The following is a 57,223-nucleotide window of genomic DNA, read 5'->3' as shown; positions in this document are numbered from 1 at the left end:
GCAGCGCGGTCGGTGGTTTCCACCACTTGCACCACGGCGGCCGGCAGCTCGGCTTCGGCCAGACCGCGCTGGATGCAGGCGGCAATCGCGCGGTTGGAATGAATCGCCTCGGAACCGCCGCGCAGGATGGTCGCGTTGCCGGACTTCAGGCACAGGCTCGCAGCATCGATGGTCACGTTGGGACGGGATTCGTAGATGATCCCGATCACGCCCAGCGGCACGCGTATCTTGCCGACCTGAATGCCCGACGGACGGAAGCTCATGTCACGGATCGCCCCGACCGGATCCGGCAGCGCTGCAACCTGACGCAGGCCGACGATCATGCCGTCGATGCGCGCCGGGGTGAGTTCCAGACGCTCCAGCAGTGCCGGCTCCAGACCGTTGGCGCGACCGGCGGCCAGGTCCTGCTCATTGGCTGCCGCAAGCTCGGCGCGGGCGGCGTCCAGGGCATTGGCGGCAGCCAGCAAAGCGCGGTTTTTCTGCGCGGTGCTGGCACGGCCGATGACGCGGGAAGCTTCGCGGGCGGCGCGACCCAATCGGGTCATGTAGTCAAGAACGGACTCAGTCATGGTCTGCTGGGGTCTTGGCAAAGAGGAAAGCGGCAGATTATAGCTGTCGCGTCCCGGGACTAACAGCGGTGACGGGCGGATGGTCGAAATGGACGGCGATTTGCCGACGTTCAGCAGAGATTAAGCCGCGAATTGTTATCATCACGGCCTCCTCCGCCTGGATAAACCCTGTTTGCCATGTCCAACCTGACCGTTCGCGCCACCTCCGCGCGCCAGCCTGTCGGCCTTGCGGATGCCTTTTTCGACCGTGACGCCCAGACGCTGGCCCGTGATCTGCTCGGCAAAGTCATCCGCCACCGCGTTGGCGATTTGTGGCTGAGCGCCCGAATCATCGAAACCGAAGCGTATTACTGCGAGGAAAAAGGCAGCCATGCGTCCCTCGGCTACACGGAAAAGCGTAAGGCTTTGTTTCTGGATGGCGGCCACATCTATATGTACTACGCCCGTGGCGGCGACTCACTGAACTTCAGTGCGCAGGGTCCGGGCAATGCGGTGCTGATCAAATCGGCCTATCCGTGGGTCGACGAGATCAGCGGCCCGGCCAGTCTGGCGCAGATGCTGCTGAACAACCCCGATGCTCAGGGTCGCCCGCGCCCCTCCCAGAAACTGTGTGCCGGGCAGACGCTGCTGTGCAAGGCGCTGGGGCTGAAAGTGCCGGTGTGGGATGCCAAGCGCTTCGACCACGAAATCCTCCTGGTGGAAAACACCGGCCCTGCGCCCACTCATGTGATTCAGACCACCCGCCTGGGCATTCCCCATGGCCGTGACGAGCACTTGATGTATCGCTTCGTCGATGCTGCCTATGCCCAGTGGTGCACGCGGAACCCGCTGCGTCGGGGTCAGGTCGAAGGTCGCGATTATTTTCTGCTGTGATTGCACACCCCTGCGGCACGCCGGCCAGGGACATCAATGAAATGGAGTGGTTTGTATGGGCCCATGGCTCGATAGCGTGACCGGATGGCTGGCCGCCAACCCACAATGGCTGGCGGCCGCGGTGCTCATTGTGGCGTTTGTGGAATGTCTGGCGATTGCCGGACTGATCGTGCCCGGCACAGTGCTGCTGTTCGCCGTGGCAGTGCTGGCCGGCAGCGGTGCACTGTCTTTGAGCGAGACCCTGTTGCTGGGCTTTCTCGGCGGGATTCTCGGCGACGTGATTTCGTATTTCCTCGGCCGTCACTTCCACCAGAACATCCGGCGTCTGCCGGGCCTGCGCCATCACCCGGAATGGATGGCCGGCGCGGAAACCTATTTCCAGCGCTACGGCATCGCCAGCCTGTTGGTCGGGCGCTTCATCGGCCCGTTACGCCCGATGTTGCCGATGGTCGCCGGCATGTGCGACATGCCCTTCCCACGCTTCGCCGCCGTCAGTCTGCTGGCAGCAGCAGGCTGGAGCCTCGCGTACCTGTTGCCGGGCTGGGCCACCGGGGCGGCGATTCGCCTGCCCTTGCCGGAAGGTTTCTGGCTACAGGCCGGGATCGTCGCCGGCAGCATCGCCGTCATGGTCGGCCTGAGCGCCAACAGCAGCCTGCGCCGTCATCGCCGGGCGACGATCTGGATCAGCAGCATGAGCCTGCTGATCCTGATCGGCCTGTTCATCGGCTACCCGTATCTGAGCGCCCTCGATCAGGGCGTCATGACCCTGGTACAGGAACATCGCCGCCCGGCGCTGGATGAAGTGGCGGTGGTGTTCACCCTGATCGGTGAATTCCGCAACATGTTGCTGTTCAGCGCCCTGCTGACTGCGCTGCTGTTGCTGTGCCGTCAGTGGCGCCATGCCATTTTCGTGGGCGGCACCCTGCTCGTCACGGCCCTGGCCAACACCGGGACCAAACTGTTTTTCGCCCGGGTGCGCCCGGAAGTACTGACCGATCCGCTTACCAGCTACAGCATGCCCAGCGGCCATGCGTCCGGCTCGTTCGCGCTGTTCCTGGCCCTGGCCGTACTCGCCGGACGCGGGCAACCGCCAAGGCTGCGACTGACCTGGCTGCTGATCGGCTGCATTCCGGCACTGGCGATTGCCCTGTCGCGGGTGTATCTGGGCGCCCACTGGCCGACGGATGTGCTGGCCGGCGCCATGCTCGCAGCCTGCGTATGCGCCGCCGGGCTCTGGCTCAGTCAACGGCAAACGCCGCTCGGCGCCATGCCACAAAAAGTCTGGTGGCTGGTGCTGCCGGCGCTGGTCGCCCTGTTCGGTTTCTTCGTGCTGCGACACTTGCCGCATACATTGCTGCGCTATTCGTACTAGGCAGCAGAAGAAACTGGCGAAGGGTTGATCCTCAGGATGAACGACACGTTTTCGGCGTCGTACGCATTGTGGCCGGTGTCGTTCGGATTCTGATCGAGGAAGTACCGCAGACCTTGCTTCGTTGCATGTTGAAAAAGTCTTTTCTGTTTCTCGACACTGAACAACGCCACAGAAACAGGATTGGAAGGAAAGTCACCAAAGTCTTTCAACTTTCCCGCATAGGTCTCCACTTCGAAGTAACTGCCGACATCCTTGTCCACCACAAGATGCCGGTTTTTCTGGTCCAGGCGTACCCGCCAATCGAAATAACGACCGGCCGTCTTGACGTTGAGGGAGTAGCGCCCCCGAGATTCCGGTACAAACTCGAACAATAGCGGTTCGGCATCATCATGGTCCGCGAGCGTCACAATGCGTGATGCAACTTCATCACCCAGAGAAATTTCTGCTTCCAGTCGCTGCCCCGTGGTAATTCGCGAATACTTCAAACGACTTTCCATCACCTGATAATTAATAACCAGAGGAAGACCACCCGAAAAAAGATGCCCCGTAAACTTGATACTTTCCGAATCAGACATATAGCAACTCTCTCACCAAAAAAAGTAAATCAAATAACGTCAGCAAGTCATTTGACTGCGGCAGACATAGTGGCACTCAACACACTTTTGACACGTTTGCGCTTGCGCCGCTCAAGGATCATCGAATCCGCGTAATAACCTGCATTCCTGATGATGGTATCGGTGTTCTGATCAACACCAGCGTGCTTGAAAATATACTTTCCGGCGATATCGTCCCAGAAGGCCCACTCATCTTCGTAAATTGTCATTTCGCTCTCCTTTGCGATCTACCCGCCCTGGCGGAAAAATTAAAAACTAGATGAATAGCGACTGACAAACAACCTGCAGCCACTTTCAACACAATACAAAAAACAACAACACAATCCGCAAAACATTAACAACTGAACAGCACTGCACTTCATGTCAGATTCTTTCTGACATTTCACTGAAGAGCATTGATCTTGGCCAAACCTTTCATATCCAGCACAGAAACTATTCTTACAGCCCAACTTACAATTTCCGACATTACTGATACTTCTCTTTCATCTCCCGAAGCCTCACTCAAAACATCGGGAAAATCCCCCACCCTGCGAGACGTGGACCAGCTGTTCGGACCACTGCGTTTTGGTGAAATAACGGCCAGTCGCCAGACACTGGCGTCCTTGGGAGCGCAGATCAACGGCCACGCCATCAGCGCGGCCAACACCTACTTCCCCGCGCCTGACCAGTCCTTTACCGACGGACTGGCTTTTGACCCGTTACAGGTTGAGCAGCGAATCAGATCGGTCGACAGCCAGGAGCGCCAGCACGTACCGGAGCTGCTCTATGAAATCGTCACGCAGCGCTCACCCGACGCCCCACCGCTGATGCGCGAAATGCCAGCGGGCGATGCAGCAGATCCGATGAACCGGATCAATCGATTGCTGACCGCCACCCAGCGCCTGGACATCCGAAGAAGCCCGTTGACGGAAAACCTGCCGACCTGGATCGACAAAGGCAAAAGTCGCGGAATGACCGGCATGGGCGTCGGAATGCAGGCTTACGGGCTGTACAGCGCTTACATGGGTGCCCTTGAGGCAGTCAAAAAAGGAGAGATGGGTGAGTTTTGGCTCAATGTCGGCGGCGGCGTGTCAGAAATTCTCTCCCTTGGAGTCGAATACGCACTTGGCAAAAGCGGCGAAAAAATGATCCGCCTTGGCTATGAGACATTCGAGAAATTCGCCAAGACCTCCACAGGCAAGTGGCTCAGCCGCGGGGCGGGGCTGATCGCCAGCGCGATCACACTGCCCTTCGATATCTATACCGCCATCAAGTCGTTCAACGATGCCGCCAAGGCCAAAGGCAAGGAGGCACAGGATCTTTACGTCGCCGGCGGGTTGAGCGTGTTCAGTGGCGCGTTGTCGCTCGCTCTTGGCTGCGCAGCACTGATGGGCTTCCAGGCTGCCGGCCCGGTGGGAATCGCCGCAGCCGCATTGATGATTGTCGGCGCCAGAGTCTATGGCGCCGCCAGGATGGTCGACGACATCGACGACTACATCGAACTGACCGTGAACGAGCGCTGGCGCGCCGGCTGGTTCGCATTCACCGGCCAGCAGCAGGATCAGGCGATGATGGATCGCTACCTGATCGCCAAGACCACCAGCGACTACGCCAAAGCCCTGAAAACACGCAGTCTCAGCTGGCTCGACAATGAGTTGAAGGAGAGTGTCGATGCCATCGTCGATGGCCGCTACGAAGTCAAGCTGCAACCCACCCGCGTCTATCGCTACCAGTGGGACACCAGCAAGGGCGAAGCGCCCTACAAGATCGAGAACCTGCCGGTTACTCAGGAAATCGACGACACCTACGACGCAAGGAAAGGACTGCCGGTCGCTGACAATCTCATCACCAAGGGCGTCAGCCATCCTGACAAAGGTGTTTTCTGGAGTTTGGGCGGTGGTCACGACACGGTGCAGGGCGTGAAGGACAAGCCGAACTTTTTCAGTTACTCCACCGGCAGAAAAGCCCTGAGCGGCGGCGACAAGAATGACTCGTTTCTTTTTCAGTCGGCATCGGAAAATCTTTCAAGCGATCCGATCAGAGCCAGCGAATTGTCGGGTGGTGAGGGCATCGACCTGCTGTGGCTTCAAGGCAAGCACCGACACGAAGACCATGTAGCAGAGCCACCACGACACAAGGGCTATGACGTCGACCTGAAAAACGGCACGCTGTCCCTGCTGCCCATGAACCCGGCGCAAGAACCCGTACTGCACTCGACACTCAGCTCCATCGAAAAAGTCGAGACCCTTGCCGGCGCGATCAATCGCGTGACGGGCTCCGATCAGGCCGACACCATCGCTGCCAACGGCAATGATCACATCGAAGCCGGCGCCGGGGACGACCTTGTTTCCGTGCGCGGTCTGCGTGCGGTCGTCGATGGAGGCAGCGGCAACGACGTCTACTATCTGGACCCGAGCAGTCTCAAGGTATCCATACGCGAAGACGGCAAGGAACCGAGCAACGTTTATCTGGGCGTGACTCTTGAAGCCATCCAGCGCTGGTTCATCCGCGATGAAAGCATGGTCATCGAATCACTGCGCGCCGATGATTTCCGAACGCCCCTGCGTGAGCTGACATGCGAGGCGGTCTACCGGAACCTCGACGGCAAACGCGCGTTGCAAAATGACAAATGGGTGTTCATCACTCAGGACGGCTACCACCTGCAGCCGATCTGGCCAGAGATGATAGAGGAGTCGGGCGATCTGCCCCTGAGCGTCGTCATCCTCAGCGCCGGCACCGCCAAAGCCTCGCCGGTACAGGTCAACGATCGCCCTTATCGCCTTTCGGACAAACCGCTCTCGAACTACTTCGTCAGCCGCCAGAGCCGACACACCATTCTGATGGCGCCACAGAATGACAAACCCGCCCACAGTACGTTGTATGTCGACTACGACAGCACTGAAATCAACGAAGTCCGCGCCATCTATACGGTTACAAAAACGACGCACGGAGCCTTCACGTTTCTTTCCTATACAAACATGCACTTCGACCTCACGTTCAAACAGGGCGGCGGCATGCTTTCACTGCACGGAGCCGTCAGAGAAAGTCCCGGCCGCAAAACCGACAGAGGCGCCGGGATCATGGCCTCCGGCTGGCAACTGAACCATTCTCTGACGCTGGTCATGCGTGACAGCACGTCCTATCGGCTCGACTACCCCTACAACTCATACTTCAATGACGCCCGCCATCCTGGCTATACCAGCGTGCAAAGCCCGACCTCCTTGCGTGAACGAGCGGGCCGCTACATTTTCGTCAGGCCCTCGGTCGAAAAGCGCCAGCTGAAGACAACCGCGCAACGGGTCGAATTCAGGAATGCCGAGCACAACGCAACGTACTGGCTGGAGGGACGCTCCTCCACCTACGAGTTGTTGCCTGCCAGCCATACCTCCATTCGCCTGTCGACAGCGCAAGCGGATGCCCGCGTCACGGGGTCTTCCACCTGGCACATTCACACGCAACATCTTCAGGAACAGATCAACCGACGCGACCTTGTCATCAAGGACAATCTGCTGAAGATCGGCAGCATTCAGTTTCATCTGCCGGACAGCAACGATCCGACACTGCCAATTGAAACCATCGAGGTCATGATTTCTTCCGGCAACTGTTATCGCGTCAATGCCTTGTTCGAGCTGATTGGTCTGTATGCCGTCGACGCCCGGAGCTATCCGTCGATTGAAGCGATTGCCCGGGATATTCAGGATCATCACCAACGTGACGAACTTGAAACCATTCAGGTAAAGGTCCGCAACATTCGCCTGCTCGACACGTCTCCCGGCAAGATTATCTACAACCCCGAAACCCGCATCTGGAGTACAGAAGAAGCTCCATCGCGCTCGATTCCGATCGGGCATCTGATTATTGTCAAGGAATGACACCATGCGACCAAAATCACCCTCCTCGTCCACTCCGCCACGCGTCAACACGTCCTCGGACCCGGACACTCAAGCGCCCCGATTGCGAACGCCGGCACCAGAATTGCACCCGCCACATTCATCGTCCAACCCGGCCGTTTCACGAAACATCAACCCGGCAAACACGCCTTCAGGTCCGGCAATACCCGAACCACCCCGGATCGACATCTCGGATTTATCGGACCTTTCGCGAGCAACGGCGAGCGGACTGAGCAGTTACCTGTTGAAACCGGCAATGCTGCGTAACATGCAGCCTGCCAACGAAGAAGGCCTGCGCTACATCGTCGGCCGTAAATTCGTCGATGTGAAAGACAGCGGAACGGTGTATGTGGAGTTCGACACGGACCTGAACACTTACCGGGCCATGGATCTGTACAAAAAGCTTGCGCCCGGTCCGGCCCTCTACAGAAATGCCGGGGAATCGACCTGGAGCCCGTCCAGTCCGCTGGCGCGACCGCATGCGGCAGACACTGCCGGCGATCCGGGAGCAACGCGCAAACAATCTTCTCCCGAACCTCTGCCGGCACAGTGGAGGGCAGCCACCGCTGAATTGCTGAATGGACATTTCATGCGGCTGCATCCACAGATGACTCACGGAGAAAGAGTCATGCTGCTACGTACCTATAATCTTTCACCGCTGCAGCACGTAAGGTTGCGCGACGACCTGAATGCCAATCCGCTAAAGGTTCCCGCCTGGGCGGAAAGTCACAAGCTGCGATCTCTGGATAGCAATGACCCGACCCGCTTCGACGAACTCCATCGGGAAATCGAACCGCTGCTCCTGCCCTTGAGAAACGGCAAGCTCGCACTTTACGATCTGTACGATTTCGATGAAAGTGTCAGCCGCCAGTTTCTCGACGCATTCCTTGGCAAGCTGGGCTATTTACGCAACATCAATGACAGTCTGTATCGCACGGATATCCCTGCGCTGTTCCGGGCTGACGAGCGTACGCCCTTCGAGTTCTACAACGATGGCCGGATGCTGCCCCGTCTGAAGCACCCTCGTGGCGCAACGACGGAAAAACCGATCAGCGCCACGGTCAGCCTCAAGCTGGTCAAGGGATACGCCGGCCGGGGAACCGAATCTCCCGATCCGGAGTACCTGCGCTACAACAGTCAGAGAAACAAATACCCCGGCAAAAAACCTGGCGAGCCGGATGTGGAATCGGGTGAGTCGGACAACGAATGGTCCGACGTCTCGGATATGGATCTGGATGACGAGCGGAACTACGCAACAATCCGGCACAACCAGCAATTCGTCTTTGCCTATATCCTCGACACTCGGAGGATGGAAGTCGTACTGCGAGAAGAAAATCACTTCCTCAATGACGCAGCAACGAGGAAAGGCACCTGGTTTCCCGATGACGAACTTGAAGCACTGATATCGACTTCGAAGCGGGGTATCGATTCGCAGCGCCTGTGGCTGCTCGATTCAACGTTCACTCGGGCAGCGAAGGTCGATGACATTGGCGAGCAGGCAGAATTCGGCAACTCCATTGAAGAGCGCACCCACAGTGGGGCATTCAACCGGCATGAGTATGACGCCCTGATCGACAAGGTTGCCCGTGCAGGCAAACCGATATTGATACTGGATCAGGGCAAGGAGTGGTTCGCCAACGACATCGTCTGGCCCGAATAACCGGGCCGAGTCTCAAGCGAACAACTCGCCCTGCAACTCGTCGAGCAGCGCCTGGATCGCATCCAGTCGCTGCTGCGGGTTGTCGAGTTGCAGCAGGTCGATCTTGTCTTCCTCGGCGAAGGGCAGCAGATAGGCCAACTGATTGGCCAGCGACTGCTGCCCCGCCGCTTCGATGCCCATGTTCAGCGCCTCGACCATCGGGTGTTCGGCCAGGGCCTTGAGCAGCGCCACCAGATCGGCGTCTTCATCCTGCAACGGTTGCTCGGGCTCTTCGTCAAGCCACTCGACCTCGGCGACGATCAACTGATCGCGCTGGACTTCGGTGCGCTGCACGATGAAGCGCCGTCCGCCCTGCACCCGGATGCCCAGCAGTCCGTTGTCCTGCTGCTGGAAATCGGTAATTCGCGCTTCGCAGCCGACCATGGCGAAACCTTCCGGCGCGACGCCGACTTCGCTGCCTTCAAGGATGCACACCACACCGAACCCGCCGCCCTGTTTCATGCAGCGGCCGATCATGTCCAGATAGCGCGCCTCGAAAATCTGCAGATCCAGATTGCAGCCGGGAAACAGCACCGTGTTCAGCGGAAAAAGCGGCAGACTCATAGACATTTCCTTACACCACCATCGACACCGCCAACGGCAGAAACACCGCCGTGGCCACGCCCATCAGACTCATCGCCAGCGCCGCGAAGGCGCCGCACTCATCGCTTTCCTGCAACGCCACCGAGGTGCCGACCGCATGTGCCGTCATGCCCAGCGCCATGCCGCGTGCCTCGGGGCTGTGCACGCCCAGGCGAGTCAGCAGCGCCGGACCGAAGATCGCGCCGATGACCCCGGTGATCAACACAAATACCGCCGCCAGTGCCGCGACACCGCCGATCTGCTCAGCCACCAGCATGGCGATCGGCGAGGTCACCGATTTGGGTGCCATGGTCATCAGGATCATGTGATCGGCACCGAACCACCATCCCAGCGCCACGCCCATGCCCGTGGCGACCACGCCGCCTATCACCAGCGTAGTAAAAATCGGCCAGAACAATTGGCGGATGCGCCGCAGATTCAGATACAGCGGCACCGCCAGCGCGACGGTTGCCGGGCCCAGCAGAATACTGAGGATTTCCGTGCTCTTGCGGTACTCGGCGTAAGTCAGACCGCAACCAACCAGTACGCCAATCACCAACAGCATCGAGACCAGCACCGGTTGCAGAAAGATCCAGCGGGTTTTCTCGAACGCCGCCAGCACCAGTTGATAAGCGCCCAGGGTGATGCCGATGCCGAACAGCGGGTGGTGAATCACCGACGCCCAGGCACCTTGCCAGTCGAACAGCATCAGGATTCCTCCGAATGCGGCGCATGACGCTTGACCAGGCGCTGCATCAGCACGCCAGCAAAGGCCATCGACAGAATCAGCGAGACCACCAGCGCCCCGACGATGGCCCAGAAATCCGCGGCAATCGCCGTGGCATACACCATCACGCCCACCGCTGGCGGCACCAGCAGCAATGGCAGATAACGCAACAGACTGCCGGCGGCAAGATTCAGCGGTTCGCCGACCTCACCGCGCACGATCAGGAATACCAGCAACAGCAAAAGGCCGATGATCGGCCCCGGCAGCACCGGCAACAGCAAATGATTGAGAGCCGTGCCGAGCAATTGAAACAGCACCAGCCACGTCAGGCCGCGTAGCAACATCCGTCATCTCCGTCTTACTTTCCAACCTGCAAGTCGTCGGCATTATAAGCACGCCTGCGCTATGGATCGGCATTCGCCAAAAGCATGGTCGGTTGACCTGAGCAAATCGCCATGATGATCTACAGTGGTTCGCAGGGCGGTCAAATCCCCCACCTGAAAAACTATAAAACCGATGAACCCAAGGAGAGTCTCAATGCCCTATGTTCCAGTTGCAGAGCTCAAAGATTATGTCGGCAAGGAACTCGGACGTTCCGAATGGCTCACCATCGATCAGGAGCGCATCAACCTGTTCGCCGAAGCCACCGGGGATTACCAGTTCATCCATGTCGATCCGGTCAAAGCCGCGCAAACGCCATTTGGCAGCACCATTGCACACGGTTTTCTGTCGTTGTCGCTGATCCCCAAACTGATGGAAGACATACTGGTCCTGCCGCAAGGCGTGAAGATGGTGGTCAACTACGGTCTGGACAGCGTACGTTTCATCCAGCCGGTCAAGGTCAACTCGAAGGTCCGGCTCAAGGTCGACCTCGGTGAAGTGACCGAGAAAAAACCTGGCCAGTGGCTGCTCAAGGCCACCGCCACCCTGGAGATCGAAGGCTCGGACAAACCGGCCTACATCGCCGAACCGCTGTCGCTCTGCTTCGTTTAAGCGCCTGGATGCGAAGCGGCTCACGCTGTTTCGCATCCGCTCCTCCCCGCCGGCTGTATAAGGTCACATAGCTGCGGCATACTCGGTCGCCTAATTGCCCGGATCCCGCTATGCGCTCATTCGCTCCTCTTGCTCCCCTTGCCTTGACCCTGTTGCTGGCCGCGTGTGGCGACGGCGAATCACTCTTGCCGCCGGATGCGCGTCTGCCCGACGGCGGCCGCTATCGCGGTGAACTGGTCGATGGCTTGCTGCAAGGTCAGGGCCGGATCGACTACCCCAACGGCAGCTGGTACGCCGGGGCGTTCGACAAGGGGCAATGGCACGGCCAGGGCGAATGGCACGGCAGCAATGGCGAGGTCTATCGCGGCAACTTCCAGCAAGGGCTGTTCGACGGCCAGGGCACGCTGACCACCACGGCCGGCAGCTACACCGGTGGTTTCAAGCTGGGCCGGCGCGACGGCGAAGGCACCCTCAAAGAAAATGCGATGACCTATCGCGGCGAATTCAAGGCCGACCAGTATTCCGGGCTCGGCCGTCTCGAGCTGGATGACGGCAGCTCCTATCAGGGCCAGTTCGCCCACGGCAAACCCAATGGCGAAGGCCAGCGCGGCGATGCCAGCGGCAATCAGTTCACCGGCCACTTCGTCAACGGCCAGCTCGAAGGCAACGGTACATTCAACAGTGCCGACGGCGACATCTATGTCGGCGGCTTCAAAAACAATCAACTGCACGGCAAGGGCCGCTACGAAAACGCCGATGGAGATGTCTGGCTCGGGCAGTTCAAGGAAGGCGCGCTGACCGGCAAGGGCGAACTGATCGGCGCCGACGGCAGCCACTACATCGGCTATTTCAATGACTGGCGCTTCAGCGGTCAGGGCCGGCTGAACCTGGCCGATGGCAGTTTCTACGTCGGCGGATTCGACAGCGACAGCTATTCGGGACGCGGCACCCTGGTGCTCACCGATGGCAGCGTGCTCAGCGGCACCTGGATCAACGGCCAGCGCGTGCGCGATGCCGACGGCAAGTTGCTGCCCGACACCCTCGAACTCGGCCTGCTGGCCCAGGGTCGCCTGCTCGACGAGGCGCTGGCCAATGTGCCGGCCTCGACCCCGGCAGTGGAGCTGTACACCCTGACCCTCGGCGGCGACGGCAAACAAAGTGTGTTCCTGCGCGAATCCGATTACGTGGCCAACATGCTCACCAGCCGTTTCGGCGCGTTTGGCCAGATTCGCCTGGTCAACCATCGCGACCACCTCGGCGACCGGCCCATGGCCACCCGCGAAAACCTGCGCCGCGCAGCCCAGACCCTGGCCGAACGCAGCGGCCCGGAAGATCTGGTCTTCATCTACCTGAGCAGCCACGGCACCGCCGAACACGAACTGGTGCTCGATCAGCCGCGCATGGAACTGGCCGACCTGCCCGCCGATGAACTTGCCGCCGTGCTGGCGCCGCTGAAGAACCGCGACAAGATCATCGTCATTTCCTCGTGCTATTCCGGGGGCTTCATTCCGGCGCTGAAGGATGAGCGCACGCTGATCATGACCGCCGCGCGCGCCGACCGCGTGTCGTTCGGTTGCTCCGAGGAGGCCAACTTCACCTACTTCGGCGACGCCCTGTTCGCCCAGGCCCTGAACCAGACCGACGACCTGGAGCAAGCCTTCAAACTGGCCAAGGCCACCGTCGCCGAGCGCGAACTGGCGGACAACTTCGAGGCCTCTGAACCGCAGATCTGGGCACCGAAAACCGTGCTGGCACACTGGCAACTGCTGCGCAAACAGCAAGCGAGAAAAGCCTTGCAAAGTGCTGCGTTGAACGACGGAGCAACAAAGAGCAACTAAGCTGAACAGTATCAAGGGAGAGACACTATGTACTTGACGCCTCAGCATGTCCTGCTTGCCGGAGCCACCGGACTGACCGGTGAACATCTGCTCGACCGTCTGCTCAACGAACCGACGATCAGCCGCGTCCTTGCCCCCTCACGCCGGCCGCTGGCTGAACATCCGCATCTGGAAAATCCGGTCGGCGATCCACAGACCTTCCTGCCGCAACTGTCCGGTCGGGTCGATATCGCCTATTGCTGCCTCGGCACCACCATCAAACAGGCCGGCTCCGAAGAGGCGTTCCGCGCCGTGGATCTGGACATGGTGGTGGCATTCGCCAAGCGCGCCCGGGAAATGGGTGCACGCCACCTGATCGTGATCAGTGCCCTGGGGGCCGATCGCCGGTCCTCGGTGTTCTACAACCGGGTCAAAGGCGAGATGGAATACGCATTGCGCGCGCAGGACTGGCCGCAACTGACCATTTGCCGACCTTCCCTGCTGCTCGGCGAACGCAGCGAGCCGCGCCTGGGCGAGCAGCTTGCCGCGCCGTTCTCCAAATTGATTCCCGGCAAATACCGCGGCATCGAAGCCTGCCAACTGGCCCGTGCCATGTGGCGCCTGGCACTGGAAGAGCAGGACGGAGTACGTATCGTCGAATCGGATGAGCTGCGCAAACTCGGCAAGTGAGTTCGCGCATGAAGCAGTTCAACGCAGATCCAGACCATCATCTTTCAATGAAGTCAGAGGATCCGGTGTTGAACTGCTCTCTGAAATGAGCCGAATCGATTCGACAACCGCGCCCTATCTATCTACCACACGCCCCTCCCCCCTTCATGGATAACGTGCCCTCTGGCACACCTGCATCCGTCATGTCGTCATCGGACGGCCCCCGACAGCAGGTAATCAATGAAAGGACGCCTGATGGCACCCAAAAAGACCACACCGAAAGGCACCCGCGCCCCCGGCACTCCAGCCGATACATCGATCCCCCTGTCGATTCCGCGACTTGAGCGTCCAGGCCAGATCCGGCCTGCGGGGCCGGACGCCAATCCCTCCGGGCAACAGCATTCGACACAGCTGACCTCAAGCGAATCATTGCCCGGGTTACTGATCCAGGACCTGGCTCCCGCAGTCCGGGAGAGTACGTCCTCCGATAGCCTTCGCCCGGCCGAAAACATTCTTGAGTACGCGCTGCCACCACAGGAGCGAACGCTTTTGCCTGCCGTCATGACACAAGGATTGCGTATCTACCGGGGGCGTATTTACGCCGAGGTTCAATACACCTCGACCGGTACCGTGATGGTGGGCTGGGACGACGGCGCCGGAACCTATCGAGCCATGCGACCAAAGGAAGCACACCCCTCCGGCCCGGCCCTGCATTTCGACGCACAAAGCAATACCTGGCGAGTTGGCGAGCCACCCGAAACCGGCGTTCTGATCGAATCTGCGGCCCATCGACCGGCAGTCAGCTCGCAGGACACGTCACAACAGGCTCTTGCGCCCCTCACACAATCAAACACGCCACCGGTTTACATCGACACCCGGCATTACGTGTGGGACAGCGCCACGACTCACCACCACGGCTACGTGGTCATGCACCGGAAAATGCGGCTGGACGATTCCGTCGGACCTCGGTCGCACCACGCCTTCCGGGACGATAACGGATCGTTTGTCAGTGTTGAGCGGCCTGCTTATCCCATCGATCAGCCAGCCCGATTGCTGTCCGCCTGGACGGACCGCGACATCTGGAATCTCTACGGACTGCAAGGCACCGATATCACCCGCTTTCGCACCGAAGCCCACAGCACCGGCAAGAAGCCTCAGTGGGCCAGAGTCCGGCCAGACCGGATGGAAAACGTTTATCTGTTTGACGAGCTTCGTCGCTGGCTGGGCCCGGACATGGATCGCGATATGTTCAACCGGCTTCTGGAGCATCAGAAACGCACACCCGCCGAGTGGGTGAAACACCTTGAATCGGTCTCCCTGCACCGCGCTCCAGCTGACCAGCAATCCCCGTTGCCGCAACGGTCGACAACCCAAACACACGTCCAGGAATCGCCTTTGCCACGCCAGCCAGACCCTGACATTTCCGAGACGAGGGACACTCCTGCGACGACGTACGGTGATCAGCGCCACTACACCTGGGATCTCGACAAGTCGAACTTTCACGGTTATGTCGAGATGCAGCGCAAACCTGGCCTGGATGACAGTCACGGACCGCTCACTCAACTGGCGTTTCGTGAAGGTGCCGGACTGATCGTCGTCAAAGCCACCGATTATTCGATCCATCAAGAGACCGTCCTGCGCCCCTTCTGGCGGGACGTCGACATCTGGAATCTTTACAGGATCGAAGGGCCCGACATCGTGCGCTTTCGTCGGGACGTTGCGCTTCATCAGAAACCGCCTGACTGGGTCAAACAACGCAAATACCCTTCCCGGCGCGAAAAACTGATCGACTACCTGAGGCTGTGGACCAATCCTGACTCACCGCTCAAATCACGAGAGCAGGTTCTCGCCCGGTTCCAGCCCTACAACCTCTCCGTCCAGCAACTGGCGAAATTGTGCAAGGAGCTGTCGCCAACCGGACAGTTCAAGAATCTGATCAATGATGAGCTGCCCGGGTGGGTCAGGACTCATCAAGAACGCACCCGCCGGGTAACCAACGAAAAACTCTTCGATCCGTTTCTGCCGGAAATCCATGCAGAAATCATCCGACTGAGAAATCAGGGAGAAGGCACCAGCCTCTTGAAGGCCAGCCTGACCGATCCCTTCTTTCAAGGGCTGTTGCGCATCAGCGGCTTTAAACGCAACAAGCACAACTACCTGTACAGGACCGATACGCCCGCCATGTTCAAAGTGGATAACCGGACACCTTTCGAAATAGCCCGGCCCGCGGCCATGGTCCCACAGGCAATATCGGCAAGGGGTGCCACAAGCGAGATACCTGTCAGTGCAATGTTCAGCCTGAAGACCGCCATGGGCTTTGCGAATGAAACCATGGGAATAGCAGGCAAGGGAGCGCACCAGCCAGTCAACGGTACCTCGACGCCCCCTGCTCAGCGCATCCAGTTTTGCTACCTGCTCGATACCCGCAATGTCGAGGTCGTAGCGGGGCAAGACAATCGCGTCTACAACCCGACGCGACTCGAACGAAGCCCTGCGGACGGCACAACGTGGTTCCCGAGCATGAAGATGGAGGGTCATGTTTCGATGTCGTCGATCGGCTTCACGTCGAGGCGCGTCTGGCTGGTCAACTCAAGCATGACTCGCGCGGCGACAGTGGAAGACATCCATCTGCAGGCGCTGACACGCGCCACTGGATCGGATCAGAACGCCGTTGACGCCATCGAGGCACGCACACGGGCAGGGGAATTGAACCGGAATGAATATGACGAGTTGATCGATGACGTGGCGACAGCCGGAAAACGCATTATTGAGTTGCCGGCAGGACAGGACGTTTTCTCCAACCACATCGTCTTTCCGTCCGAAACGATCACGCTGTAGGACGTTTCAAAGGCTCGACCCTGCGTGGTCGAGCCTTTGATTCTTACAGTCCGCCAGTCGCCTGAAACCCTACACCAATCACCGTCAGCAGCGACAACGGCAACAGCAGCGTATCGAGCAGTGCGCTGGCCGGCAGATCCACTCCGGGATAGCTCGGGGCCTCCGCGCCGAACCGGTCCATCGCACAACAGCCACCGTTCAGGGCGTACAGGTCCAGCCGCGTGCCGGAATACACCACCGGCGCGCCGGGCTTGGCGGCATCCAGCGTGCGCACCGTGGCGCAGCCGGTGAGTTGCAGCGCCAGCGCGATCGCCAGCAGCTTATTCATCGCTGCTCAGGTGGTGTTCGCCCCAGCGCGGCAGCATGTCCTGGGGAATGCCCAGCAGATTGAGAATCCGCGCCACCACGAAATCGATCAGGTCATCGATGGTCTGCGGCTGGTGATAGAAGCCCGGCGAGGCTGGCAGGATGGTTACACCCATGTTCGACAGCTTGAGCATGTGCTCCAGGTGAATGCTCGAATACGGCGCTTCGCGCGGCACCAGAATCAACTGGCGACGCTCCTTCAAGGTGACGTCCGCCGCCCGTTCGATCAAGTTGTTGCAGGCGCCGGTGGCGATGGCCGACAAGGTGCCGGTCGAACACGGCACCACCACCATCGCCGCCGGAGCGCCGGAGCCCGAGGCCACCGGCGACATCCAGTCTTCCTTGCCGTAGACCCGAATCTGTCCGGCGGCCGCGCCGGTGTATTCAGTGAGGAACGCCTGCATCATTTGCGGCTTGGCCGGCAGCGACACATCCGTCTCGGTGGCCATCACCAGTTGCGCGGCCTTGGAGATCAGGAAGTGCACCTCGCGATCCTCGCGCACCAGACAGTCCAGCAGGCGCAAACCGTACTGGGCGCCGGACGCGCCGGTCATCGCCAGCGTGATGCGTTCCGGGCCGCCGTCACGGGAAAAAGTGCTCATTTCAGCGCCTCGGCGAGTTTGCCATGCAGGCCGCCGAAGCCGCCGTTGCTCATGATCACCACATGGGTGCCGGGCTGGGCCTGGCTCTTCACGCGCTCGATGATGCCTTCCAGCGAGTCGCTGACAATCGACGGCACCGTGCACAGCGCGGCGGTGCCGGCCAGATCCCAGCCGAGGTTGGCCGGGGCGTACCAGATCACCTGATCGGCATCGACCACGCTGTCCGGCAGACCGTCACGGTGGGCGCCGAGCTTCATCGAGTTGGAGCGCGGCTCGATGATCGCGATCAGCGGCGCATCGCCGATACGTTTGCGCAGGCCATCAAGGGTGGTGGCAATCGCGGTCGGGTGGTGGGCGAAGTCATCGTAGATGGTGATTCCCCGTACTTCCGCGACTTTCTCCATCCGGCGCTTCACGCTCTTGAACGCGCTCAACCCGGCGATGCCCATCGACGGCACAACGCCGACGTGACGCGCCGCCGCCAGAGTGGCCAATGCGTTGGCGACGTTGTGCTGGCCGGTCAATTCCCACTCGACCACGCCTTGGGGCACGCCTTCGAACATCACTTCGAACGCCGAGCCGTCGTCTTTCAGTAACTTGACCTGCCACTGACCGCCAGCACCGGTGGTTTGCACCGGGGTCCAGCAGCCCATCTCGATCACACGCTGCAGGGCCGGTTCGGTGGTCGGGTGAATCACCAGGCCTTCGCTGGGGATGGTTCGCACCAAATGGTGGAACTGCCGCTCGATGGCTGGCAAGTCAGGGAAAATGTCGGCGTGATCGAACTCAAGGTTGTTGAGGATCGCCGTGCGCGGACGGTAGTGGACGAACTTCGAACGCTTGTCGAAGAACGCGCTGTCGTATTCGTCGGCCTCGATCACGAAGAACGGCGTGCCGCCCAGACGCGCCGACACCGAGAAATTCTGCGGCACGCCGCCGATCAGGAAGCCCGGGCTCATGCCGGCATGTTCCAGCACCCAGGCGAGCATGCTGCTGGTGGTGGTCTTGCCGTGTGTACCGGCAACCGCCAGCACCCAGCGCCCTTGCAGCACATGGTCGGCCAGCCATTGCGGGCCGGAGACGTACGGCAGGCCTTTGTTCAGCACATATTCCACTGCCGGGTTGCCGCGGGACATGGCGTTACCGATCACCACCAGATCCGGTGCCGGATCGAGCTGCGCCGGGTCGTAACCCTGGGTCAGCTCAATGCCCTGGGCTTCGAGCTGAGTGCTCATCGGCGGATAGACGTTGGCATCGGAGCCGGTCACGTGATGGCCCAGCTCTTTGGCCAGAACCGCCATCGAGCCCATGAAAGTCCCGCAGATACCCAGAATATGAATGTGCATAGTCGACCTCGTAAAACATGGCCGCAGGTTAGCGCAGGGAGGGGGAAATGGCACTCTTTAGCTGATCACCCGACCTTGATCGTTCCCACGCTCCGCGTGGGAATGCAGCGCAGGACGCTCTGCGTCCAAAAGCGGACGCGGAGCGTCCGGGGAGGCATTCCCACGCAGAGCGTGGGAACGATCAGCACGAAGATTCAGGCGGTTCGGGCAATCCCGTGCTTGCGCAGCTTTCTATAAAGCGTATTGCGACTGACGCCCAACTGCTGCGCCGTGTGGGTCATGTGCCAGCGGGTGTGCTCCAAGGCATTGAGCAAGGCCATCCGCTCGGCATCTTCCAGCGGATGCTCGGACGACGACTCATCGACCTTGACCAGGAGCGGCTGCACCTGCCGGAACATCGCGGGCAGATCATCGAGCCCGATCCGACCTTCATCGCACAACGCCGCCAGCGTGCGCAGCACATTGCGCATCTGCCGCACATTGCCCGGCCAGTTGAACCCGAGTAATGCCTGCCGCGCCGGCGCTTCGATCAGGATCGTTTCCCCGCCTGCCTCTTCGGCCAGCAGGAAATCCAGCAACTGCGACTTGTCACTGCGCTCGCGCAACGGCGGCAACGCGACTTCCAGCCCGTTGAGCCGGTAGTAAAGGTCTTCACGGAAACTGCCGTCGCCAACCCGCTCCAGCAGATTGCGGTGAGTGGCGCTGATGATCCGCACGTTGACCGCTTCCGGCTCGCCGCCGATCGGCACCACTTGCCGGTCTTCGAGCACTCGCAGCAGTCGGGTCTGCAAGGCCAGCGGCATGTCGCCGATTTCATCGAGGAACAGCGTGCCGCCATCGGCCTGCTGTAACTTGCCGCGCATGCCGTCCTTGCGCGCGCCGGTGAAACTGCCCCCGCGATACCCAAACAGTTCGCTCTCGATCAGGCTTTCGGGAATCGCCGCGCAGTTGAGGGCGACGAACGCTTTGCCGGCGCGCTGACTGGCGTTATGCACAGCCTTGGCGAACGCCTCTTTGCCGGAACCGGTTTCGCCGTTGATCAGCAGTGGCACGTCGCGTTCGAACACTCGCAGCGACTTGCGGAAATCTGCCTGCAACGCCGCATCACCGAGGCAAATACCTGCAAGGCGCGGCGCCTGGACAAGCGCGGGAGCCGGCGCGACCGGCAACGGCCGACGGGTTTCGCCGCGCAGCACCGCAAACAGATGCCGACCGTCACGGGTGCGCAACGGCCAACTGGCGCTGGCATTGGCACTGGCGCGCCCGAGCAATTCATCCAGCGAACAATCGAAAAACGCCTCCACCGGTTTGCCGAGCAGGCCGCCGCGAATATGCCCGAGCAGGTTCAATGCACTCTGATTGACTGCGCTGATCCGCCCTTCCCCGTCAAACGCCAGCAAACCTTCGCTGAACAGCCCGACGGATTCGGCCTGGAGATGGAAACGCAGCAACCATTGGTTATCGAAGCAGCGCAGGAAATAGCAGCTCTCGATCATCTTCGCCGACAGATTGACCAGTGCCATGGTGTGGAACTGGCTCTGGCGCGAGACGTCGTGTCGCGCCGAGGAAACGTCGAGCACCGCCAGCAGTTCGCCATGCGGGTCGAACACCGGGCTCGCCGAGCAGGTCAGGCCGGTGTGGCGGCCGCGAAAGTGTTCGTCTTGATGAATGGTCAGGGCCTGGCGCTCCACCAGGCAGGTGCCGATGCCGTTGGTGCCTTCGCAGGCCTCGCTCCAGTCGGAGCCCAGCCACAGGCCGGCGCGTTCAAAGATCTTGCGTTCGGCGGGGGCGGTGACGCAGTTGAGGATCACCCCGCGCGCGTCGGTCAGCAGTACCGCGTGGCCGGCGCCGGAGAGCTGTTGATGCAGGCTGCTCATTTCATTGCCGGCGATCTGCAACACCTGTTGCAACCGTTCGCGGCTTTCAAGGACACGACCGTGTTCGAGCACGGTCGGCGCCATGGTCAGGGCCGGGTCGAGGTGATAGTCCTCAAGACAACGCAGCCACGAGCGGGCAATCGACGGGTCGGCACCGGGACCATGCAGGTGCGGTTTGCCCTGGGTGACGGTGAGAACCTGTTGGGCATGGCGACTCAAATGGTTGTCGTGCATTTCTTATTATTCTCCCCGAGGCTCATCGGCCCATGCGTGAAGTGGTGCCCAGCATCCTCCAGCCAACCGGTCTTTGCAATGCTGGCAAGACTGCCCGGTCACGGGTTGTGCCAGAAGCGGTACAAACTGTCACCCAAGCTGTACCGATAGCGTCACAGACGCTTGCCACTTGTCCGACGGGAATCGCGCAAGGCCTTGATTTGCCTGACCTGCACGGCAGTGGCCCGACCTTTGCTCTACGCTTATAGCAAGCGCTCATGCGCGTCTCTCTGATAAATACAACAGCCAAGGAGAACATCATGCGTTACGCTCACCCCGGTACTGACGGCGCCAAAGTCTCGTTCAAGAGCAAGTACGGTAACTACATCGGCGGCGAGTTCGTCGCGCCTGTCAAAGGTCAGTACTTCACCAACACCTCGCCTGTGAATGGCCAACCGATTGCCGAATTCCCGCGTTCCACGGCCGAAGACATCGAAAAAGCTCTTGACGCCGCCCATGCCGCTGCCGATGCCTGGGGCTCGACTTCCGCCCAGGCACGTTCGCTGATCCTGCTGAAAATCGCCGACCGCATCGAGCAGAACCTCGAAACCCTGGCGATCACCGAAACCTGGGATAACGGCAAAGCCATCCGCGAAACCCTCAACGCCGACATCCCGCTGGCGGCCGACCATTTCCGCTATTTCGCCGGGTGCCTGCGCGCCCAGGAAGGCAGCGCCGCCGAGATCGATGGCAACACCGTGGCCTATCACATCCATGAACCACTGGGCGTGGTCGGCCAGATCATCCCGTGGAACTTCCCGATTCTGATGGCCGCGTGGAAACTCGCCCCGGCCCTCGCCGCCGGCAACTGCGTGGTACTCAAGCCTGCCGAGCAAACCCCGCTGGGCATCAGCGTGCTGCTGGAGCTGATCGGCGACCTGCTGCCGCCGGGCGTGCTGAACGTGGTGCAAGGGTTCGGCAAAGAAGCCGGCGAAGCCCTGGCCACCAGCAAGCGCATCGCCAAGATCGCCTTCACCGGCTCGACGCCGGTCGGCTCGCACATCATGAAATGCGCTGCCGAGAACATCATTCCGTCGACCGTTGAGCTGGGCGGCAAATCGCCGAACATCTTCTTCGAAGACATCATGCAGGCCGAGCCAAGCTTCATCGAAAAAGCCGCTGAAGGTCTGGTACTGGCGTTCTTCAACCAGGGCGAAGTCTGCACCTGCCCGTCCCGCGCACTGGTTCAGGAGTCGATCTATCCGCAGTTCATGGAAGCGGTGATGAAAAAGGTCAGCCAGATCAAACGGGGTGACCCACTCGACACCGACACCATGGTCGGCGCCCAGGCGTCCGAGCAGCAATTCGACAAGATCCTTTCGTACCTGGAAATCGCCAAGGGCGAAGGGGCCGAACTGCTGACCGGCGGCAAAGTGGAAAAACTCGAAGGCAACCTGGCCTCCGGTTATTACATCCAGCCAACCCTGCTCAAGGGCACCAACAAAATGCGTGTGTTCCAGGAAGAAATCTTCGGCCCGGTGGTGAGCATCACCACCTTCAAGGACGAAGCCGAAGCCCTGGCAATTGCCAACGACACCGAGTTCGGCCTGGGTGCCGGCCTCTGGACCCGCGACATCAACCGCGCCTATCGCGTGGGCCGCGCCATCAAGGCCGGTCGCGTGTGGACCAACTGCTACCACCTGTACCCGGCGCATGCCGCGTTCGGCGGGTACAAGAAGTCCGGCGTCGGCCGTGAAACCCACAAGATGATGCTCGACCATTACCAACAGACCAAAAACCTGCTGGTGAGCTACGACATCAACCCGCTGGGCTTCTTCTAAAACCTCGGGGCAATACAGGGAGTCCTGTGTTGCCCTTTAACTGGCCATCGCTGGCAAGCCAGCTCCCACAGGTTTTGGTGCTGCTGGGGCTTGCGCAGATCCTCGTGGGAGCCGGCTTGCCGGCGATAGCGTCCTGACTGACACACCACACATGGCCTGGCCGCTCTGGCACGGGCCTTGCGTACCTGTCATTCAGGATTTGCATGAACACTGCCGCTGCGTGAACAGCATCCACCCACTCAACCGCTGCACCTGAAAGTCCAACAGATCGAACAATAAAAAAGACAGAGAGGACTTATGACTTCCACCACACAGCTCAAACCCACACTCGGCACCCTGCACCTCTGGGGCATTGCCGTCGGCCTGGTGATTTCCGGCGAATACTTCGGCTGGAGTTATGGCTGGGGCACGGCGGGAACCCTGGGTTTCCTGGTCACGGCCCTGATGGTCGCGACCATGTACACCTGTTTCATCTTCAGCTTCACCGAACTGACCACCGCGATTCCCCATGCAGGCGGGCCGTTTGCCTACAGCCGCCGGGCATTCGGCGAGAAAGGCGGATTGATCGCCGGGATCGCCACCCTGATCGAATTCGTGTTCGCCCCGCCGGCCATCGCCATGGCCATCGGCGCGTATCTGAATGTGCAATATCCGGGGCTCGACCCCAAACTCGCGGCAGTCGGTGCGTATTTCGTGTTCATGACGTTGAACATTCTCGGCGTCAGCATCGCTGCGACTTTCGAGCTGGTGGTTACCGTGCTCGCCGTCGCCGAACTGCTGGTGTTCATGGGCGTGGTGGCACCGGGCTTCAGCTTCAGCAACTTCGTGCTGAATGGCTGGTCTGGCGCCAATGAGTTCACGATGGGCTCGATTCCCGGCATTTTCGCGGCGATCCCCTTCGCAATCTGGTTCTTCCTAGCCATCGAAGGCGCGGCCATGGCGGCCGAGGAAGCCAAGGACCCGAAACGCACGATTCCACGGGCCTACGTCAGCGGCATCCTGACCCTGGTGTTCCTGGCCATCGGCGTGATGGTGATGGCCGGCGGCGTCGGCGACTGGCGCCAGTTGTCGAACATCAACGACCCGCTGCCGCAGGCGATGAAAGCGGTAGTCGGCAACAATTCGACCTGGATGCACATGCTGGTGTGGATCGGTCTGTTCGGGCTGGTGGCGAGTTTCCACGGGATCATCCTCGGCTACTCGCGGCAGTTCTTCGCCCTGGCCCGGGCCGGTTACCTGCCGAAAGGCCTGGCGAAACTCTCGCGTTTCCAGACCCCGCACCGGGCGATCCTGGCCGGCGGCGTGGTCGGCATCGCGGCGATCTACAGCGACGGACTGGTCAATCTGCAAGGCATGACCCTGACGGCGGCGATGATCACCATGTCGGTGTTCGGCGCCATCGTGATGTACATCATCAGCATGCTCAGCCTGTTCAAACTGCGCAAAACCGAGCCGAATCTGGAGCGCACCTTCCGCGCGCCGGGCTATCCGGTGGTGCCGGCCATCGCGCTGTTCCTGGCGCTGGTGTGCCTGGTGGCCATGGCCTGGTTCAACACGCTGATCGGCTGTGTATTCCTCGGTTTCATGGCCGCCGGTTACCTGTATTTCCAGCTGACCGCCAAACAACGCTCCGAAGCACCGGCAGACGCTATGCTCGAAAGTGTCTGAACGTTATCCGGATTGCACCGGCACCGGGCCTCAGGCTCGGTGCCTGCACTAAAAGCATTCATTCAGGAGGAACGCGCCCAATGGCCGCATTTGCCCATACCGTCGGCGCCCAGACCTACCGCTTCGACAACCTCAAGGACGTGATGGCCAAGGCCAGTCCGGCACGTTCCGGGGATTTCCTGGCCGGCGTCGCCGCGCTCAACGATGGCGAGCGAGTGGCCGCGCAAATGGCGCTGGCCGACATTCCGCTCACGCATTTCCTGCAGGAAGCGCTGATTCCCTACGAAGCCGATGAAGTCACCCGGCTGATCATCGACAGCCATGACAAACAGGCCTTCGCGGTTGTCAGCCATCTAACGGTTGGCGGCTTTCGCGACTGGCTGTTGAGCGAGGCGGCCGACGAGTCCAGCCTGCGTGCTCTGGCCCCCGGCCTGACACCGGAAATGGTCGCCGCCGTGTCGAAGATCATGCGCGTGCAGGATCTGGTACTGGTGGCGCAGAAGATCCGCGTCGTCACCAAATTTCGCGGAACCCTCGGCCTGCGTGGAAGGTTATCCACAAGGCTGCAACCCAATCACCCGACCGATGAACCGTCCGGCATCGCGGCGAGCATTCTCGACGGGCTGCTGTACGGCAACGGCGACGCCATGATCGGCATCAACCCGGCCACCGACAGCATCGCCTCGATCTGCGCGATGCTGGAAATGCTCGACGCGATCATCCAGCGCTACGACATTCCGACCCAGGCCTGTGTGCTGACCCACGTCACCACTTCTATAGAAGCGATCAACCGTGGCGTGCCGCTGGATCTGGTGTTTCAGTCGATTGCCGGCACCGAAGCGGCCAACGCCAGTTTCGGTATCAACCTGAACATTTTGCGAGAAGGTTATGAAGCGGGCCTGAGCCTCAATCGAGGCACCCTCGGGCAGAACCTGATGTATTTCGAGACCGGTCAGGGCAGCGCGTTGTCGGCCAACGCCCACCACGGCGTCGATCAGCAGACCTGCGAGACAAGGGCCTACGCCGTGGCGCGCCATTTCAAGCCGTTCCTGGTGAACACCGTTGTAGGATTCATCGGCCCGGAATACCTCTACAACGGCAAACAGATCATCCGCGCCGGCCTCGAAGACCACTTCTGCGGCAAGTTGCTCGGCGTGCCGATGGGCTGCGATATCTGCTACACCAACCACGCCGAAGCCGACCAGGACGACATGGACACCCTGCTGACCCTGCTGGGCGTGGCCGGGATCAACTTCATCATGGGCATTCCCGGCTCCGACGACATCATGCTCAACTACCAGACCACCTCGTTCCACGACGCGCTCTACGCGCGTCAGACCCTGGGCCTGAAGCCGGCACCGGAGTTCGAGCAGTGGCTGGCGAACATGGGCATCTTCACCCAGGCGGACGGCAAGGTCCGCTTCGGCAACAACCTGCCGCCGGCTTTCCGCCAGGCCTTGGCGCAACTGGGATGAGTCAGATGGAAAAACCGCCCGTCGATCCGCAAAACCCGTGGCTGGAGCTGCGTCGTCTGACCCCGGCGCGCATCGCCCTCGGTCGCACCGGCACCAGCCTGCCGACCCGCGCACAACTGGATTTCCAATACGCCCACGCGCAGGCCCGGGACGCAGTGCATTTGCCGTTCGATCACGCCGGGCTCAGCGCCCAACTGGCTGAACGCCGGCGCGAAAGTCTGCTGCTGCACAGCGCGGCGGTGGATCGCAACAGCTACCTGCAACGCCCGGATCTGGGGCGCAAATTGAGCGATCAATCCGCCCAGACCCTGCGCGACTACGCCCAGACGCATCCGGGCGGTGTAGATCTGGTAATCGTTGTGGCGGACGGTCTCTCGGCGCTGGCGGTGCATCGGCATACCCTGCCGTTCCTGACCCGACTGGAGGAACAGATGAGCGCCGACCAATGGTCGACCGCGCCGGTGGTGCTGGTGGAACAAGGGCGGGTGGCGATTGGCGATGAAATCGGCCAATTGCTGGGCGCCAAAATGGTCGTGATGCTGATCGGAGAGCGTCCGGGCCTCAGTTCGCCGGACAGCCTGGGTTTATATTTCACCTACAATCCAAAGGTCGGTCTCACGGATGCTTACCGCAATTGCATCTCCAACGTGCGGCTGGAAGGGCTCAGCTACGGTATGGCGGCGCATCGCCTGCTGTACCTGATGCGCGAAGCCTGTCGGCGACAGCTGTCGGGCGTCAATCTGAAGGACGAGGCGCAGGTTCAGACGCTGGAATCGGAAGCCGGTGCAGACATGAAGAGTAATTTCCTGCTCGATCCGCCCCCAGCCTGAACCGTTTCCGCATTGCCTTTCTGCGCAGGTTTGAGGCAGGATCGATTCACGGCCGCCCGGGTTTCCCATCGCCGTCAGAGCACGTGAAGACAGCCACTTGAAGGACGAGACCTACCATGCGGATTATCCAAGCGACCCTCGAACACCTGGATTTGCTGACCCCGTTGTTCGTTAAGTACCGCGAGTTTTACGGCTCCCTGCCCTATCCGGACTCGTCCCGGGCGTTTCTCGAAAAGCGCCTGCGACGCAAGGAATCGGTGATCTACCTGGCGCTGGCCGATGACGACGACAAGAAGCTCATGGGCTTCTGCCAGCTCTATCCGAGCTTTTCCTCCCTGTCGCTCAAGCGCGTGTGGATCCTCAACGACATCTACGTCGCCGAAGACGCCCGCCGCCAACTGGTGGCCGACAACCTGATCCGCACCGCAAAGAAAATGGCCAAGGAAACCCAGGCTGTGCGCATGCGCGTCTCCACCAGTGCCGACAACGAAGTCGCGCAGAAAACCTACGAATCCATCGGGTTCAAGGAAGACACCGAGTTCAAGAACTACGTGCTGCCGATCAGCGACGAGCTCTGATCGCCGGGCGTACGGCGGGGAGGAAGCGAACGCCCTCCCCGAAATAAATTCCAACCCGACATTTGTTCACACCGACATCCCCCGCTACAAAACCAACACGCTTTTCACCCCTCAGCCCGTATAATCCCGATCTTTCCGGCTTGTAAGAAAAACTACACCCGCTTGTAGGCTTACACGAAGTCATCCGCACAGGCCTGCCGAGTCAGGCCATCACCACAGGTGCCTCCATGGATTTCAACCCGCTCGACCTTATCCTGCATCTCGACGTTTACCTCGACCTGCTGGTGAATAATTACGGGCCATGGATCTACGCCATCCTGTTTCTGGTGATCTTCTGCGAGACCGGTCTGGTGGTGATGCCATTCCTGCCGGGTGATTCCCTGTTGTTCATCGCCGGTGCCGTGGCTGCGGGTGGTGGCATGGACCCGGTGTTGCTGGCGGGGCTGCTGATGCTCGCGGCGATCCTGGGCGACAGCACCAACTACGTGATCGGACGAACGGCGGGCGAAAAACTGTTCAGCAATCCGAACTCGAAGATCTTCCGCCGCGATTACCTGCAACAGACCCACGATTTCTACGACAAGCACGGCGGCAAAACCGTGACCCTGGCGCGCTTCCTGCCGATCATCCGCACCTTTGCACCGTTCGTTGCCGGTGTCGCGAAAATGCCTTACCCGCGTTTCTTCGGTTTCAGCGTGTTCGGCACCGTCCTGTGGGTCGGCGGTCTGGTCACGCTCGGTTACTTCTTCGGCAACGTGCCGTTCATCAAGAAGAACCTGTCGCTGCTGGTGGTCGGCATCATCCTGCTGTCGCTGGTACCGATGATCATCGGCGTGATTCGCAGCCGTTTCGGCGGCGCCAAAGCCCAATCGCACTAAGCCGATGTGGTCGCTGAGCGCCTGGCGCCGCCGGCGCATTCTGGCCAAGCACCCGATTGCCGACGATATGTGGCAGCGGGTGCGTCATCACCTGAGCTTTCTCGATGGCATCACTGCCGCGCAAGACCAGTGGCTGCGCGAAGCCAGCGTGCTGTTCCTCGAAGACAAACACCTGACCGCCCTGCCCGGCGTCGAACTGCATCAGGAACAGCGCCTGCTGCTCGCCGCCCAGGCCCAATTGCCGCTTTTGCATCTCGGCGATCTGAACTGGTATCAGGGTTTCCACGAAATCGTCCTCTACCCCGACGACTTCCTCAGCCCCCAACGCCATCGCGATGCCAGCGGCGTCGAGCATGAATGGGACGGCGAACACAGCGGCGAAGCGTGGCAACAAGGGCCAATCATCCTCGCCTGGCCCGGCGTGATGGCCAGTGGTGGCTGGGAAGGCTATAACCTGGTGATCCACGAACTCGCACACAAACTCGACATGCTCAACGGCGACGCCAACGGCCTGCCACCGCTGCACGCCGATATGCGGGTCAGCGACTGGGCCGAGGTGATGCAGACGGCATACGACGACCTCAATCGCCAGCTCGACCGCAACCCCGATGCCGAAACCGCCATCGACCCGTATGCCGCCGAGAACCCGGCCGAATTCTTCGCCGTCACCAGCGAGTACTTCTTCAGCGCTCCGGATCTGCTGCACGAGGCTTATCCACAGGTGTATGCGCAGTTGCGCCTTTTCTACCGCCAGGATCCGTTGGCCCGCCTGAAGCAACTTCAAGCCACCGACCCGGTCTATCAGGCTCACGAGTAAAGGTCTGCACGACTTCCGGTACGTGGCGTCCACGGCAGAATATGCCTATAATCGCCGCCACTTTTTGGTCAATCCGGCCAAGTGTTTTTGGTCAACTAACGGGGGCAACGCCCAATGAGCTACAGCAAGATTCCGGCTGGCAAAGACCTGCCGAACGACATCTACGTCGCGATCGAGATCCCGGCCAACCACGCGCCGATCAAATACGAAATCGACAAAGACAGCGATTGCCTGTTCGTTGACCGTTTCATGGCCACCCCGATGTTCTACCCGGCCAACTACGGTTACATCCCAAACACCCTGGCTGACGACGGTGATCCCCTGGACGTCCTGGTCGTAACCCCTTACCCGGTTGCTCCAGGTTCGGTAATCCGCGCCCGTCCGGTCGGCATCCTGAACATGACCGACGACGGCGGCGGCGATGCCAAAGTCATCGCAGTTCCGCACGACAAGCTGTCCCAGCTGTACGTGGACGTCAAGGAATACACCGACCTGCCAGCCCTGCTGATCCAGCAGATCGAGCACTTCTTCGCGAACTACAAAGATCTCGAAAAAGGCAAATGGGTGAAAATCGAAGGCTGGGACGGTGCAGACGCCGCCCGCGCCGCGATCACCAAGTCGGTTGCTGCCTACAAAGGCTAAGCCTCGCGACCTGCGACACGCTTGAAGAAAACCCCGGTTGATCCGGGGTTTTTTGTGCCTGGCCGCCCAGTGCTTAAACAGCTTGTTTATAGCGGCCTACAGAAAAGTTTTAGTGTGTGTAATTTCCCACAATGACGTCTTACATCCCGTCGCAAAATTTGCCCTGATTTTGAACGCAAGGTTTATTCAAACCGCTCTAGGCCGGCCGTAGACTCGCGTTTATGAGAAAGAACACTAGCGGTCCAAGATTCAAGGCACTCCTGGAAGCTGCGAACATCACCACCACGGGATTCGCAAAGTTCTGGGGCACGGAAGCCCAAAACGTTCATAACTGGTACACCCGGGGCGTACCCGCGTACCGCCTGGAAGAGGTCGCACGCCTGCTGTCCGTCAACAGCCAATGGCTGAAGACCGGCGAAGGCCCGAAAGAGGCCCCGCACCTGCATACGGACTCGGGCGACATTCTCGATGCCCATGCCATTCGCGGCGTCTACACGGTGCTCGAAACCAACGACATCGAATTGCCGCTCTACAAGGAAGCCCCCACTGCCCCTGGCTCCGACAAGACCCACGTCATCAAAGACCCGGACCAAACCATCCGCCTGCCCCGCAGCCACCTCGAAGCCCTGGAAATCCGCCACTCCGACGCCATCTGCACCCACATGATCGGCAACAGCATGGCCGAGAAAATCGAAGACGGCTCCACCCTCGCCATCGACCGCGGCCTCACCCAGGTGGTGGACGGCGAAATCTACGCCATCGAGCACGACGGCATGCTGCGCATCAAATACCTGCACCGCATGCCCGGCAACGCCCTGCGCCTGCGCAGCCACAACAGCGCCGAATACCCGGACGAAATCTTCCGCGCCGCGCAGATCGAGGAGCAGAGGATTCATGTATTGGGGTGGGTGTTCTGGTGGTCGACGCTGGGCAAGCGGCGACCGGTGGTGCCGTTTCTCTGACCCTCTGTCACTCCCGGCCCTTGGCTAGCCTGCAAAGAGGCCCGGCTACACGGTACAAATCCCCGCGTCCTGCCGCAGAAATCGCTCTAATCCGCACTTGAGACTGGGAATCCCCAACAAAACTCAGTATCCTGCGCCCCACATTCGCGCATCGACCCGCCAAGCGGCCCAGATGACGCCTGACGCGGCAGACCACTGTCTGACCAAGTCCCACAGCCGGACGCAAGATCCGGATGTACGTTTTGAAGGCTGGCGCGGTTTACCAAAAATAAACCAAGCCAGTCCCCGAGAAGCCGGCCACAAGCCGGCTTTTTAATGCCTGAAATTTGACGACATGAAGAGATCAACTGTTCGCCAACTCGTCCATCGAGATACGAGCCGCGCTTTGATACTGGGTCAGTGGCATATTGATCAGTGCAACGTTATGCGCAGGGAAAAAATTAAACTCACCACTGTGCTGATCTCTCAAAACTATGCGTTCTGGGCTTTGGCAATCAACATCAAGGCTGAGTGAAAATAGGTCGTCTGCCTCCGCACAAAGTGATATCTCCGGCCCAGACTTGAGATAAACAAACGTGTATTCCAAGAGCTTGGAAGCTTCTTCCTCCCCTATTTCGGTCTCTTCAATCTGATCAAGTGCAAACTTTTGCAACGTTTCCGAATAATCATTTTTGAAGGCATGTTCATCGTCGGAGGTTCTGGTGATGCCGGCATCGACGGCATTATCTCGCTCGATAAATTGGGGCTGGAGAAGGTTTACGTTCAGGCCAAGCGTTGGCAGAACACGGTTGGCCGACCTGAGTTACAGGCGTTCTATGGCGCGCTCGCCGGACAAAAAGCCAAACGTGGTGTGTTTATTACCACTTCTGGCTTTACGGCTAACGCTGTCGACTTCGCCAAATCGGTGGATGGAATTGTGTTGGTCGACGGTATGCGGCTGGTGCACCTGATGCTGGATCATGAGGTAGGTGTGACATCTCGCTTGTTGCGATTGCCGACGCTGGATCGCGATTATTTTGATGAGGAGTGAGCGCAGGAGTTGTGCTGTTTGACGTTGACCAGCCCATTTCCTTATGGGGCTTGTGGTTAAAAGTGATGGCACACTAGAATCACATCAACTGTTCTACCAACCCCCACGGATCGAGGGTTACATCAGCACGGGGCGAGGCCGGGACTGAATCCAGTTTAGGTTGATGCGCAGGTCAAGGAGACCACAATGTCGGAAGTCAACATCAAGGATCAATTCTTCGTATACCACCTCACCTCCGTTGAAAACCTGAATGGGATTTTCAAGGACGGCCTAAAGCCCCGCGCAGACCTTGAAGGTTTTACCGACGTAGCGGACAGCGAAATTATCAAGAAGCGCAAAGCTTATAACCTTGATCGCTTTGTACCTTTCCATTGGTTTGCTGCGAACCCGTTTGATGGGCGAGTGCAGCTTGATCGGCCAAAAGATAAATTTGTCCTGATTTCGGTCTTTCGGACATTTGCCAAGCAGAATGGCTGGAAAGTCATCCCTCGGCACCCGCTCGCTGATGACGACATCCAGGTGCTGGAATACAACGAAGGTTTTGAAGCGATCAATTGGGAGTTAATGAACACCCGGGCCTACCAGAATTCCGAATGCAAAAACGTCTGCATGGCCGAATGCCTTTCTCCGAGAGTCGTAAATCCCAAAACCTTTTCGAGGATTTATGTTCCGAACGAGGAGGTTAAAACACTTTGTGAGGCTAAAATGCGCGTGGCCAAACTCGTGACCCCTATCAGCGTGAACCCCGGAATGTTCCTATAAATGAACTACACCAGCCTGAATCCAGAGAAAGCTCTGATTTGGCGTATCGTCCATCGCGATAACCTGCCCTGGATTCTGGACAACGGTCTGCATTGCGCGAACTCGGAAGTACAGTCAGCTCAGTACGTGAACATCGGCAACGTCGACTTGATCGACAAGCGCCGTTCCCGTCAGGTGCCTATCGCACCCGAGGGCGTCCTGGCCGACTACGTGCCCTTCTATTTCACGCCCTTCTCGGTGATGATGCAGAACATCCACTCCGGCTGGAGTGTGCAGCAACGCAGCAATGACGAAATCGTAATTCTCGTCTCAAGCCTTTATCGCGTTAAAGAGCTCGGCCTGCCGTTTGTCTTCACAAACGCACATGCCTATCCGAGTTGGACAGACTATTACAGCGATCTGGCGAATCTCGACCAGATCGATTGGTCTATCCTTCAACGGCGCGACTTTAAACGCGATCCTGATGACCCTCGGAAAATGGAGCGTTATCAGGCTGAAGCGCTGATCCACCATCACCTGCCGATTACGGGACTACTGGGCATCATGTGCCACACCGATGCAATGAAAGAACGCATAGAACAAGACGTCGCCGCCAGAGGCCTGACGTTGCCAGTCCATGCGCGTCCCAAATGGTATTTCCAATGATCAGATTCACCCAAGGCAACCTGCTGGAAGCCAAGACCGAAGCCCTCGTCAACACGGTGAATACCGTTGGCGTGATGGGCAAAGGCATCGCATTGATGTTCAAAGAACGCTTTGCACAGAACTACCGCGTATATGCAGCGGCGTGCAAGGCCGGGGAAGTAGAAACCGGCAAGATGCACGTGACCGCCACCAATGAGCTTGATGGGCCTCGCTGGATCGTCAACTTCCCGACCAAACGTCACTGGCGTTCACCTTCGCAGATGGCCTGGATAACAGAAGGCTTGCATGACCTGCGTCGTTTTCTGATTGAGAACGATGTGAAGTCCGTCGCGGTTCCCCCACTAGGTGCTGGTAATGGTGGATTGAAGTGGCCTGAAGTCCGCGAACAAATCGTTGAGGTTTTGGGTGATCTGGATGCCGACGTACTGGTGTTCGAGCCTACCAATCAATATCTGAATGTCGCCAAGCGCAGCGGTGTGGAGAAACTCACACCGGCTCGTGCCCTAATCGCCGAGCTGGTTCGACGCTATTGGGTGTTGGGCATGGAGTGCAGCCTGCTGGAAATCCAGAAACTGGCCTGGTTTCTTGAGCGCGCGATCGAGAAGCTGCCGGACACCGAGAACCCGCTCAACCTCAAGTTTGTCGCACATAAATACGGCCCGTACGCTAATCGTCTGGAACATCTGCTCGACAACCTTGATGGCAGTTATCTGCACTGTGACAAGCGAATCAGTGACGCCGGAATAAACGATGTGATTTGGTTTGATCAGGAACGCAAAGCCTTTTTGCAGACTTATCTCAAGACTGAGGCCAAGGAATACTCTCAAGCCTTGGAACGCACGGCTCAGCTCATTGACGGTTTTGAATCGCCATTTGGCATGGAGTTACTTGCGACCGTTGACTGGCTGCTGAGCCGGGAGGGAGTATCGGCGACCGTTCCGGCAGTGCGCGAAGCATTGAAGCACTGGGACGGTGGCGCCGGTGCTGCGGCGCGCAAGAGCAAACTGTTCGATGATCAGTCTCTTGATATTGCGCTCAAGCGTCTGACCACCAGCAGCTTCCGACCTGAATTAGCGACCTGAGTGATTGAATGGAATTGGGCAGCAACCTGCTGCCCAATTACCCTCACGGATAACTAAACGCCTTCACCAACGTCAACTCCCCCACCGCCCGCATCGGCACCAGGAACGTCTCCATCTTCTCGCTGGGTGTCCCTTCCTCGGTAATCACCGTCACCTGCGCCGTAGTCAGCGGCTGTACCGCCTCTTCCTCACCTTCATCATCCCCGCGATACCCACCGCCAAAATAATTCACATACACCAGATACTGCCCCTTGATCGGCGCCGGCATGGCGAAGATTTCCGGGCCGTAACCGGTGGTCACGTCGACGTCCAGGGCCGCGCCGTTGGGGGCGACGCGATCGCCGTACCAGATGTGTGCGCCGTCGGGTGTGATCAGGTGCAGATCGAGGTCGGTGCCGTCACTGTCCCACGCCAGCAACACCCGAAGTTTCGCCGGAGTGGCGCCGCCGCTGGTGTTGAGGAATTGCGTACGATGCCGTTGCTGACCGTCGGGGCTGCGGACTTCAACGCTGTTGCTGCCGTTGGGGAAGGAGAACGGGCGATCAAAGCGGCCGCTGTCGTCGATTTTCAGGGGCATGCTGACGCCGTTGACGATCAGGCGGCCGGGCTCTTTGTTTTTCGGGGTGGCCTTGATTTCGCCGCTGATGCGCGCGGTGTTGGCCTGGCCGAGGGGGGTGTTCACCGAGGAGGCCGGGTAGTTGACCGTCTGGCGAAAGCTTTCGCCCTCGCCTTCAGGCGCGCCGCTGCGCCAGCCGCCGACCGGGGTGTCGAGTTTGACGCCGTCAGCGGCGATCACCGGCGAAACAGCGGCGAACGCGCAAAGCAACAGCAAGACCTGTGGATAACGGTGTGTCATGGTCTATTCCAGCAAAAGGTGACGGGCGAGCCCTTCGATATAGGTTTCATCCTGGCCGTTGGGGTGTGCTTCAAAGGCCAGGTGCAAGTATTCGTGAGTCAGGTCGAGACGATCCTGTAACGACAGCACGCCGCGCACGTAGATGCGCTGGCGTTCGCGGTCGACGAAGGGGCGGCCGAAGGCGAGTTTGCAGACGGCGAATGTGCTGACTTCGCTGTAGCCGGTTTCGCTTTCCAGCTTCGGACGCCAGCCGCGCCGTTGCTTTTGCAGCCAGTCCTGCGCGGCGGGCAGCGCTTCGCAGGACGCCACCGGGTTGTCCCAACGGCTGAGGCTCGCGCGCGGATAAGCATGCAGCAGGATCGCGTCGTAACGCTGGCCGGCATTGGCTTGTTCGACGGCCTGCTGCCAGGCGAGTTTGTCGGGGCCGGGTTGATCGGAGTGATAGGTGACGGTGCTGCCGGCCAGCACCAGATCCGCCGTCCATGCGGCGATGTTGCGTGATTCGGCGGAGGCTGGACGTGGTGCGACACGTTGGCGGGTGCTGCTGTCGTCGATGCTCAGACATTCGCCATTGCGCGTGGCGTTTTGCAGCAGATACGTGCGAATCGCCACGGCCAACGCTTTGGCCGCTTCGGCAGGTTCCGGTTTGGCTTCGCGCTCCAACACCCGGGCGACGTACTCTTCGCGTTCCAGCCGCGCCACAAGCTTGTCGTTGAGCAGAAACAGTTCGCCTTCACTGTGGATATCCAGCGCATTGCCGTTGGCGAATTCGACGCGGTAATCACCCTGCAACGGGCCGGAGCCAGCAACGCGTTCACCTGCCAGAACCCGCGAAACCGGATAACGCGAGAACAGTCCGACCTCAACGCAACTTCCCGCTTCCGCCGGCCATGACGCGGGCAAAACCGTCGCCAACGCCGAACCGTAATGCCGCAGAACCATCTGACTGGTGCCCCGGCCACCGGCCCAGATCGGCGATCCATCTGCCGTCCAGCCAGCGAAACCGCCCTGACGTGATTGCGGATCCTGATCGCCGAGCCAGCTCCAGGTCTTCACCCGCAAACGTCCGCCAAGCTCACCGACAACATTGCCGTCCGCCGCGTTCAAGACGACATCAAGAAGCACGCGGCGCATCTGATCCTGAGCCGGCAACCAGGATAAAACCTTCAACAAGTCAGCCACGGACACCCGAGTAGCCGGTTGCACCGATGGCAAATCCAGCAACCACGACGGCGCCGGTCGCGTCTGCCAATAGGCTCTCCAATCGCCAGCGGTTATGCCCAACCGCGCCGGCTCGAAATACAGCCCGCAGGATTTCACCAGCGCCTGATCACGCTCAATCTTCCCGCCCGCCGTGCAGCAATAGACTTCTTCCTTCGACTGCCCACGACACTCATAAGCCGGCTCGCGAGCACCGGTATCCACCAGCCACGCGTAAACGAACACCTTCCACAAACTGCCCAGCGGCGTGTCCAGCGATGAAGGCAACGCCTCGCGAGCAGTCAGTTGCGTGGTATTCAGCGACAGCAGCTCGCCCTTGTAGGCCACGCGCAACGGCTCATCCTGCGCCGTCGCCAGCGCAGGAATCACACACATCAGCAGCCACAGCAGCGGCCGGGTCATGTCAGTTGACCGTGACTTGACCGAGGGCCGCTTTCGCTTCCTGGGCCCGGTGCTGTGGCGCGTAGACCTGAGTGAAACGCACCGGCGGCAGATTGAACTGGCCTTTCTGCGAGAAACGCACCAGATGCCGCAGACGCAATTCACCGCTCAGCGCATCCACCGGCACCGCGTAGACCAGTTGGCCCGGTTCGAAACGTGCTTTCTCCAGCGCAGTCGGCTCGGTGCCGTCCTTGCCCTGCAACTTGATGCCCCACGTGGTGCGCTCGACATCGGCGCCCGGCGGCAACGGCACTTCGAGCATGCCGTAGCGCAGCGGTTTCGGTGCCTTGCTGGTGAGGATCACTTCGTCCAGATACAGACTGTCACTCGACAGCGGCTTGCTGCCGACGGGCTCCAGTTTGAAGGTGAACGCTTCGTCACCCGGCACCAGGCGCGACAGGCGACGAGTGATGGTCACCGCCATCGGATCGACCGCCGGTTGCTGGGTCTGGAAGCTCAACGCGGCACGCAATGGACGCTCCTGAGTGCCCGCCACCGTCAACACGCTCGGCACCGCCGCAGCGCCCTGCCACGTCCAGTACATCTCACCGGTCGCGCCATGGTTTTTCTTCCAGCCTTCGCCCGGCGCCAGCGCGATGGTCGGCGACGCCTGGGCGATGCTGCGTTGCAGCCAGGTCAGCGCCAGCGCACGTTCGAGGGTCGATTGCTGCGGAAGCAGGCGTTGCAACAACGCTGTCGCGCGAGCCTGATCGAACGGTTGCAGGGACAGGTTTAGCGCTTCGGCAAACGGCTGCGAACTGACGGCCAAACGCTGTTGCGCAGCGCCCAGCTGACGGTTGAACGCGTCCGGCAAAGCGACTTTCGACTGGGTGGCCAGCGATGCGGTCAAGGCCCGCGCCGCCGCCAGACCGAGTGCCGAATCCGGATCGCCCATCACCAGACTGTCTTCGCCGTCGTCCATCAGGGTTTCGGCATTGCCTTCCCCGGCCCTGGCCAGATCCTCCATCAAGCCGCTGAGCAGCGTGTTGACCGGCAAGTGCATCTGCTTGGCGAACGACAGGATCAGCGCCCGTTGCAGCAATGGCGTGTTCGGCGCCTGCTTGGCGTAAACCTCCAGCACCCGCTGCCAGTGTTCCGGCGGCAAGGTCAGCTCCAGCACCTGACTGGCGTTCCAGTCGGCGTAATAGGCGTAAGCGGTGAGGAACGCATCCGGCTCGCCGTCGAAGCCCCACCAGGTAAAGCTCGCCGACGGCCCGGCCATTTGCACCAGGCGCAGACGACTGTTCTGCATGATCAGGCGCAAGCGGTCGCGGATCTGCGGGCTCGACGCCAGCGACGGATAAGCGATGCTCAGCGGCAGCAAACGGCTGGCGGTCTGTTCGACGCCGCCGTACGGATAGCTGAGCAGATCATCGAGGGCAGAGCGGAACAGCGCCTGCGGGCTGTCATCCAGACGCAGGCGAATGTCGGTCGCGTCTGCCGGCAGGCTCAACGGTGTGTCGCCGCTGGCCACGTCAAGGCTCTGGGTCTGCGTCACTTGCCAGCCTTCGCCGGTCGCCGTCAGGCGCACAGCAAGGGCATCGGCGGTTTTGCCGTCCTGCACCAGCTCGGCGGTCCACTCGCCGGTGGCCAATGCGAAGGCCGGCAGCGGCAGGTAGTTGATGCCGTTGTTGAGGGTCACCGGCAGGCGCTGTTCGGCGCTGGCGTAGTGCGTTACCAACTCAGCCTTGACCGGTTTCTCGGCCTGACTGAAGGCGAACACGCCAAGCTGCGGCTGATCGCCCTTGCGGAATTTGCTCGGCCCGCTCCACTTCAGGTACAGCGGCTTTTCCGAGCGGACGAACTGCTTCTTCTGTCCGACCTGACCGTCATCGGCAATCGCCCGCGCGGTGATGCGCCAGCGGGTCAGCGAGTCCGGCATCTTGAAAGTGAAGCGCGTCTTGCCGTCGGCGTCGGTCAGCAATTCCGGCTGCCATGCAGCGGTGTCGACGTCTTCGCGGCGCGGCCGCTCCAGCACTTTCACCCCACGTTCGCTGCGGTTGGCTTTGCCCGGTGCACCGGGGCTGCCCGGCAATGCCACGTCGTAGCTGATGAACGACAGGCTGGCGCTGGTGCGCACGTTGTTGCGGCGCGGGTGGTAGAAGAACTGGTCGATGGTCGGCGCGACCTCAGGTTGCAGCGCGTAGACCATTTCATCGACCACGCTGACCGTCAGGTGCGCCGGCACAGCCTTGCCGGCGAATTGCGTGGTCAGGTCGACCGTCACGGTATCGCCCGGTTGATAAGTCTCTTTGTCAGTCTTGATCGCCACGTCGATCTGCGGGGCGACGACCTTGATCCCGGCGTTCTGGAAGCTGTACTGACCGCCCTTGGTGTAGAGCACCGAGAATGTCAGGTTCGGCGCGAAGTTGTTCTTCACCGGGATGCGCGCGCGGTATTGGGTGTCGCTGAGCTTTTCCAGTTTCAGCCAGTCGCCGCCCTTGGCCAGCAGCGCGGTAGCTTCGACCTTGTCACGCTCCAGCGACAGCAGCGCATCGCTGACTGGCTCCGGGAAGGTGATCAGCGCCAGTGCTTCGTCGCCGGCCTTGTACTCGGGCTTGTCGAGGACGATCTCCACGGTGCCCGGCACAGCCTTGACGCCGTCACCGGTGACCGAATGACCGGTCGCGCCAAGCACTCGACCGTGCTGATCTTTCAGCGACAGGTTGTAGGTGCCCGGACGATCAAACGTCACGCTGAAGCCTTTGTCTTTCGCCGCCAGTTTGCCTTCGCCCGTGCTCTGGTCTTCCAGACGTACCCAGCGGTAGCTGCTCGGCACCACGGCCTGCGCCTGTTCGCTGCCACCCTCGTTGGCGTAGCTGAACGCGACCTTGTCACCGACCGCACTGAAACGCTGTGGCGCAGTCAGACGGAAGCTCGCGGCGCCCCGGTCGATGAGGATTTCCTTGGTGGTCTTGACCCGGTACGCCGCGCCATCGCTGGCAAACACGGTGAGCATGTAGCGGCTCGGCTTGTCGGCGGCCGGCAGGTCAAGGGTCGCATTGCCCTTGCTGTCGGTGGTCAGTTCGGTGCTGGTCAGCTCCACCGGGAATTGCCCGAGGTATTGCAGCTCGTTGTCGACCATCGACAGTTGCTGGGCGCGCAGGCTCAGGGTCAGCTTGGCGTTGGCCACCGGTTTGCCATCCGGGTACAGCAGCACCAGGCTGCCCTTCACCGGTTCGCCCGTGCGGTAGTCCTGCCTGGCCAGATTCAGCGAAATTTCAAAGTGCGGCTTGATGTACTCCGCCACCCGGAACGCGCTGCTGTAGGCCTGATCCTTGTAGTTGAAACGCAGCTCGTAACCACCGGCCACGGCGTTGTCCGGCAACTGGAAGCGGCCCTGAGTGCCGGCCTTCGAATCGAGCTTCAGATCGAGACGCTGCAACTCGGTGCCCGTCGCATCAAGCACGCTGACATTGACGTCCGCCGCCCCCGGCAATACCGAATCCCGGGCGTTCTTGAATTCGCGGCCAACGATTTTCAGCGACACCCAATCACCCGGGCGATACAGCGGCCGGTCGGTGAAGGCGTAGAGTTTGGTGTCGTAGATTTCGCTGTCGTAATAGAAGTTTTCCGAGACGAATACGCCGCCCTCTTCGTCCTCGCCGATGACGAACGAACGCTCCGGGCTGACGTGTTTCAGGCGCAGCAAACCGTCGTTGTCGGTAGCGCCGCTGCTCATCACGCCGAGGCCGTCGGTCCACAGCACATTGACCTTCGGCACCGAGCTGCCTTCGTGTTTGCGCGCGGCCCACACCAGCAATTCATCACCGGCAATCTTGCTCACCGCCACGGTGTTGGAAACGAAAACCATGGTGGTCGCGCGGTACTTGCCGATCAGCGCTTCGACCAGATACAGGCCCGGTTTCAGATTGCCCAGCGGTATGTAGACGTTGCCCGGCGCAACGCTGACGAACTCGCTGGAAGACCCGGCCAGACTCACGCCTGTCGGCGGCTGGATCGGCTTGGCCTGCCACAGCGGATAGCGGAACTGGCTGACCACCGGCAGGCCCGGAATCAGGGCGAACTGCGGCTGCGCGTCGTACGGCGTTGGCGCAGCGATGGCGTTGCCCATCTTCAGCTCCGGCACCTCTTCGGTGACTTGCTGACGCGACTCGTAGGAGAACGCACGCTGCATCACCCGACGGGATTTGCGGTACCAGTTGTCCCACAGGTACGCGAGGGTGTTCGACAGGCCTTCGCCCTTGAACTGGCCGTCGCTGACCACGCGGTGCAGGTTTTTCTGGCGCTTGAGGAAGTCCAGCGGCTTGTCGATCTTGTACACCCGAATGTCGGCGCCGCCGTACGGTTCCATACGGAAACGGCGGTAATCACGGCCCGGTGCTTCGAGGCGCACCACCGCCTGCTCGTCGGCGGCGAAACTGCTGTCGGCCAGCAGGAAAAAGCTTTCACCGGAGACCGGCGTGTAGCCGCTTGGCTCCACGGAGTCTTCGGCATTCACCGCCGAAAACGGCAGGGCCAAGAGCAACAGAAAAGGCAGTAAACGCAGCATGCGGGCACCGGTCATTGGGAGAGAAAGTTCAGTCGATAGACGCCGATGAAGTTGGGGTTGGCTGCGTCGGGTATCCATCGGGTGTCCTTCCATGTCATGAGTTGCTGCAGGCTTGCCGAACGCATGCCGTTGTCGGTTGGGGTGGTCGTGCCGGTGTGATAGGCGATGTAGCGGCCCATCCAGATCATCAGGTGCTGGTCGTCGCCCTGATCGAAAAACATCAGATCGCCGGGCCGTGCCTGGGACACGTCGCGGCCGATCAGATGGCTGTTGAACTGAATCAGTTTGATTGCGTTGACGTAGGGCCCGACCTTGCCGCCGCCCTGCTGCCATTGCTGGGCGAGCTGGCGCTGATCGGCGCTCAGATCCAGCTCCGGCGGCAGGTAGCGGTTGGACACGCCATTGCTGCGCAGCCATTTGTCATCATGGACTTTCAGCGCTTCGTTGGCGGCAAACCGCACCAGCCCGGCGCAGTCCTGCTGATACCAGCGCGGGCTCGGGCCTTTGCTCAACTGCTCCTGAGCGATGCGCACGAACCAGGCGCGAAAAACCTGGGACTGCGCAGGATCGAGTGCCGGCGTTTCGACCGCTCGGGCACCCGCGCTCAGTAACAGCGCGAGCAAGCCGAGGCTGCGGATCAATGTCGTCACAGCGCTTTCCACTCCAGCGGCAACCATTGCCAGTGACCGTCAGGTTCGCTGCCCTCGGGCAGAGTCAGGGCGTATTTGCCCATGCCGCCGAGGGTGCGCAGTTTCGGGATCAGGTAGGTTTGCGCAGCGTTGTAGAACACCGGCTCCATGTCCTGCGGCAGGCTGTCGAGGGTTTCCTGCTGGATCAGCTGTGCCATTGAATCCGGGCCGAAATAGATTGGCATCAGCACGTCTTTCGGCAGCACATCGGCCATCGGCGGGAAGCGCTTGTCGAGGGTGCCGATGGCCTTGTCGACCAGTTTGTCGTCGAGGGAAAACAGCAGTGTCGAACCGTGGCGCGCCAGGCTGACTTTCATGAAGGCACGGCCGGTGATTGCATCCGGGTTCTCGGCATCCCTGGCCGCGTACGGGCCAAAGTTGGAGCTGACCTGACGCTGCCAGAGGTGGCTCTGGCCTTCCTGCCTTTCGACCACCGGGAACGCATGCTCGTCGACCTTGCTTTCGTAGGCGCCGACCATCGAATCGAACAATGTGCCGATATCCGCGTCGAGCTTGCCGTTGTCTTCGTCGTTCAGACTGGCCACCAGCAACGGCGTGTACAACCGCGAATCGGCGTACCAGCACAGGCCCGCCGCGCCGGCAACATGTTCGGTGAGTTTCTGCGCCACTGCCTCTTCGGCACCGAGCTTCACCAGCAACGGTTTCTGCGGCTCGGCAGCGACCGGCAAGGTCACGCAGGCACTGGCGCCCAGCGGCATGGCTTGCCAGACCGGTTTGAAATCGAAGTCCGGCTGGTTGTCCAGTTCATCCATGGCCAGAAAGCTGTGCCAGCCCTTGTCGTCCATGTCGAAACGCAGACCGGCGAAATTCGGAATGAAACGCTGGTACCCCATGGCCAGGACGCTGGAATTGACCGACAGACGCTGCCTGGTTTCAGGCGTCTTGACCGGCAGCCCGAACGCCTCGGGAAACAGTTTTTCACCGTTGAGCAGCGCCGCGAGGGCTTGCGGCGAGACATGGCCGGACTCTTCGGAAGCGCCGTTTTCCGGATCGTAGAACTTGGCCGGGTTCGACAGCACCACCAGTTTGTCGCCACGGGAGCCGAACAGCAGGGATTTGCCGGCGTTGTAGGTCAGTTGATACAGCGGCACTTCGTCGCCGCCGACTTTCAGGGTGCTGAACACGCTCAGTTGCGAATCATCCAGCGCGACTTTCGCCAGCGGCTCCAGCACTTTGGCCAGCCCGCCGCGATCCATCACCAGCAGGAAATCCTTCAAACGACCATCGGCGCCGCGCCACAGCGCCACGTCCGCCGGTTGATCGAAGAGTTGCTCGATCAGGCTGTCTTGCAGCTTCAGGTCATGCTCGTAGATGATCCGCCGCAGACTGCCGATCAAGCCGAGACGATCGGCGTGGGTTTCGTAATAGAAGACGAAATCCTCGGTGAGCGTGGCTTTGAGGAACGGCACCGTCAGCAAATCCTTGGGCAACTGGCTCAGGGAGCGGGTTTCCAGCAGCGCGTCCGGGCGGCTCAGGCCGAGCTTGTCGCTGGCCAATTCCGCTGGCGGCGCCTTGGGTTTGTGCATCAGCCAGCCGAGCCCGCCCGCCACGCCGGCCACCAGGCACAGCCCGACCGCCAGCAACGGCCAGCGCCGGGAAGGTTTGGCGGCGGGCGTATCGGTGGCCGGGGTCTCAGTGTTTTCGCTCATCTTCTCGCTCATGTTCCCAAAGCTCGGCAGTTCATCCGTGGTGCGGGATGCTTAATAGTTGAAAGTCTTGACCAGCAGCAGATCACCGATAGCCCGCAGGGGCACGATGAACGTTTCGCGTTTTTCGTCGACGGTGTTTTCGTTGAGTACCAGCGTGATTTGCGAGGTGATGACCTCGTTCTGGTTGCTGGCCTCCTCGAAGTTATAGCCGCCGTTACCGAAGTTGCCCCAATAGTTGACGTAAACCAGATAGGTGCCGTGCAGCGGCGCGGTCATGGTGAACATTTCCGGGCCGGGGCCGTCGACGCCGTCCGGATCGAGGCCACCGCCGTTGCTCATCGCCGGACGCGCCCAGAAGGCGTGCTGGCCGTCAGGCGTAATGACGTGCAGGTCGAGTTCGGCTTTAGGATCGTCCCAACCCAGTACCACGCGGATCCGCGCCGGCGCGCGCAAATTGTTGGCTTCGTAGAATTGAACGCGCTTGAGCGACTGGCCGTCAGCGCTGATCACCTCGACGCTGTTGGAACCGGCGCCGAACGCATACGGCCGGGCGAAACGGCCCTGGTCGTCGGTGTACAGATTCAGTGGATTGCCGTTCACCGCCAGGCTGTGGGGCGGACGCAGATGCCCGATGGCCTTGAGCTGGCCCTCGATCATCGTGCGATTGCGCTGGATGCCGCGATCGATGGGCGGCGTCGGATAGGCGACCTGCGGGTTTTCCGTGCGATCGAGCAGCCCGTGATAACGCCAGCCACCCACCGGCTCCGACAGCTCCGCACTCGGCGCCGCCAGCAGCGCGGGCGCGCAGGCCAACCCGATCAGCAGCAAAAGAAGTGAACGCATGTGATGCCTCCTGCCATGCCTGAACGAAACCTTGCACCCGATCCTCGGTACTTCACAGCGCTGAAAACTGCGTTTCGTCTGAAAGACCCGTGACTGTCGGGTCGTAGAAGGCGCGAAGGTTAGCGATTCGGCAGTTTTTTAACAATCGGATACATCTTGAAATGCGGCGGGAATCACGCCCTCGGGTGGACGATGAGCCGAATAGGCGTCATATTCGGCTCACCAAATGAGCCGAATAGCGTTTCTATTCGGCTCACGCACTCAGGAACGGCATTTCATGGCAACTCACTGGATCTGGCAACAGCCCGATTGGCCCGACTTCAACTGGCAGGCAGAGCGTCTCACTGCGCTGTTGCGCGAATGCGTTCAGGCGCAGGGACAATTGATGGGTATGGCGGGATCAGTGGGCAATTCCCTGAGTGCTCAGACTGAGCTGGACGCGTTGCTGCAAAACATCGTGACCTCTTCGGCCATCGAGGGGGAACAGTTGAATGTTGAATCCGTGCGTTCTTCACTGGCACGACGCCTGGGGCTGGAATCGCCTGATGGCCACAACGTCAGCAAGCGCAGCGAGGGACTGGCACAGCTGATGCTCGATGCCACTCAGCGCTTTGCCGAACCTCTGACGCTGGAACGATTGCTGGAATGGCATTCGTGGCTGTTTCCAGAACCGGAGAGTGGCTTCCTTTCGCGTGCAATCAATGTCGGCGCATTACGCGGCGATGAGCCGATGCAGGTGGTTTCCGGACGAATCGAGCGTCCGACCGTGCACTTCGAGGCGCCACCGCGACAAGCCCTTGAGCGGCAACTCGACAGTTTTCTCAAGTGGTTCGACGCCAGTCGGCAACAGGCAGGCCTCGATCCATTCTTGCGAGCTGGCATCGCACATTTCTGGTTCGTCACCTTGCATCCATTCGACGACGGCAATGGACGCCTGACTCGCACCCTTACCGATCTCGCACTGGCTCAGGGCGAAGCGCAGGCGATTCGTTTTTATGCGATGTCCGCCAGCATCCTCGATGATCGTGCGGGCTATTACCGGATTCTCGAATCGAGCCAGAAAGCCACGATGGACATTACCGACTGGCTCACATGGTTCCTGCAAACCTTGCTGCGCAGTCTGCAACAAGCCATCGCGCGGATTGAAAGTGTGTTGGGAAAATCACGCTTCTGGCAGGCGCACCGGGAATCCGGGCTGTCGGCGGAGCAGATCAAAGTGCTCAATCGTTTGCTCGACGGTGGTGAGCGCGGTTTCGAGCACGGTATCAGTGCAGCGCAATACCAGAGTGTGGCCAAGGTCTCCAAAGCCACGGCCACTCGACATTTGGCGGAACTGCTGGAAAAGGGCTGCCTGCAACGTCTTCCGGGCGGCGGACGCAGCACTCGGTATCAGATTCAATATCCGGACGAATCGACCGACTGACACCCTTGTCCGTCGGCCCGCTCATTTGCCCATACCCCCCCTATCTGCTAGTGTCGCGCCGGTTTAACGTCAACCGGAATTAGCCGCCATGGCCCGCAAAAAAGCTGCACTGGATTTCGAACAGTCCCTCGCCGACCTGCAAACGCTGGTGGAGCGTCTGGAGAACGGTGAATTGTCGCTGGAAGACTCGCTGACCGCCTTCGAGCAGGGCATCGGCCTGACCCGTGACTGCCAGGCGGCGCTGGCCCAGGCCGAGCAGAAGGTCCAGGTATTGCTGGAGCGCGATGGCGAACTCGCCGAGGAACCCTTCGACGCGGATCAGCCAGAATGATTGCAGCGTATTCGGCTACCAGCCAGGCGCGGGTCAACGCGGCGCTGGAAACCCTGTTCAATGCCCCGTTGCCAGAACTGGCGCGCCTCTATGAAGCCATGCGCTACAGCGTGATGAACGGCGGCAAACGCGTGCGCCCGCTGCTGGCCTACGCGGCATGCGAAGCCCTTGGCGGCAAGGCCGAACAGGCCAACGGCGCGGCGAGTGCGGTTGAGCTGATCCATGCGTATTCGCTGGTACACGATGATTTGCCAGCGATGGACGACGACGATCTGCGTCGCGGCCAGCCGACCACTCACAAGAAATTCGACGAAGCCTGCGCGATCCTTGCCGGTGACGGCCTGCAGAGTCTGGCCTTCAGCGCCCTGCTCGACCCGCGCCTGAGCGACCTGAGCGCAGACATCCGCCTGCAACAGGTCACAGCGCTGGCGCACGCGGCAGGCCCGGCCGGCATGGTCGGCGGTCAGGCCATCGATCTCGGTTCGGTCGGCCTCAAGCTCGACCAGAAAGCTTTGGAACAAATGCACCGGCACAAGACCGGCGCGCTGATCGAGGTCAGCGTCAAACTTGGCGCGCTGGCCAGCGGCCGTGCCGAGAAGGATGAACTGAAGTCGCTGCAGACTTATGCACAGGCCATCGGTCTGGCGTTCCAGGTCCAGGACGACATCCTCGACGTCGAAAGCGATACCGAAACCCTCGGCAAACGCCAGGGTGCCGACATCGCCCGCGACAAGCCGACCTACCCGGCCCTGCTCGGTCTCGACGCCGCCAAGGCTTACGCGCTGGAACTGCGCGATCAGGCCCTGCACGCACTGCGACCGTTTGACGCGGCTGCCGAGCCGTTGCGCGATCTGGCCCGGTATATCGTCGATCGGCGTAACTGAAGGCTAATCAGCCAAAAAAGACCAACGCGTGGGCAGGGGGCGATGCATCAGGTAAACTGCCGCATCTTTTATACCTATAACGATTCGCCTGATGCCCACGACGTTTCATGAGATTCCCCGCAAGCGCCCGACCACGCCCCTGCTCGACCGCGCGAACACGCCGGACGGCCTGCGCCGGTTAGGCGAAGCCGAGCTGGAAACCCTGGCTGATGAGTTGCGCCTGGAATTGCTCTACACGGTCGGCCAGACCGGTGGGCATTTCGGTGCCGGCCTGGGCGTGATCGAGCTGACCATCGCGTTGCATTACGTCTTCGACACCCCGGACGATCGTCTGGTGTGGGACGTTGGTCATCAGGCTTATCCGCACAAGATCCTCACCGGTCGTCGCGAGCGCATGGAAACCCTGCGCCAGAAGGACGGCATCGCGGCCTTCCCGCGCCGCTCCGAGAGCGAGTACGACACCTTTGGCGTCGGTCACTCCAGCACCTCGATCAGCGCCGCGCTGGGCATGGCCATCGCCGCCCGCCTGCAGAACATTGATCGCAAGGCGATTGCCGTGATCGGCGACGGCGCATTGACCGCAGGCATGGCGTTCGAGGCGCTGAACCATGCGCCAGAAGTCGACGCCAACATGCTGGTGATCCTCAACGACAACGACATGTCGATCTCGCGCAACGTCGGCGGTCTGTCGAACTATCTGGCGAAGATCCTTTCCAGCCGCACTTACGCGAGCATGCGTGAAGGCAGCAAAAAAGTGCTGTCGCGCCTGCCCGGGGCCTGGGAAATCGCCCGTCGCACCGAAGAATACGCAAAAGGCATGCTGGTTCCCGGCACCCTGTTCGAAGAACTGGGCTGGAACTACATCGGCCCGATCGATGGCCACGACCTGCCGACCCTGATCGCCACCCTGCGCAACATGCGCGATCTGAAAGGCCCGCAGTTCCTGCACATCGTCACCAAGAAGGGCAAAGGCTTCGCCCCGGCTGAAGTCGATCCGATCGGTTACCACGCCATCACCAAACTCGAGCCGCTGGACGCCCCGGCCGCTGCGCCGAAGAAGGCCAGCGGGCCGAAGTATTCCGGCGTGTTCGGTGAATGGCTGTGCGACATGGCTGCTGCCGACCCGCGTCTGGTAGGCATCACCCCGGCGATGAAGGAAGGTTCGGATCTGGTGGCGTTCAGCGAACGCTTCCCGCTGCGCTACTTCGACGTGGCGATTGCCGAGCAACACGCCGTGACTCTCGCGGCCGGCATGGCCTGCGAAGGCGCGAAACCGGTGGTGGCGATCTACTCGACGTTCCTGCAACGCGGTTACGACCAATTGGTGCATGACGTCGCGGTGCAGAACCTCGACGTGCTGTTCGCCATCGACCGCGCGGGCCTGGTGGGCGAAGACGGCCCGACCCACGCCGGCAGTTTCGACCTGTCTTACCTGCGTTGCATCCCGGGCATGGTCATCATGACCCCGAGCGATGAAAACGAGCTGCGCAAAATGCTCACCACCGGCCACCTGTACAACGGCCCGGCGGCGGTGCGTTACCCGCGCGGTACCGGACCGAACGCGACCATCGAGAAAGACCTCGAACCGATCGAGATCGGCAAGGGTGTGGTGCGTCGCCGGGGCAGCAAAGTCGCCCTGCTGGTGTTCGGCGTGCAGATGGCCGAAGCCCTGAAGGTTGGCGAGACGCTGGACGCGACCGTGGTCGACATGCGCTTTGTCAAACCGATGGACGAAGCGCTGGTGCGCGAAATCGCCAACAGCCACGACCTGCTGGTGACCATCGAAGAGAACGCGATCATGGGCGGCGCCGGTGGCGCGGTCAGCGAATTCCTCGCCCGCGAGAACATCCTCAAGTCGGTGCTGCACCTGGGCTTGCCGGACGTTTACGTCGAGCACGCCAAGCCGGCGCAGATGCTGGCCGAGTGCGGGCTTGACGAGGCGGGGATCGAAGCGGCGGTGCGTGAGCGTCTGGAGCTGCTTAACCGCTAATCGCCAGATCTGTGAACAACCCTGTGGGAGCGAGCTTGCTCGCGAAGACGGACAGTCAGTCGACTCATTCTTGACTGACATACCGCATTCGCGAGCAAGCTCGCTCCCACAGTGGTTTGTGCAGCTTTCAAAATTCAATTCGCTTTATGTACCAACGGACTCCGATGAACCTCTCGCGCCTCGCCCTGCCCCTCCTGCTGCTGCCAACCGCCAACGCCCTGGCCGACACCTTCGAACGCGATCAGGCTCTGAAGCTGCCGGACGTGCTGATCAGCGCCAACCGCCAGGTCGAGGCGCGCAACGACAGCAGCGCCGCCAACACCGTGTTCACCCGCGAAGACATCGAGCGCCTGCAACCGAGCAGCGTCACCGATCTGCTGCAACGGGTACCGGGCGTACAAGTCGCGCAAACCGGCGGGCGCGGCAGCCTGCCGGGAATCTACATTCGTGGCACGCAATCGGCGCAGAGCCTGGTGCTGGTCGACGGCCAGCGCATTGGCAACGCCACCTCCGGCGACAGCAACCTGCAACACCTCAACATCGAACAGATCGAGCGTGTCGAGGTACTGCGCGGATCGCGCTCGGTCATTTACGGCAGCGACGCGATCGGCGGGGTGATCCAGATCTTCACCCGGCGCGGCGGCGAACAGGGCCTGCAGCCGCGGATGCATGTCGGCTTCGGCAGCAATCAGACCTGGGAGCGCAGCGTCGGCCTCTCCGGCGGTGATGAGAAAACCCGCTTCAACCTCGGCGCCAGCCTCGATGAAACCGCCGGCCTCGACCGCACCCACGATTCGTATCCCAGCGACAGCGATCACGATGCCTACCGCAATAAATCCATCAGCCTGAGCCTCAGCCATGCGCTGACCGATGACATCGAAGTCGGCGCCAACCTGCTGGATAACCGTGGCAAAAGCGAATTCGACAACCCGTTCGGGCGCTTCGACCCGGTGACCTTCGACTCCCTCCAGCAGCAGCCCTACAGCGATTTCGCCGTCAGCAGTTTCAGCAGCTACATCGACGCGCGGATCAATGAGCGCTGGAAGTCGCGCCTGGAGCTTGGCCACAGCGAAAACCGCGAGAAGTCTTTCGACAAGCTCAGCGACGAGCGCTCGGTGTTCAACACCTACCGCGACTCGGTGACCTGGCAGAACGACCTGACCCTCGATGCGCGCAACAGCCTGATACTCGGCGGCGACTGGTACGAAGACCGGATCAACAGCAGCACCGCGTTCGACGAAGACAGCCGCTGGAACCGCGCCGCGTTCATCCAGCATCGCTTCCAGGCTGACAGCTTCTCCACCGAACTGGGCCTGCGCCGTGACGACAACCAGCAGTTCGGCGGCCAGAACAGCTGGAGCGGCACGCTGACCTTGCCGGTCAACCCGGACAACGATCTGCTGCTCAGCTACAGCGAAGGCTTCCGCGCACCGACCTTCAACGATCTGTACTACCCGGACTTCAGCAATCCCGACCTGAAACCGGAAACCTCGAAAAGCTACGAATTGCAATGGCGCAGCCAGTTGAGCGACAGCACTCGCCTCGAAGCATCGCTGTATCGGACCGATCTGGAAGACGCGATCATCTTCGGCAGTAACTCACGCCCGGAAAACGTCGCCTCGGCGCGGATCAACGGCTTCGAAGCAGCGCTGAAACAGCAGCTGTTCGGCTGGCAGAGCAATCTGGGCGTGGCGATCATCGATCCCCGCGACCGCGACACCGGCCACACATTGGCGCGGCGTGCCCGCCGCACCTTGAGCTGGGATCTGGATCGACAATTCGACCGCCTCGGCCTAGGGGCCAGTTGGCAGGCTGTCAGCAGCAGTTATGACGACCTCAACAATCAACAACCGCTTGGCGGATACGCGCTGCTCGGGCTGCGCAGCAGCTGGGCGCTGAACCGTGAGATCAAGCTGGATTTCAAGGTCGATAACCTGCTGGACAAGGGTTACAGCCGGGCGCTGTACAGCCATGACGGCAGTCAGTATGGCTATCGCGAGGAAGGTCGGGCGTTCATGTTCGGCGTGACCTGGACGCCGCAGCTCTGATCCGGGATTTTCGCTGCCTTGACGGGCCTCATCGTCGGATCGCCGCCCGGAGCAAGCTCGCTCCCACAGGTTCAGCCCGATACTTGTGGGAGCGAGCTTGCTCGCGAATGCAGGCGCTGCGGTCTCAGCGGTCTGGCGCGATCAGTTGGCAAAGCTTGGCGGTCGCTTCGATCATCTGCCCGCTCGGACGCTCCAGACCTTTGTCGGTGACCAACAGCAGCTGCCTGTGCTTCACCGCCGCCACCTGCGGCCAGGCATTCCACGCATTCAGTTGTGGCTGATCGCCGGCCAGAATCACCTCGGGATCACGCTGTAAAACGGCTTCGATGCTCACCTGCGGCGCCGGCAGCGTCAGGTCGGCGAACACATTGCGTGCGCCGCACACTTCAAGCGCATCGCTGATGATCTGCCCGCCGCCGACGGTGTACAGCGGCTTGTCCCAGACCTGATAGAACACCCGCAGAGGCACTTCCCGCCGGTAGCGCTGGCGCAGCCTGTCGAGGTTTTGCCGCAACTCGCGGGCCCGTTCGACCCCGCGCTCAGGACGACCGAGCTGTGTCGCGATGGCTTCGATCTGCGCGGTCAACTGCTCGAAACTGTGGGGTTCGGCAACGAAAGTCGGGATATTCAGGCGCTTGAGCTGATCGCGCTGGGCCGGGCCGACACTGCCGGGCCACAACAGCAACAAGTCAGGCTTGAGGCTGAGCAGCCGTTCCATGTCGAGCTGGCCGTAACGGCCCACCGAAGGCACGTCCTTGATCGCGGATGGCCGCTCACCGGCATCCAGCACCCCGACCAGCAGGTCGGCCGAATCCAGTTCAACCACGATTTCCGACAGGGAGGGCGCAAGGCTGACCACCCGCAGGGCGGCCAGCGTTTCACCGCTGACGGCCAGCAGCAGAACCGCCAGCCAGAGACGCCGCATCAAGCGAGTTGACGCGGGATACGGTAGAGGTAGAACAGCACCGCCGTCGACAGCGCCAGCAACATCAGCGGTACCGCTTCAAGGCCGACGAACACCGCCAGCGCGCCAATCCAGGCCGGCAGCGCCGCGACCACAAATGCACGGCGAAGGCAGGCTGCCAAGGCAATCCAGGCAGCGGGTTCTTCAGGGGTATCGAGGGCTTTTTGCGTGGCGATCAGCGCATGTTTGTAGCGCCCGAAAAACTTCAGGCTGACAAACATCGAGGCCACGCCAGCGATAAAGAATGGCATCGCCAGGACCGGCAGAATCGCCTCGCCCTGGCCAAACACTCCGTTGATCACGAACAGCGGCACCAGCGCCAGCGCCAGGTATTTCCACCAGGCGATCGCCAGACGGCGCCGCACTTGTCCGCGGGTCACGCCCGGTCTACCTCGCCCTGATGCTCGTTGCCCATCATGTGGTCGAGCTTGCTGGCCTTGGTCGCCAGATAGAGTTTGTTGTGCGGGTTATGACCGGTGTGCAGCGGAACGCGCTCGGCGACGACGATGCCCATGTCGGTCAAGGCTTTGACCTTGCGCGGGTTGTTGGTCATCAGGCGCAGGGACTTGACGCCCAGATGCTCGAGCATCGGCAGGCACATGGCGTAATCACGCTGGTCGGCGGCAAAGCCCAGGCGCTCGTTGGCTTCAACGGTATCGGCGCCGCCGTCCTGCAATTCGTAGGCACGGATCTTGTTCAAAAGACCGATGCCGCGCCCTTCCTGACGCAGATACAGCAACACGCCACGACCTTCGCGAGCGATGGCCTTGAGGGCGCCTTCGAGTTGCGAACCGCAGTCGCAACGCTGGCTGAACAAGGCATCACCGGTCAGGCATTCGGAGTGCAGACGGCCGAGTACCGGGGCACCGTCGGCAATCTCACCCAGGCTCAGCACAACGTGCTCGCGGCCGGTGGCTTCATCGAGAAAACCGTGCATGGTGAATTGCGCAAAAGGAGTGGGCAGCTTGGAAGCGGCGACAAAAACGACAGGCACCGGTGTGCTCCTGATCTGAAAAGTCCGAGATTCGCTGGGCGGCATTGTAACAGCACGTTCCTACAGGCGCTTAGGCTGAATTATCGGCCATAACGATCAAAAAGTTTGATTACAGGCCCTTCGTTATCGCCCTTACTCGAACGGATACGGCTGCTTCCAGCGCTCGAAGATCGGCTTCAGCTCGCCGCTTTTAACCAGTTGCTCGATGCGCTGGTCGTAGATCGACATCAACGCCCGGGCTTGCGGGGTGTCGGCGAAACCGAGGTACAGCGGCAGTTCCGCCAGATGTGAATAACGGTATTGCGAAGGATCGGCGGCGTTTCTGACTACCGCTTCGATTTCCGTCAGCGCATCGATGTAGTAATCCGCCCGCCCCTGCTTGAGCATCGACAGGATCCCGGTGCGGCGCTCGATCTGGTTGAAGCGTTTGACGTTCGGCAGGTAGGTTTCGTAGCGATAGCCGCGTACCCAGGCCAGTCGGTATTTGCCCAGCGTCGCCTGGGTTGGCGACGGATTGCTGGCCAGGCCGAGCGCGTAGATGTGGTCGGAATCGAAATTCCATTTCGGGTACAAGACCTGCTCGGCTTCACCGCGGTAGGAACCGACCAGTGCGTCGACTTCCTTCAATTGCACCAGCCCGACCGAACGGGTGTAGGGCACGGTGCGGATGTCCAGGGTTACGCCGGCCGGCTCGAAGACTTTGCGCAACACATCCCAGCCCAGCCCATGGCCATCGGCGGCGGTGTAGTCCTCCCAATCTTCACTGGCCAGATGAATGACCGACGGCGGTGCGTCCTGTGCCTGGGCCATGGCGCCAAGCAAGGTCAAAACCACTATCGCCAACCAGCGTCGAGTCATCCCTGCGTCCCTCATCCACGCCTGGAAATCAGGCGAAAAGCCACACCAGGCCCTGCATCGCCAGCCACGCGAACACGCCGGCCAGCACATCGTCGAGCATGATGCCGACGCCGCCGTGAACGTGCCGGTCGATCCAGCGGATCGGCCACGGCTTGAGAATGTCGAAGAAGCGGAACACCAGGAACCCGGCGAGCAACCAGTACCAGCCTTCCGGCACCAGCCACAGGGTAATCCACATCCCGACCATTTCGTCCCAGACGATGCCTTCGTGGTCGTGCACCCGCAGATCGTCAGCCACTTTGCCGCACAGCCAGAAGCCGAACAGCATGGTGATTCCGAGCATCAGCCAGTAACCCCAGTCGGGCAGCATCTGCCACAACGGGATAAAGGGTAGCGCAACTAACGAGCCCCAGGTGCCCGGCGCCTTGGGCAAGGTGCCCGAGCCGAAGCCGAACGCGAGGAAATGCCAGGGATTGCGCCAGACCGACGGCGGAACGAATTCGGCCGGAACCTGTTTCGGGTGATCTGTCACGGTGACTCCTGAAAATGTTGATAGCCCCGGATTTGCGGGGTGATGTCGTGCCCGTCGCGGTCCAGCAGCACCACGCCCTGGCCCTGCGTCACGCGGCCGATCACATGGATCGGCCAGCCATCGGCCAGCAGCGCCGGCAACTCGACGGGCGGCAAGGTGAAGGCCAGCACATAATCGTCGCCACCGCTCAACGCCGCGCGTTCGGCGCCGCGCTGACCGAGAAATGCCACCAGCGCATCCGACAATGGAACACGCTCACGCTCGACTTCGAGGCGCACCTGCGAAGCCAGTGCGATGTGACCGCAATCGGCGAGCAGGCCATCGGAGATGTCCAGCGCCGAGGTGGCCTTGCCACGCAGGGCCTGGCCGAGGGCGAGTTGCGGTTGCGGCGACCAGTAATGATCGAGCAGCGGTTGGGCAATATGGGGTTCGGCGTCTCGCTGCCCCAGCACCAGCGGCAAGGCCCCGGCGGCATTGCCCAGTTCGCCGCCGACACACAGCAGATCGCCCGGCTGCGCGCCGCTGCGGGTCAGCGCTTTGCCGGCCGGGACGCGGCCGAACACCGTCACGGTCAGGCTCAACGGCCCGCGCGTCGTGTCGCCGCCGACCAGCGCCACGCCGCAGCCCTGCGCCATGCGGTTCAAACCGCGGGCATAGGCTTGCAGCCAATCGGCGGTCACCGTCGGCAAGGTCAGGGCAAGGGTAAAGGCAACGGGCGTGGCGCCCATGGCAGCAAGGTCGCTGACCGCCACGGCCAGCGAGCGCTGACCGAGCAGAAACGGATCGCAGGGATCGGCGAAATGCACGCCGGCCACCAGCGTATCGGTGGAAACCGCCAGCTGTTCCCCGGAGTGAACTGCCAGCAAGGCGCAGTCATCGCCGATCCCCAGTGCAACGCCTTCGCCGCCCTGCGCACAAGGCGCGGCGGCGAAGAAATTGCGGATCAGCTCAAACTCGCCCATGGCTGAGAAGAAGTATTCAAGCGCCGATCAGCGCTTGAACGCCTTCACTTCAGCTTCACGCAGGCGCGGAGCCAGCTTGTCGAGCACGCCGTTGACGAACTTGTGGCCGTCGGTCGAACCGAACACCTTGGCCAGTTCGATACCTTCGTTGATCACAACACGGTACGGCACGTCAACGCGCTTGAGCAGTTCCCAGGTGGACAGGCGCAGAACCGCCAGTTCAACCGGGTCCAGCTCTTCGATCGCCAGGTCCAGGCAAGGCGTGAGCGCGTTGTCGATTTCGGTCTTGAACTGCGGAACCCCGTGCAGGATTTCGCGGAAGTAGGCACCGTCGACATCGGTGAAATCGTTATCGACCCGGAACTGCGCTTCGATCTCGTTCAACGACTGCCGAGCCATATGCCATTGATACAGGGCCTGGGTCGCGAGCTGACGGGCTTCGCGGCGCTTGGCGCTTTTCGATGGCTTGCCGGCATCCGCAGGTTTCGGATCGCGCGGGTTGAAACGATCGCTTTCGTCGCTAATCACTTGGCCTCCAACTGCGCCAGCAGGCTGACCATTTCCAGAGCGGACAGGGCAGCTTCAGCACCTTTGTTGCCGGCCTTGGTGCCGGAACGTTCGATGGCTTGCTCGATGGAATCAACGGTCAGGACGCCGAAAGCGACCGGTACGCCGAATTCCATGGACACCTGGGCCAGGCCCTTGGTGCACTCGCCAGCCACGTATTCGAAGTGCGGAGTGCCGCCACGAATGACCGCGCCCAGGGCAATGATTGCTGCGAACTCGCCTTTCTGGGCGACTTTCTGCGCAACCAGCGGGATTTCGAAGGCGCCAGGTGCGCGGATGATGGTGATGTCGCTTTCGCTCACGCCGTGGCGAACCAGGGCATCAACTGCACCGCTGACCAGGCTTTCAACCACGAAGCTGTTGAAGCGGCCCACTACCAAAGCGTAGCGGCCTTTAGGGGCGATGAAGGTACCTTCGATGGTCTTCAGGGTCATTCGTCAGATCTCTTAAAGAGCCGGGACGCGTCTGTTTCGCGTCCCTCAGTGATTTATTTGCCGCGAATACAGGGCCGGAAACAACCGGTCATTATTCGGAGGGCACGTATTCTACAACTTCCAGATCGAAACCGGATATCGCATTGAACTTCATCGGCGCAGACATCAGGCGCATTTTGCGCACGCCGAGGTCACGCAGGATCTGCGAACCGGCACCGACGATGCTGTAGGTGGTCGGTTTTTTCACCGCCGCCTGATCGCCGGTTTCACGGATGTGCGCCAGCAACACGTCGCCATCCAGCGGGTGACCCAGCAACAACACCACACCGCTGCCGGCCTCGGCAACCGCAGCCATGGCGGCGCGCAGGCTCCAGCGGCCCGGTTGCTTGACCATCAACAGGTCGCGCAGCGGGTCCATGTTGTGCACGCGAACCAGGGTCGGTTCTTCGGCGCAAACGGTGCCCAGGGTCAGTGCCATGTGCACGTCGCCTTCCACGGAATCACGATAGGTCACCAGGTTGAATTGGCCCAGTTCGCTGTCCAGCGGCTGCTCGGCAATCCGCTGAACGGTACGTTCGTGGATCATCCGATAGTGAATCAGGTCGGCGATGGTACCGATCTTGATGTCGTGCTCAGCAGCAAAGGCTTCCAGCTCGGCGCGACGGGACATGGTGCCGTCGTCATTCATCACTTCGCAGATCACGCCGCTTGGCTCGAAACCGGCCATGCGTGCCAGGTCGCAGGCCGCTTCAGTGTGACCGGCTCGG

Annotated in this window: 51 protein-coding genes and 1 pseudogene (2 of these 52 cut by a window edge); 26 read left to right on the top strand and 26 right to left on the bottom strand. The window is 60.8% G+C overall.

The window, feature by feature from the left end:
* On the bottom strand, positions 1–569 hold the 5' portion of the coding sequence (locus tag AC1MDC_RS12540) for a glutamate-5-semialdehyde dehydrogenase (RefSeq protein ID WP_266200641.1). Its footprint begins 703 nt before the window's first position; the window shows 569 of its 1,272 coding nt (coding positions 1–569); its start codon is at positions 567–569; its stop codon lies off the left edge, out of view.
* A 177-nt stretch (positions 570–746) separates the two neighbouring features.
* On the opposite strand from AC1MDC_RS12540, the gene AC1MDC_RS12535 reads away from it, so the two are divergent.
* A complete protein-coding gene (locus tag AC1MDC_RS12535) occupies positions 747–1,442 on the top strand; it encodes a DNA-3-methyladenine glycosylase (protein WP_085697614.1) in 696 nt (231 codons plus the stop codon).
* A gap of 55 nt (positions 1,443–1,497) precedes the next feature.
* On the top strand, positions 1,498–2,814 hold the full coding sequence (locus AC1MDC_RS12530; protein ID WP_085703107.1) for a bifunctional DedA family/phosphatase PAP2 family protein: 1,317 nt from the start codon (positions 1,498–1,500) through the stop codon (positions 2,812–2,814).
* Here AC1MDC_RS12530 and AC1MDC_RS12525 read toward each other — a convergent pair.
* Positions 2,811–3,389, bottom strand: coding sequence for a hypothetical protein (locus AC1MDC_RS12525; RefSeq protein ID WP_480393080.1), 579 nt, complete (start codon positions 3,387–3,389; stop codon positions 2,811–2,813). The genes AC1MDC_RS12530 and AC1MDC_RS12525 overlap by 4 nt on opposite strands.
* 47 nt (positions 3,390–3,436) lie before the next feature.
* Complete coding sequence (locus tag AC1MDC_RS12520) at positions 3,437–3,637, bottom strand: hypothetical protein (RefSeq protein WP_480393079.1); 201 nt, start codon at positions 3,635–3,637, stop codon at positions 3,437–3,439.
* Positions 3,638–3,829: 192 nt separating this feature from the next.
* Here AC1MDC_RS12520 and AC1MDC_RS12515 point away from each other — a divergent pair, with 192 nt between their 5' ends.
* Positions 3,830–7,279: a calcium-binding protein gene (locus AC1MDC_RS12515; RefSeq protein ID WP_480393078.1), complete on the top strand. Its 3,450-nt coding sequence runs from the start codon at positions 3,830–3,832 to the stop codon at positions 7,277–7,279.
* 274 nt (positions 7,280–7,553) lie between these two features.
* On the top strand, positions 7,554–8,957 hold the full coding sequence (locus AC1MDC_RS12510; protein WP_227233638.1) for a hypothetical protein: 1,404 nt from the start codon (positions 7,554–7,556) through the stop codon (positions 8,955–8,957).
* Positions 8,958–8,969: 12 nt separating this feature from the next.
* Here AC1MDC_RS12510 and AC1MDC_RS12505 read toward each other — a convergent pair whose 3' ends face one another.
* From AC1MDC_RS12505 to AC1MDC_RS12495, 3 genes are read right to left on the bottom strand one after another with little or no spacing between them, the layout of a single operon-like run.
* Complete coding sequence (locus AC1MDC_RS12505; protein ID WP_085697619.1) at positions 8,970–9,560, bottom strand: LON peptidase substrate-binding domain-containing protein; 591 nt, start codon at positions 9,558–9,560, stop codon at positions 8,970–8,972.
* Between the two features lie 10 nt (positions 9,561–9,570).
* Positions 9,571–10,287: an LrgB family protein gene (locus tag AC1MDC_RS12500; protein WP_007958637.1), complete on the bottom strand. Its 717-nt coding sequence runs from the start codon at positions 10,285–10,287 to the stop codon at positions 9,571–9,573.
* Entirely contained in the window at positions 10,287–10,649 is a 363-nt protein-coding gene (locus AC1MDC_RS12495) for a CidA/LrgA family protein (protein WP_085697620.1), read from the bottom strand. Before AC1MDC_RS12495 ends, AC1MDC_RS12500 begins: the two co-directional genes overlap by 1 nt.
* A 193-nt stretch (positions 10,650–10,842) precedes the next feature.
* Here AC1MDC_RS12495 and AC1MDC_RS12490 point away from each other — a divergent pair, with 193 nt between their 5' ends.
* The 4 genes from AC1MDC_RS12490 to AC1MDC_RS12475 all read left to right on the top strand — a co-directional run bounded on the left by AC1MDC_RS12490 (position 10,843) and on the right by AC1MDC_RS12475 (position 16,622).
* The gene (locus AC1MDC_RS12490; protein WP_034153755.1) at positions 10,843–11,298 is read left to right on the top strand and encodes a MaoC family dehydratase; all 456 of its coding nucleotides are present in this window, start codon (positions 10,843–10,845) and stop codon (positions 11,296–11,298) included.
* Positions 11,299–11,408: 110 nt separating this feature from the next.
* Complete coding sequence (locus tag AC1MDC_RS12485; protein WP_480393077.1) at positions 11,409–13,136, top strand: C13 family peptidase; 1,728 nt, start codon at positions 11,409–11,411, stop codon at positions 13,134–13,136.
* Between the two features lie 27 nt (positions 13,137–13,163).
* Complete coding sequence (locus tag AC1MDC_RS12480) at positions 13,164–13,805, top strand: oxidoreductase (RefSeq protein WP_085697622.1); 642 nt, start codon at positions 13,164–13,166, stop codon at positions 13,803–13,805.
* Positions 13,806–14,024: 219 nt separating this feature from the next.
* A complete protein-coding gene (locus tag AC1MDC_RS12475; RefSeq protein ID WP_480393076.1) occupies positions 14,025–16,622 on the top strand; it encodes a hypothetical protein in 2,598 nt (865 codons plus the stop codon).
* A gap of 43 nt (positions 16,623–16,665) precedes the next feature.
* Here AC1MDC_RS12475 and AC1MDC_RS12470 read toward each other — a convergent pair whose 3' ends face one another.
* The 4 genes from AC1MDC_RS12470 to AC1MDC_RS12455 all read right to left on the bottom strand — a co-directional run bounded on the left by AC1MDC_RS12470 (position 16,666) and on the right by AC1MDC_RS12455 (position 21,047).
* Positions 16,666–16,950, bottom strand: a complete 285-nt coding sequence (locus AC1MDC_RS12470) for a YceK/YidQ family lipoprotein (RefSeq protein WP_480393075.1) — start codon at positions 16,948–16,950, stop codon at positions 16,666–16,668.
* Positions 16,943–17,590: a flavin prenyltransferase UbiX gene (gene ubiX, locus AC1MDC_RS12465; RefSeq protein WP_266200632.1), complete on the bottom strand. Its 648-nt coding sequence runs from the start codon at positions 17,588–17,590 to the stop codon at positions 16,943–16,945. Before ubiX ends, AC1MDC_RS12470 begins: the two co-directional genes overlap by 8 nt.
* Positions 17,587–18,936, bottom strand: a complete 1,350-nt coding sequence (mpl, locus tag AC1MDC_RS12460) for a UDP-N-acetylmuramate:L-alanyl-gamma-D-glutamyl-meso-diaminopimelate ligase (protein WP_227233645.1) — start codon at positions 18,934–18,936, stop codon at positions 17,587–17,589. The genes ubiX and mpl overlap by 4 nt, the downstream gene beginning before the upstream one ends.
* Before the next feature lie 194 nt (positions 18,937–19,130).
* Entirely contained in the window at positions 19,131–21,047 is a 1,917-nt protein-coding gene (locus AC1MDC_RS12455) for a sigma-54-dependent Fis family transcriptional regulator (protein WP_480393074.1), read from the bottom strand.
* A 299-nt stretch (positions 21,048–21,346) separates the two neighbouring features.
* On the opposite strand from AC1MDC_RS12455, the gene exaC reads away from it, so the two are divergent.
* The 9 genes from exaC to AC1MDC_RS12410 all read left to right on the top strand — a co-directional run bounded on the left by exaC (position 21,347) and on the right by AC1MDC_RS12410 (position 30,717).
* Positions 21,347–22,867, top strand: coding sequence for an acetaldehyde dehydrogenase ExaC (exaC, locus tag AC1MDC_RS12450; RefSeq protein ID WP_085703098.1), 1,521 nt, complete (start codon positions 21,347–21,349; stop codon positions 22,865–22,867).
* A 297-nt stretch (positions 22,868–23,164) separates the two neighbouring features.
* Complete coding sequence (gene eat / locus AC1MDC_RS12445) at positions 23,165–24,535, top strand: ethanolamine permease (protein ID WP_085703097.1); 1,371 nt, start codon at positions 23,165–23,167, stop codon at positions 24,533–24,535.
* Positions 24,536–24,615: 80 nt separating this feature from the next.
* Positions 24,616–26,010: an ethanolamine ammonia-lyase subunit EutB gene (locus AC1MDC_RS12440; RefSeq protein WP_480393073.1), complete on the top strand. Its 1,395-nt coding sequence runs from the start codon at positions 24,616–24,618 to the stop codon at positions 26,008–26,010.
* On the top strand, positions 26,007–26,840 hold the full coding sequence (gene eutC / locus AC1MDC_RS12435; RefSeq protein ID WP_371917917.1) for an ethanolamine ammonia-lyase subunit EutC: 834 nt from the start codon (positions 26,007–26,009) through the stop codon (positions 26,838–26,840). The genes AC1MDC_RS12440 and eutC overlap by 4 nt, the downstream gene beginning before the upstream one ends.
* 116 nt (positions 26,841–26,956) lie before the next feature.
* Positions 26,957–27,418 carry a GNAT family N-acetyltransferase gene (locus AC1MDC_RS12430; protein WP_007958617.1) on the top strand — a complete coding sequence of 154 codons (462 nt, stop codon included), beginning with the start codon at positions 26,957–26,959 and terminating at the stop codon, positions 27,416–27,418.
* Positions 27,419–27,645: 227 nt separating this feature from the next.
* Positions 27,646–28,296: a DedA family protein gene (locus AC1MDC_RS12425; RefSeq protein ID WP_085697631.1), complete on the top strand. Its 651-nt coding sequence runs from the start codon at positions 27,646–27,648 to the stop codon at positions 28,294–28,296.
* A gap of 4 nt (positions 28,297–28,300) precedes the next feature.
* On the top strand, positions 28,301–29,113 hold the full coding sequence (locus AC1MDC_RS12420) for a M90 family metallopeptidase (RefSeq protein WP_085703095.1): 813 nt from the start codon (positions 28,301–28,303) through the stop codon (positions 29,111–29,113).
* Between the two features lie 114 nt (positions 29,114–29,227).
* Entirely contained in the window at positions 29,228–29,755 is a 528-nt protein-coding gene (ppa, locus tag AC1MDC_RS12415; protein WP_007933577.1) for an inorganic diphosphatase, read from the top strand.
* A gap of 221 nt (positions 29,756–29,976) precedes the next feature.
* A complete protein-coding gene (locus AC1MDC_RS12410) occupies positions 29,977–30,717 on the top strand; it encodes a S24 family peptidase (RefSeq protein WP_085697633.1) in 741 nt (246 codons plus the stop codon).
* A gap of 343 nt (positions 30,718–31,060) precedes the next feature.
* Here AC1MDC_RS12410 and AC1MDC_RS12405 read toward each other — a convergent pair whose 3' ends face one another.
* The gene (locus AC1MDC_RS12405) at positions 31,061–31,369 is read right to left on the bottom strand and encodes a hypothetical protein (protein ID WP_480393072.1); all 309 of its coding nucleotides are present in this window, start codon (positions 31,367–31,369) and stop codon (positions 31,061–31,063) included.
* 36 nt (positions 31,370–31,405) lie between these two features.
* On the opposite strand from AC1MDC_RS12405, the pseudogene AC1MDC_RS12400 reads away from it, so the two are divergent.
* The 4 genes and pseudogenes from AC1MDC_RS12400 to darG all read left to right on the top strand — a co-directional run.
* Positions 31,406–31,747 (top strand): annotated as a pseudogene (locus tag AC1MDC_RS12400) (restriction endonuclease); the annotation flags it as partial.
* Between the two features lie 186 nt (positions 31,748–31,933).
* Positions 31,934–32,509 carry a DarT ssDNA thymidine ADP-ribosyltransferase family protein gene (locus tag AC1MDC_RS12395; RefSeq protein WP_480393071.1) on the top strand — a complete coding sequence of 192 codons (576 nt, stop codon included), beginning with the start codon at positions 31,934–31,936 and terminating at the stop codon, positions 32,507–32,509.
* Entirely contained in the window at positions 32,510–33,154 is a 645-nt protein-coding gene (gene darT / locus AC1MDC_RS12390; RefSeq protein ID WP_480393070.1) for a type II toxin-antitoxin system toxin DNA ADP-ribosyl transferase DarT, read from the top strand. It begins immediately after the preceding gene.
* On the top strand, positions 33,151–34,236 hold the full coding sequence (gene darG, locus AC1MDC_RS12385) for a type II toxin-antitoxin system antitoxin DNA ADP-ribosyl glycohydrolase DarG (protein ID WP_480393069.1): 1,086 nt from the start codon (positions 33,151–33,153) through the stop codon (positions 34,234–34,236). The genes darT and darG overlap by 4 nt, the downstream gene beginning before the upstream one ends.
* A gap of 43 nt (positions 34,237–34,279) precedes the next feature.
* On the opposite strand, the gene AC1MDC_RS12380 is transcribed toward darG, so the two are convergent.
* Genes AC1MDC_RS12380 through AC1MDC_RS12355 form a run of 6 tightly spaced genes read right to left on the bottom strand, consistent with a single transcriptional unit; the run spans position 34,280 to position 44,469 of the window.
* The gene (locus AC1MDC_RS12380; protein WP_480393068.1) at positions 34,280–35,092 is read right to left on the bottom strand and encodes a YfaP family protein; all 813 of its coding nucleotides are present in this window, start codon (positions 35,090–35,092) and stop codon (positions 34,280–34,282) included.
* 3 nt (positions 35,093–35,095) lie between these two features.
* A complete protein-coding gene (locus AC1MDC_RS12375; protein ID WP_480393067.1) occupies positions 35,096–36,715 on the bottom strand; it encodes a DUF2300 domain-containing protein in 1,620 nt (539 codons plus the stop codon).
* A 1-nt stretch (position 36,716) separates the two neighbouring features.
* Positions 36,717–41,282: an alpha-2-macroglobulin family protein gene (locus AC1MDC_RS12370; RefSeq protein WP_480393066.1), complete on the bottom strand. Its 4,566-nt coding sequence runs from the start codon at positions 41,280–41,282 to the stop codon at positions 36,717–36,719.
* Complete coding sequence (locus AC1MDC_RS12365; protein WP_234206040.1) at positions 41,279–41,944, bottom strand: DUF1175 domain-containing protein; 666 nt, start codon at positions 41,942–41,944, stop codon at positions 41,279–41,281. The genes AC1MDC_RS12370 and AC1MDC_RS12365 overlap by 4 nt, the downstream gene beginning before the upstream one ends.
* A complete protein-coding gene (locus AC1MDC_RS12360; protein ID WP_480393065.1) occupies positions 41,914–43,626 on the bottom strand; it encodes a DUF2138 domain-containing protein in 1,713 nt (570 codons plus the stop codon). Before AC1MDC_RS12360 ends, AC1MDC_RS12365 begins: the two co-directional genes overlap by 31 nt.
* 51 nt (positions 43,627–43,677) lie before the next feature.
* Positions 43,678–44,469 (bottom strand): YfaP family protein, encoded by a 792-nt coding sequence (locus AC1MDC_RS12355; protein WP_480393064.1) that lies wholly within the window; start codon positions 44,467–44,469, stop codon positions 43,678–43,680.
* 277 nt (positions 44,470–44,746) lie between these two features.
* Here AC1MDC_RS12355 and AC1MDC_RS12350 point away from each other — a divergent pair, with 277 nt between their 5' ends.
* The 5 genes from AC1MDC_RS12350 to AC1MDC_RS12330 all read left to right on the top strand — a co-directional run bounded on the left by AC1MDC_RS12350 (position 44,747) and on the right by AC1MDC_RS12330 (position 51,145).
* Positions 44,747–45,892: a Fic family protein gene (locus tag AC1MDC_RS12350; RefSeq protein ID WP_480393063.1), complete on the top strand. Its 1,146-nt coding sequence runs from the start codon at positions 44,747–44,749 to the stop codon at positions 45,890–45,892.
* 88 nt (positions 45,893–45,980) lie between these two features.
* Positions 45,981–46,223 carry an exodeoxyribonuclease VII small subunit gene (locus tag AC1MDC_RS12345; protein WP_007894317.1) on the top strand — a complete coding sequence of 81 codons (243 nt, stop codon included), beginning with the start codon at positions 45,981–45,983 and terminating at the stop codon, positions 46,221–46,223.
* On the top strand, positions 46,220–47,107 hold the full coding sequence (gene ispA, locus AC1MDC_RS12340; protein ID WP_085697641.1) for a (2E,6E)-farnesyl diphosphate synthase: 888 nt from the start codon (positions 46,220–46,222) through the stop codon (positions 47,105–47,107). The genes AC1MDC_RS12345 and ispA overlap by 4 nt, the downstream gene beginning before the upstream one ends.
* Positions 47,108–47,198: 91 nt before the next feature.
* Positions 47,199–49,097 carry a 1-deoxy-D-xylulose-5-phosphate synthase gene (gene dxs, locus AC1MDC_RS12335; protein WP_480393062.1) on the top strand — a complete coding sequence of 633 codons (1,899 nt, stop codon included), beginning with the start codon at positions 47,199–47,201 and terminating at the stop codon, positions 49,095–49,097.
* Between the two features lie 164 nt (positions 49,098–49,261).
* Complete coding sequence (locus tag AC1MDC_RS12330) at positions 49,262–51,145, top strand: TonB-dependent receptor domain-containing protein (RefSeq protein WP_480393061.1); 1,884 nt, start codon at positions 49,262–49,264, stop codon at positions 51,143–51,145.
* Positions 51,146–51,269: 124 nt separating this feature from the next.
* Here AC1MDC_RS12330 and AC1MDC_RS12325 read toward each other — a convergent pair whose 3' ends face one another.
* From AC1MDC_RS12325 to ribBA, 9 genes are all read right to left on the bottom strand, one after another.
* Positions 51,270–52,070, bottom strand: a complete 801-nt coding sequence (locus tag AC1MDC_RS12325) for a cobalamin-binding protein (RefSeq protein ID WP_480393060.1) — start codon at positions 52,068–52,070, stop codon at positions 51,270–51,272.
* Positions 52,070–52,489, bottom strand: coding sequence for an MFS transporter (locus tag AC1MDC_RS12320; RefSeq protein WP_085697645.1), 420 nt, complete (start codon positions 52,487–52,489; stop codon positions 52,070–52,072). Before AC1MDC_RS12320 ends, AC1MDC_RS12325 begins: the two co-directional genes overlap by 1 nt.
* On the bottom strand, positions 52,486–53,103 hold the full coding sequence (ribA, locus tag AC1MDC_RS12315; protein ID WP_007955551.1) for a GTP cyclohydrolase II: 618 nt from the start codon (positions 53,101–53,103) through the stop codon (positions 52,486–52,488). The genes AC1MDC_RS12320 and ribA overlap by 4 nt, the downstream gene beginning before the upstream one ends.
* Positions 53,104–53,235: 132 nt before the next feature.
* Positions 53,236–53,961, bottom strand: coding sequence for a substrate-binding periplasmic protein (locus AC1MDC_RS12310; protein WP_085697646.1), 726 nt, complete (start codon positions 53,959–53,961; stop codon positions 53,236–53,238).
* A 28-nt stretch (positions 53,962–53,989) separates the two neighbouring features.
* Entirely contained in the window at positions 53,990–54,493 is a 504-nt protein-coding gene (locus AC1MDC_RS12305) for a phosphatidylglycerophosphatase A family protein (RefSeq protein ID WP_085697647.1), read from the bottom strand.
* A complete protein-coding gene (thiL, locus tag AC1MDC_RS12300; RefSeq protein WP_480393059.1) occupies positions 54,490–55,455 on the bottom strand; it encodes a thiamine-phosphate kinase in 966 nt (321 codons plus the stop codon). Before thiL ends, AC1MDC_RS12305 begins: the two co-directional genes overlap by 4 nt.
* A gap of 27 nt (positions 55,456–55,482) precedes the next feature.
* Complete coding sequence (gene nusB, locus AC1MDC_RS12295) at positions 55,483–55,983, bottom strand: transcription antitermination factor NusB (RefSeq protein ID WP_007955566.1); 501 nt, start codon at positions 55,981–55,983, stop codon at positions 55,483–55,485.
* Positions 55,980–56,456, bottom strand: a complete 477-nt coding sequence (gene ribH, locus AC1MDC_RS12290; RefSeq protein ID WP_003228649.1) for a 6,7-dimethyl-8-ribityllumazine synthase — start codon at positions 56,454–56,456, stop codon at positions 55,980–55,982. The genes nusB and ribH overlap by 4 nt, the downstream gene beginning before the upstream one ends.
* Before the next feature lie 91 nt (positions 56,457–56,547).
* Positions 56,548–57,223 carry the 3' portion of a bifunctional 3,4-dihydroxy-2-butanone-4-phosphate synthase/GTP cyclohydrolase II gene (gene ribBA / locus AC1MDC_RS12285; protein WP_011336136.1) on the bottom strand. It continues 416 nt past the right edge of the window, so only the last 676 of its 1,092 coding nucleotides appear in the window; its start codon lies beyond the right edge, outside the window; the stop codon is at positions 56,548–56,550.

This window comes from Pseudomonas sp. 1, assembly GCF_056626735.1.
This window is presented reverse-complemented; position numbering and strand designations above follow the sequence as displayed.

Excerpts from the sequence above, each read along its gene's own strand:
- AC1MDC_RS12535 (WP_085697614.1), top strand. The coding sequence starts at position 747 with ATGTCCAACCTGACCGTTCGCGCCACCTCCGCGCGCCAGCCTGTCGGC.
- AC1MDC_RS12530 (WP_085703107.1), top strand. The coding sequence starts at position 1,498 with ATGGGCCCATGGCTCGATAGCGTGACCGGATGGCTGGCCGCCAACCCA.
- AC1MDC_RS12525 (WP_480393080.1), bottom strand. The coding sequence starts at position 3,389 with ATGTCTGATTCGGAAAGTATCAAGTTTACGGGGCATCTTTTTTCGGGT.
- AC1MDC_RS12520 (WP_480393079.1), bottom strand. The coding sequence starts at position 3,637 with ATGACAATTTACGAAGATGAGTGGGCCTTCTGGGACGATATCGCCGGA.
- AC1MDC_RS12510 (WP_227233638.1), top strand. The coding sequence starts at position 7,554 with ATGCTGCGTAACATGCAGCCTGCCAACGAAGAAGGCCTGCGCTACATC.
- AC1MDC_RS12505 (WP_085697619.1), bottom strand. The coding sequence starts at position 9,560 with ATGAGTCTGCCGCTTTTTCCGCTGAACACGGTGCTGTTTCCCGGCTGC.
- AC1MDC_RS12500 (WP_007958637.1), bottom strand. The coding sequence starts at position 10,287 with ATGCTGTTCGACTGGCAAGGTGCCTGGGCGTCGGTGATTCACCACCCG.
- AC1MDC_RS12495 (WP_085697620.1), bottom strand. The coding sequence starts at position 10,649 with ATGTTGCTACGCGGCCTGACGTGGCTGGTGCTGTTTCAATTGCTCGGC.
- AC1MDC_RS12490 (WP_034153755.1), top strand. The coding sequence starts at position 10,843 with ATGCCCTATGTTCCAGTTGCAGAGCTCAAAGATTATGTCGGCAAGGAA.
- AC1MDC_RS12485 (WP_480393077.1), top strand. The coding sequence starts at position 11,409 with ATGCGCTCATTCGCTCCTCTTGCTCCCCTTGCCTTGACCCTGTTGCTG.
- AC1MDC_RS12480 (WP_085697622.1), top strand. The coding sequence starts at position 13,164 with ATGTACTTGACGCCTCAGCATGTCCTGCTTGCCGGAGCCACCGGACTG.
- AC1MDC_RS12475 (WP_480393076.1), top strand. The coding sequence starts at position 14,025 with ATGAAAGGACGCCTGATGGCACCCAAAAAGACCACACCGAAAGGCACC.
- AC1MDC_RS12470 (WP_480393075.1), bottom strand. The coding sequence starts at position 16,950 with ATGAATAAGCTGCTGGCGATCGCGCTGGCGCTGCAACTCACCGGCTGC.
- ubiX (WP_266200632.1), bottom strand. The coding sequence starts at position 17,590 with ATGAGCACTTTTTCCCGTGACGGCGGCCCGGAACGCATCACGCTGGCG.
- mpl (WP_227233645.1), bottom strand. The coding sequence starts at position 18,936 with ATGCACATTCATATTCTGGGTATCTGCGGGACTTTCATGGGCTCGATG.
- AC1MDC_RS12455 (WP_480393074.1), bottom strand. The coding sequence starts at position 21,047 with ATGCACGACAACCATTTGAGTCGCCATGCCCAACAGGTTCTCACCGTC.
- exaC (WP_085703098.1), top strand. The coding sequence starts at position 21,347 with ATGCGTTACGCTCACCCCGGTACTGACGGCGCCAAAGTCTCGTTCAAG.
- eat (WP_085703097.1), top strand. The coding sequence starts at position 23,165 with ATGACTTCCACCACACAGCTCAAACCCACACTCGGCACCCTGCACCTC.
- AC1MDC_RS12440 (WP_480393073.1), top strand. The coding sequence starts at position 24,616 with ATGGCCGCATTTGCCCATACCGTCGGCGCCCAGACCTACCGCTTCGAC.
- eutC (WP_371917917.1), top strand. The coding sequence starts at position 26,007 with ATGAGTCAGATGGAAAAACCGCCCGTCGATCCGCAAAACCCGTGGCTG.
- AC1MDC_RS12430 (WP_007958617.1), top strand. The coding sequence starts at position 26,957 with ATGCGGATTATCCAAGCGACCCTCGAACACCTGGATTTGCTGACCCCG.
- AC1MDC_RS12425 (WP_085697631.1), top strand. The coding sequence starts at position 27,646 with ATGGATTTCAACCCGCTCGACCTTATCCTGCATCTCGACGTTTACCTC.
- AC1MDC_RS12420 (WP_085703095.1), top strand. The coding sequence starts at position 28,301 with ATGTGGTCGCTGAGCGCCTGGCGCCGCCGGCGCATTCTGGCCAAGCAC.
- ppa (WP_007933577.1), top strand. The coding sequence starts at position 29,228 with ATGAGCTACAGCAAGATTCCGGCTGGCAAAGACCTGCCGAACGACATC.
- AC1MDC_RS12410 (WP_085697633.1), top strand. The coding sequence starts at position 29,977 with ATGAGAAAGAACACTAGCGGTCCAAGATTCAAGGCACTCCTGGAAGCT.
- AC1MDC_RS12395 (WP_480393071.1), top strand. The coding sequence starts at position 31,934 with ATGTCGGAAGTCAACATCAAGGATCAATTCTTCGTATACCACCTCACC.
- darT (WP_480393070.1), top strand. The coding sequence starts at position 32,510 with ATGAACTACACCAGCCTGAATCCAGAGAAAGCTCTGATTTGGCGTATC.
- darG (WP_480393069.1), top strand. The coding sequence starts at position 33,151 with ATGATCAGATTCACCCAAGGCAACCTGCTGGAAGCCAAGACCGAAGCC.
- AC1MDC_RS12380 (WP_480393068.1), bottom strand. The coding sequence starts at position 35,092 with ATGACACACCGTTATCCACAGGTCTTGCTGTTGCTTTGCGCGTTCGCC.
- AC1MDC_RS12375 (WP_480393067.1), bottom strand. The coding sequence starts at position 36,715 with ATGACCCGGCCGCTGCTGTGGCTGCTGATGTGTGTGATTCCTGCGCTG.
- AC1MDC_RS12370 (WP_480393066.1), bottom strand. The coding sequence starts at position 41,282 with ATGACCGGTGCCCGCATGCTGCGTTTACTGCCTTTTCTGTTGCTCTTG.
- AC1MDC_RS12365 (WP_234206040.1), bottom strand. The coding sequence starts at position 41,944 with ATGGTTGCCGCTGGAGTGGAAAGCGCTGTGACGACATTGATCCGCAGC.
- AC1MDC_RS12360 (WP_480393065.1), bottom strand. The coding sequence starts at position 43,626 with ATGAGCGAAAACACTGAGACCCCGGCCACCGATACGCCCGCCGCCAAA.
- AC1MDC_RS12355 (WP_480393064.1), bottom strand. The coding sequence starts at position 44,469 with ATGCGTTCACTTCTTTTGCTGCTGATCGGGTTGGCCTGCGCGCCCGCG.
- AC1MDC_RS12350 (WP_480393063.1), top strand. The coding sequence starts at position 44,747 with ATGGCAACTCACTGGATCTGGCAACAGCCCGATTGGCCCGACTTCAAC.
- AC1MDC_RS12345 (WP_007894317.1), top strand. The coding sequence starts at position 45,981 with ATGGCCCGCAAAAAAGCTGCACTGGATTTCGAACAGTCCCTCGCCGAC.
- ispA (WP_085697641.1), top strand. The coding sequence starts at position 46,220 with ATGATTGCAGCGTATTCGGCTACCAGCCAGGCGCGGGTCAACGCGGCG.
- dxs (WP_480393062.1), top strand. The coding sequence starts at position 47,199 with ATGCCCACGACGTTTCATGAGATTCCCCGCAAGCGCCCGACCACGCCC.
- AC1MDC_RS12330 (WP_480393061.1), top strand. The coding sequence starts at position 49,262 with ATGAACCTCTCGCGCCTCGCCCTGCCCCTCCTGCTGCTGCCAACCGCC.
- AC1MDC_RS12325 (WP_480393060.1), bottom strand. The coding sequence starts at position 52,070 with ATGCGGCGTCTCTGGCTGGCGGTTCTGCTGCTGGCCGTCAGCGGTGAA.
- AC1MDC_RS12310 (WP_085697646.1), bottom strand. The coding sequence starts at position 53,961 with ATGACTCGACGCTGGTTGGCGATAGTGGTTTTGACCTTGCTTGGCGCC.
- thiL (WP_480393059.1), bottom strand. The coding sequence starts at position 55,455 with ATGGGCGAGTTTGAGCTGATCCGCAATTTCTTCGCCGCCGCGCCTTGT.
- ribH (WP_003228649.1), bottom strand. The coding sequence starts at position 56,456 with ATGACCCTGAAGACCATCGAAGGTACCTTCATCGCCCCTAAAGGCCGC.